At 67.1% G+C, this 57,671-nt stretch carries 48 protein-coding genes (1 of these 48 only partly in view); 16 read left to right on the forward strand and 32 right to left on the reverse strand.

Features of this window, described 5'->3' with window-relative positions; genetic code table 11:
* Positions 1-64: 64 nt before the first annotated feature.
* A complete protein-coding gene (locus GOC52_RS06515; RefSeq protein ID WP_043396501.1) occupies positions 65-937 on the forward strand; it encodes a DMT family transporter in 873 nt (290 codons plus the stop codon).
* Between the two features lie 583 nt (positions 938-1,520).
* On the opposite strand, the gene GOC52_RS06520 is transcribed toward GOC52_RS06515, so the two are convergent.
* Positions 1,521-2,423 carry a peptidylprolyl isomerase gene (locus GOC52_RS06520; RefSeq protein ID WP_010486362.1) on the reverse strand — a complete coding sequence of 301 codons (903 nt, stop codon included), beginning with the start codon at positions 2,421-2,423 and terminating at the stop codon, positions 1,521-1,523.
* A 136-nt stretch (positions 2,424-2,559) separates the two neighbouring features.
* Here GOC52_RS06520 and GOC52_RS06525 point away from each other — a divergent pair, with 136 nt between their 5' ends.
* Positions 2,560-2,925: a PadR family transcriptional regulator gene (locus GOC52_RS06525; protein ID WP_049411468.1), complete on the forward strand. Its 366-nt coding sequence runs from the start codon at positions 2,560-2,562 to the stop codon at positions 2,923-2,925.
* Positions 2,922-3,911: a sensor domain-containing protein gene (locus tag GOC52_RS06530; RefSeq protein WP_049411470.1), complete on the forward strand. Its 990-nt coding sequence runs from the start codon at positions 2,922-2,924 to the stop codon at positions 3,909-3,911. Before GOC52_RS06525 ends, GOC52_RS06530 begins: the two co-directional genes overlap by 4 nt.
* A gap of 129 nt (positions 3,912-4,040) precedes the next feature.
* On the opposite strand, the gene GOC52_RS06535 is transcribed toward GOC52_RS06530, so the two are convergent.
* A complete protein-coding gene (locus GOC52_RS06535; RefSeq protein WP_049411473.1) occupies positions 4,041-5,348 on the reverse strand; it encodes a polyhydroxyalkanoate depolymerase in 1,308 nt (435 codons plus the stop codon).
* 93 nt (positions 5,349-5,441) lie between these two features.
* The gene (locus tag GOC52_RS06540) at positions 5,442-6,032 is read right to left on the reverse strand and encodes a class I SAM-dependent DNA methyltransferase (protein WP_049411475.1); all 591 of its coding nucleotides are present in this window, start codon (positions 6,030-6,032) and stop codon (positions 5,442-5,444) included.
* 149 nt (positions 6,033-6,181) lie between these two features.
* Between GOC52_RS06540 and GOC52_RS06545 the strand changes: the two genes are divergently transcribed.
* Positions 6,182-6,637, forward strand: a complete 456-nt coding sequence (locus GOC52_RS06545; protein ID WP_049411479.1) for a CopD family protein — start codon at positions 6,182-6,184, stop codon at positions 6,635-6,637.
* Between the two features lie 313 nt (positions 6,638-6,950).
* Here GOC52_RS06545 and GOC52_RS06550 read toward each other — a convergent pair whose 3' ends face one another.
* The 24 genes from GOC52_RS06550 to GOC52_RS06665 all read right to left on the reverse strand — a co-directional run bounded on the left by GOC52_RS06550 (position 6,951) and on the right by GOC52_RS06665 (position 35,193).
* Complete coding sequence (locus tag GOC52_RS06550; RefSeq protein ID WP_010486352.1) at positions 6,951-7,910, reverse strand: acetyl-CoA carboxylase carboxyltransferase subunit alpha; 960 nt, start codon at positions 7,908-7,910, stop codon at positions 6,951-6,953.
* A 113-nt stretch (positions 7,911-8,023) separates the two neighbouring features.
* The gene (locus GOC52_RS06555) at positions 8,024-8,893 is read right to left on the reverse strand and encodes a hypothetical protein (protein WP_049411482.1); all 870 of its coding nucleotides are present in this window, start codon (positions 8,891-8,893) and stop codon (positions 8,024-8,026) included.
* A gap of 70 nt (positions 8,894-8,963) precedes the next feature.
* Positions 8,964-12,554, reverse strand: coding sequence for a DNA polymerase III subunit alpha (gene dnaE / locus GOC52_RS06560; protein ID WP_191850973.1), 3,591 nt, complete (start codon positions 12,552-12,554; stop codon positions 8,964-8,966).
* Positions 12,555-12,770: 216 nt separating this feature from the next.
* On the reverse strand, positions 12,771-13,439 hold the full coding sequence (locus GOC52_RS06565) for a ribonuclease HII (protein ID WP_010486345.1): 669 nt from the start codon (positions 13,437-13,439) through the stop codon (positions 12,771-12,773).
* Entirely contained in the window at positions 13,436-14,695 is a 1,260-nt protein-coding gene (gene lpxB / locus GOC52_RS06570) for a lipid-A-disaccharide synthase (protein ID WP_010486343.1), read from the reverse strand. Before lpxB ends, GOC52_RS06565 begins: the two co-directional genes overlap by 4 nt.
* Positions 14,692-15,483, reverse strand: a complete 792-nt coding sequence (gene lpxA / locus GOC52_RS06575) for an acyl-ACP--UDP-N-acetylglucosamine O-acyltransferase (protein ID WP_010486342.1) — start codon at positions 15,481-15,483, stop codon at positions 14,692-14,694. Before lpxA ends, lpxB begins: the two co-directional genes overlap by 4 nt.
* Before the next feature lie 16 nt (positions 15,484-15,499).
* Positions 15,500-15,958 (reverse strand): 3-hydroxyacyl-ACP dehydratase FabZ, encoded by a 459-nt coding sequence (gene fabZ, locus GOC52_RS06580; protein WP_191850975.1) that lies wholly within the window; start codon positions 15,956-15,958, stop codon positions 15,500-15,502.
* Positions 15,955-16,977 (reverse strand): UDP-3-O-(3-hydroxymyristoyl)glucosamine N-acyltransferase, encoded by a 1,023-nt coding sequence (gene lpxD, locus GOC52_RS06585; RefSeq protein WP_049455670.1) that lies wholly within the window; start codon positions 16,975-16,977, stop codon positions 15,955-15,957. Before lpxD ends, fabZ begins: the two co-directional genes overlap by 4 nt.
* A gap of 460 nt (positions 16,978-17,437) precedes the next feature.
* On the reverse strand, positions 17,438-19,801 hold the full coding sequence (bamA, locus tag GOC52_RS06590; protein WP_010486337.1) for an outer membrane protein assembly factor BamA: 2,364 nt from the start codon (positions 19,799-19,801) through the stop codon (positions 17,438-17,440).
* Positions 19,802-19,875: 74 nt separating this feature from the next.
* Positions 19,876-21,234 (reverse strand): RIP metalloprotease RseP, encoded by a 1,359-nt coding sequence (gene rseP / locus GOC52_RS06595; protein WP_191850978.1) that lies wholly within the window; start codon positions 21,232-21,234, stop codon positions 19,876-19,878.
* A gap of 56 nt (positions 21,235-21,290) precedes the next feature.
* On the reverse strand, positions 21,291-22,481 hold the full coding sequence (locus GOC52_RS06600; RefSeq protein ID WP_010486332.1) for a 1-deoxy-D-xylulose-5-phosphate reductoisomerase: 1,191 nt from the start codon (positions 22,479-22,481) through the stop codon (positions 21,291-21,293).
* A gap of 2 nt (positions 22,482-22,483) precedes the next feature.
* Positions 22,484-23,320: a phosphatidate cytidylyltransferase gene (locus GOC52_RS06605; RefSeq protein ID WP_010486331.1), complete on the reverse strand. Its 837-nt coding sequence runs from the start codon at positions 23,318-23,320 to the stop codon at positions 22,484-22,486.
* A complete protein-coding gene (gene uppS, locus GOC52_RS06610; RefSeq protein ID WP_029380082.1) occupies positions 23,317-24,084 on the reverse strand; it encodes a polyprenyl diphosphate synthase in 768 nt (255 codons plus the stop codon). Before uppS ends, GOC52_RS06605 begins: the two co-directional genes overlap by 4 nt.
* Positions 24,085-24,089: 5 nt before the next feature.
* Positions 24,090-24,644 carry a ribosome recycling factor gene (gene frr / locus GOC52_RS06615; RefSeq protein ID WP_010486327.1) on the reverse strand — a complete coding sequence of 185 codons (555 nt, stop codon included), beginning with the start codon at positions 24,642-24,644 and terminating at the stop codon, positions 24,090-24,092.
* Positions 24,645-24,740: 96 nt separating this feature from the next.
* Positions 24,741-25,469, reverse strand: coding sequence for a UMP kinase (gene pyrH, locus GOC52_RS06620; RefSeq protein WP_010486325.1), 729 nt, complete (start codon positions 25,467-25,469; stop codon positions 24,741-24,743).
* Positions 25,470-25,590: 121 nt separating this feature from the next.
* Entirely contained in the window at positions 25,591-27,129 is a 1,539-nt protein-coding gene (locus GOC52_RS06625) for a GGDEF domain-containing protein (RefSeq protein WP_010486323.1), read from the reverse strand.
* Positions 27,130-27,387: 258 nt separating this feature from the next.
* Positions 27,388-28,263 (reverse strand): translation elongation factor Ts, encoded by an 876-nt coding sequence (gene tsf / locus GOC52_RS06630; RefSeq protein WP_010486320.1) that lies wholly within the window; start codon positions 28,261-28,263, stop codon positions 27,388-27,390.
* A 126-nt stretch (positions 28,264-28,389) separates the two neighbouring features.
* The gene (gene rpsB, locus GOC52_RS06635) at positions 28,390-29,196 is read right to left on the reverse strand and encodes a 30S ribosomal protein S2 (protein WP_005408748.1); all 807 of its coding nucleotides are present in this window, start codon (positions 29,194-29,196) and stop codon (positions 28,390-28,392) included.
* Positions 29,197-29,416: 220 nt separating this feature from the next.
* The gene (locus tag GOC52_RS06640) at positions 29,417-30,115 is read right to left on the reverse strand and encodes a fimbrial biogenesis chaperone (protein ID WP_191850980.1); all 699 of its coding nucleotides are present in this window, start codon (positions 30,113-30,115) and stop codon (positions 29,417-29,419) included.
* On the reverse strand, positions 30,115-30,360 hold the full coding sequence (locus GOC52_RS06645) for a hypothetical protein (protein ID WP_392421799.1): 246 nt from the start codon (positions 30,358-30,360) through the stop codon (positions 30,115-30,117). The genes GOC52_RS06640 and GOC52_RS06645 overlap by 1 nt, the downstream gene beginning before the upstream one ends.
* 133 nt (positions 30,361-30,493) lie before the next feature.
* Positions 30,494-31,531: a Csu type fimbrial protein gene (locus tag GOC52_RS06650; RefSeq protein WP_010486313.1), complete on the reverse strand. Its 1,038-nt coding sequence runs from the start codon at positions 31,529-31,531 to the stop codon at positions 30,494-30,496.
* On the reverse strand, positions 31,528-33,906 hold the full coding sequence (locus GOC52_RS06655) for a fimbria/pilus outer membrane usher protein (RefSeq protein ID WP_049455676.1): 2,379 nt from the start codon (positions 33,904-33,906) through the stop codon (positions 31,528-31,530). Before GOC52_RS06655 ends, GOC52_RS06650 begins: the two co-directional genes overlap by 4 nt.
* 7 nt (positions 33,907-33,913) lie before the next feature.
* A complete protein-coding gene (locus GOC52_RS06660) occupies positions 33,914-34,663 on the reverse strand; it encodes a fimbrial biogenesis chaperone (RefSeq protein ID WP_019336945.1) in 750 nt (249 codons plus the stop codon).
* On the reverse strand, positions 34,663-35,193 hold the full coding sequence (locus GOC52_RS06665; protein ID WP_010486309.1) for a Csu type fimbrial protein: 531 nt from the start codon (positions 35,191-35,193) through the stop codon (positions 34,663-34,665). The genes GOC52_RS06660 and GOC52_RS06665 overlap by 1 nt, the downstream gene beginning before the upstream one ends.
* Before the next feature lie 173 nt (positions 35,194-35,366).
* Between GOC52_RS06665 and map the strand changes: the two genes are divergently transcribed.
* From map to dapE, 6 genes are read left to right on the forward strand one after another with little or no spacing between them, the layout of a single operon-like run.
* Entirely contained in the window at positions 35,367-36,209 is an 843-nt protein-coding gene (gene map / locus GOC52_RS06670; protein ID WP_019336946.1) for a type I methionyl aminopeptidase, read from the forward strand.
* 20 nt (positions 36,210-36,229) lie between these two features.
* Positions 36,230-38,839 carry a [protein-PII] uridylyltransferase gene (locus tag GOC52_RS06675; RefSeq protein ID WP_029380081.1) on the forward strand — a complete coding sequence of 870 codons (2,610 nt, stop codon included), beginning with the start codon at positions 36,230-36,232 and terminating at the stop codon, positions 38,837-38,839.
* The gene (dapD, locus tag GOC52_RS06680) at positions 38,839-39,903 is read left to right on the forward strand and encodes a 2,3,4,5-tetrahydropyridine-2,6-dicarboxylate N-succinyltransferase (protein WP_029380080.1); all 1,065 of its coding nucleotides are present in this window, start codon (positions 38,839-38,841) and stop codon (positions 39,901-39,903) included. Before GOC52_RS06675 ends, dapD begins: the two co-directional genes overlap by 1 nt.
* Before the next feature lie 2 nt (positions 39,904-39,905).
* Positions 39,906-40,772 (forward strand): hypothetical protein, encoded by an 867-nt coding sequence (locus GOC52_RS06685; RefSeq protein WP_010486299.1) that lies wholly within the window; start codon positions 39,906-39,908, stop codon positions 40,770-40,772.
* A gap of 31 nt (positions 40,773-40,803) precedes the next feature.
* A complete protein-coding gene (locus tag GOC52_RS06690) occupies positions 40,804-41,175 on the forward strand; it encodes an arsenate reductase (protein ID WP_012510522.1) in 372 nt (123 codons plus the stop codon).
* Positions 41,172-42,299: a succinyl-diaminopimelate desuccinylase gene (gene dapE, locus GOC52_RS06695; protein WP_049411538.1), complete on the forward strand. Its 1,128-nt coding sequence runs from the start codon at positions 41,172-41,174 to the stop codon at positions 42,297-42,299. The genes GOC52_RS06690 and dapE overlap by 4 nt, the downstream gene beginning before the upstream one ends.
* A gap of 123 nt (positions 42,300-42,422) precedes the next feature.
* Here the strand turns inward: dapE and GOC52_RS06700 are convergent, their stop codons facing one another.
* Positions 42,423-43,301 (reverse strand): tetratricopeptide repeat protein, encoded by an 879-nt coding sequence (locus GOC52_RS06700; protein WP_049411535.1) that lies wholly within the window; start codon positions 43,299-43,301, stop codon positions 42,423-42,425.
* Between the two features lie 338 nt (positions 43,302-43,639).
* On the opposite strand from GOC52_RS06700, the gene asnB reads away from it, so the two are divergent.
* A complete protein-coding gene (asnB, locus tag GOC52_RS06705) occupies positions 43,640-45,331 on the forward strand; it encodes an asparagine synthase B (RefSeq protein ID WP_191850982.1) in 1,692 nt (563 codons plus the stop codon).
* Between the two features lie 99 nt (positions 45,332-45,430).
* The gene (locus GOC52_RS06710) at positions 45,431-46,816 is read left to right on the forward strand and encodes a cation:proton antiporter domain-containing protein (protein WP_049411534.1); all 1,386 of its coding nucleotides are present in this window, start codon (positions 45,431-45,433) and stop codon (positions 46,814-46,816) included.
* 135 nt (positions 46,817-46,951) lie between these two features.
* On the opposite strand, the gene GOC52_RS06715 is transcribed toward GOC52_RS06710, so the two are convergent.
* Positions 46,952-49,279, reverse strand: coding sequence for a penicillin acylase family protein (locus GOC52_RS06715; protein ID WP_191850984.1), 2,328 nt, complete (start codon positions 49,277-49,279; stop codon positions 46,952-46,954).
* Positions 49,280-49,402: 123 nt separating this feature from the next.
* Here GOC52_RS06715 and bfr point away from each other — a divergent pair, with 123 nt between their 5' ends.
* Positions 49,403-49,891 carry a bacterioferritin gene (gene bfr, locus GOC52_RS06720; RefSeq protein ID WP_010486279.1) on the forward strand — a complete coding sequence of 163 codons (489 nt, stop codon included), beginning with the start codon at positions 49,403-49,405 and terminating at the stop codon, positions 49,889-49,891.
* Between the two features lie 42 nt (positions 49,892-49,933).
* Here the strand turns inward: bfr and GOC52_RS06725 are convergent, their stop codons facing one another.
* The 3 genes from GOC52_RS06725 to GOC52_RS06735 all read right to left on the reverse strand — a co-directional run bounded on the left by GOC52_RS06725 (position 49,934) and on the right by GOC52_RS06735 (position 54,600).
* Positions 49,934-50,896, reverse strand: coding sequence for an IS110 family transposase (locus tag GOC52_RS06725; protein WP_019336818.1), 963 nt, complete (start codon positions 50,894-50,896; stop codon positions 49,934-49,936).
* A gap of 519 nt (positions 50,897-51,415) precedes the next feature.
* A complete protein-coding gene (gene parC, locus GOC52_RS06730) occupies positions 51,416-53,659 on the reverse strand; it encodes a DNA topoisomerase IV subunit A (protein ID WP_043403287.1) in 2,244 nt (747 codons plus the stop codon).
* A 59-nt stretch (positions 53,660-53,718) separates the two neighbouring features.
* Positions 53,719-54,600 (reverse strand): helix-turn-helix domain-containing protein, encoded by an 882-nt coding sequence (locus tag GOC52_RS06735; protein ID WP_010486276.1) that lies wholly within the window; start codon positions 54,598-54,600, stop codon positions 53,719-53,721.
* Positions 54,601-54,772: 172 nt separating this feature from the next.
* Between GOC52_RS06735 and emrR the strand changes: the two genes are divergently transcribed.
* The 3 genes in view from emrR to emrA are tightly spaced (at most 11 nt apart) and all read left to right on the forward strand, a layout consistent with a single transcriptional unit that may run on beyond the window.
* Positions 54,773-55,216: a multidrug efflux system transcriptional regulator EmrR gene (emrR, locus tag GOC52_RS06740; protein ID WP_005415875.1), complete on the forward strand. Its 444-nt coding sequence runs from the start codon at positions 54,773-54,775 to the stop codon at positions 55,214-55,216.
* A complete protein-coding gene (gene emrC / locus GOC52_RS06745) occupies positions 55,213-56,706 on the forward strand; it encodes a multidrug efflux transporter outer membrane subunit EmrC (RefSeq protein ID WP_071305481.1) in 1,494 nt (497 codons plus the stop codon). Before emrR ends, emrC begins: the two co-directional genes overlap by 4 nt.
* A gap of 11 nt (positions 56,707-56,717) precedes the next feature.
* A protein-coding gene (emrA, locus tag GOC52_RS06750) for a multidrug efflux MFS transporter periplasmic adaptor subunit EmrA (RefSeq protein ID WP_010486273.1) crosses the window boundary here: on the forward strand, positions 56,718-57,671 show its 5' portion. 228 nt of this gene lie beyond the right edge of the window; the window shows 954 of its 1,182 coding nt (coding positions 1-954); the start codon lies at positions 56,718-56,720; its stop codon lies beyond the right edge, outside the window.

Raw genomic sequence — 57,671 nt, forward strand, 5'->3', positions numbered from 1 at the left:
GGCGGGCGTCTGCACCCGATCCTGTCTGCCTTGGCGAGAAACAGACGATGGACGGAGGCAGGGTATGAATGCGGTCCCACAGGCGGTCGAGCGCGACTGGCGCACACCGCTGGAATTGACCCTGCTGGGCGCCATCTGGGGCTGCTCGTTCCTGTTCATGCGGGTGGCGGTGCCGTCGTTCGGCCCGTTCGCGCTGGTCGAGGTGCGGCTGGTGCTGGGCGCGCTGGTGCTGCTGCCGTTCCTGTGGCGCGCCCGCGCGCAGTTCCCGCCGCGTCGTTGGCTGTGGCTGGCACCGATCGGCCTGATCAATTCGGCGCTGCCGTTCGTGCTGTTCGCCTATGCTGCCGAGCAGGCGCCGGCGGCGATCGGCGCGATCTGCAATGCGATGACCGTGCTGTTCGCCGCGCTGATCGCCTTCCTGTTCTTCGGCGAGAAGATAGGCATGCGCCGCGCCGGCGCCTTGCTGGTTGGTTTCGCCGGCGTGGTGGTGCTGGCCACCGCCAAGGTGTCCGGCCTGAGTATTGGTACCGCAGTGATCGCCGGCGCTGCGGCGTCGTTGCTGTACGGGCTGGGCGTGAACCTGGTGAAGCGGCACATGACCGGCCTGCCATCGGCCGCGGCGGCGGCAGCCACGCTGTCGTGTGCCTCGCTGTGGATGCTGCCGATGGCGGTGACGCACTGGCCACAGGCCGCCATTCCGCTGAAGGCCTGGGGTGCAGCGATCGCCTTGGGCGTGGCCTGCACCGGCCTGGCATTCCTGATGTTCTATCGCCTGATTGGCCGCATCGGCCCGTCACGCGCGTCGACGGTGACGTACCTGATTCCGCTGTTCGGCGCGGCGTTTGCGTGGTTGTTCCTGGGCGAGGCGGTGACGGTGCAGATGCTGATTGCCGGTGCGTTGATTCTGGGTAGTGTGGCGGTGAGTCAGAAGGGCTGAGGCGTTGGCGTTTTGCGCGTGGCGCGTGCTGAAGGTGCTTCATTGTTCATGGGCGTCACTTTTCTTTTCGCGCGAAAAGAAAAGTAACCAAAAGAAACGCGCCGCCAGGTCGCGAGCCGCCGCGCTTCGCACGTCGGTCCCCTGCGCTTCTCGGTGAATCAGGGGACGGTGCCGAACTCGCTGCGCTCAGACATCGGCACCTCTTCGCCCCTGATTCCCCTGCGATGCTCGGTTCGCTCAAGGCGGACCCAGATCAAAGGCCACAGCTGCACCCAGTAGATCCACGCCATGCGTGGATGCTCTTGCTGTTGATCTTGACCTTCCAGTCCGCCTTGAGCGAGCCGAGCACCGCAGGTCCGGCGAGGGCGAAGAGGCGCCACGCACTTTTGTAGAGCCGAGCCATGCTCGGCTGCTCTCCGCGCCGTCCCTCGACGGGCCGAGGAGCGCAGGGTACCGGCGCGCAGCGCCGGCTCGCGACCGGCGGAACGTTTCTTTTGGTTACTTTTCTTTGCGTACAAAGAAAAGTAACGCCCATGAACAGTGACGTACCTTCAGCACGCGCAACGCGCAGCAAGCCAGGCTCCTACCGCACCGGCACCGGAATATTGCAGAGATCGATATGCCCCGCCGGGCGCTTGTAGAAATCATCCACGCGATTGCGTCGCGCCTCTACCGTATCGGCGAAGGTCTTCGAATCGGTGCGCAGCACCTGGATCGGCGTGCGCTCGGCCACCGGCACGTCGCTGGCACGGCGGATCGACACGATCGGCGTACGCAGCTTCGGGTCGGTGTAGAAGCCCATCGGCGCCGGGCCGCGCGGCGTCGCGCTGAGCAGTTCCATGCCCTTCAGCACGCGGCCGACCAGGGTGATGTTGCGGTCCAGCTGGCGCGGTGACTGGCCGGTCACCACATAGAGTTCGGCGCCGATGCTGCTGTCTTCCTCGTTGCTGCGGCCGGCACCGAGCATCCCGTAGCAGTGCGCCAGCCAGGCCTTGCCGGCCTGCGGGTCCTGGCCGACCGGGAAGCCGTCGACGAAACCGGTCTGTGCCGCCCAGCCATCGCGATCCGGCAGCACGTTGACCTTCAGGCCGGCGCTGGCGCGTTCGAACTCGGCCGGCAGCTTGCGCGCGGCACTGCCGAACGGCTTGGCCTTGGCTGCGTCATCGGCGTCGGCATCGCCGAACTGCACCACGAAGTTGTCCTGCGAACGGTAGATGCTGGTGCCGTCCCAGAAGTGCTCGTGGGCGAAGGTCTGGATGTTGGCGACATGGCGCGGGGCGAACTGCGGCGCCAGCTCGATGATCACCCGCCCCGCCGGCAGGTCCATGTACAGCAGGTTGGCCGGGTCCGGCGTGCGCCAGTCGCTGGCCGCCGAGGCGTCGAGGATCTGCTGCGGGCTGCGGTACGGGGCGGCAGCGCTGGCCAGCGAGGGCAGCAGGCAGGCCAGGGCGAGGGCGGTCAGTGCAAGGCGACGGCGGTGCGGCATGGGAACCCCGGAACATGAACGAGGGTTCGATTCTGCGTGAGCCGCGCAGCCGCGCCAACCGGCACGATGACTAACGACACATTCGCTATACCGAACTTCGCACTACTGTGGACTTCAACGTAGTGGAGGGCAGGTCATGGTCGAAGACGATGTCCACCTGAAAAAGTTCCAGAAGGAGCTCAGCGCCGGAACGGTGTCGCTGGCCCTGCTGGCGGTGCTGGCCCGGGCCGGGGAGCCGCTGTACGGCTACCTCATTGCCAAGGAGCTGGAGCGGGTGGGCGAGGGCGTGCTGAGCGGCAAGCAGAGCGCGCTGTACCCGGTGCTGCGCAACCTGGAGGGCGCCGGCCTGCTGGAAAGCCATGTGGAGCCATCCAGCAGTGGTCCGCCCCGGCGCTACTACCGCATCAATGAACGTGGCCGCGACGTGCTGGCGCAGTGGCGCCAGGCCTGGCAGGCCACCCGTGATTCCGTCGATTCCGTGTTGGAGGGGGTACCGCAATGAACGACCCGAGCCTGGCAGGCCGCGCCCTGCCGACCACCATCCCGCAGTATCTGGCGCAGCTGCGCGCGGCGCTGGAAGGTGCCGATCCGGCGATGGTGCAGGACGCGTTGTACGACGCCGAGGAATACCTGCGCTCGGAGCTGGCGGCGCAGCCCGGCCGCAGTGAAGCCGAGGTCATCGCCGACGTGGCCGGCAGCTACGGTGCGCCGGACGAAGTGGCCGAGATCTACCGCGAGACCGAAGTGACGGTGAACCGCGCGCTGCGCACGCCGCGTGCGGATACCGGGCCGGTGCTGCGTGCGGCGGCGGAAGCCAGCGGCGTCGAGCCGGCCTCACCGCCGCCGGCGCCGGTGCAGCGTTCGCTGCTGGCGCGCTTCTTCGGCGTGGTCGCCGATCCGCATACCTACGGCGCGCTGTTCTACATGCTGCTGTCGCTGGCTACCGGCATCTTCTTCTTCACCTGGGTGGTGACCGGCCTGTCGCTGTCGCTGGGCCTGCTGATCCTGATCGTGGGCATTCCGCTGACCGTGCTGTTCTTCGGCTCGGTGCGCGGGCTGGCGCTGCTGGAAGGACGGCTGGTGGAAGCGCTGCTGGGAGAACGCATGCCGCGCCGTCCGCGTTACACCGATCGCAGCCGCACCTGGCTGCAGCGCATCGGCGACATGTTCACCGATGGCCGCACCTGGCTGACCCTGCTGTACTTCGTGTTGATGCTGCCGCTGGGCGTGGTCTACTTCACCATCGCGGTGACGCTGCTGTCGCTGTCGCTGGGGTTCATCTGGGCGCCGGTGGCCGCGCTGTTCAGCGGTGACATTCCGGGTGTCTACGTCGATGGCGTGAACGTGCTGCCGATGGCCGCCTCGCCGCTGGTGGGCATCGTGATCGCAGCCGTGGGCGTGCTGCTGCTGCTGTTGACGATGCATCTGGCACGTGGCATCGGCAAGCTGCACGGGCTGATCGCCAAGAACCTGCTGGTGCGGTTGTAAGCCGGAATCCACGCTTGGGGACGTTTGGCGGGCTTCGCTTTGGTAGGTGCCAACCTTGGTTGGCACCATCCATCAGAGATCGGGATTCATGGCAGGGCGCCAACCAAGGTGGGCATCTACCAGGGCGAGCTACCCCGCCTTTCGCCGCAGCGGGGTGACGTTGCTCTTCTTCTTCGCGGCCTTCGCCGCCGGTGCTTCGGCGTGCGCGGCGAAGAAGTCACGCACCTTCGGGTACACCACCTCGCGCCAGCGACGACCGCTGAAAATGCCGTAGTGGCCGGCACCTTCGACGATGAAATGCTCACGGCGGTCCGCAGTGATGCCGGTGCACAGCGCCTGCGCGGCTTCGGTCTGGCCGAGACCGGCGATATCGTCCAGCTCGCCTTCGATGCTCAGCAGCGCGGTATCACGGATCGCCGACGGATCGACCTTCTCGCCGTTGACCACCCACTCGCCACGCGGCAGCAGGAAGTCCTGGAACACCACGGAAATCGTATCCAGGTAGTACTTGGCCGGCATGTCCAGCACGGCGTTGTACTCGTCGTAGAAACGACGGTGCGCGTCGGCATCTTCCAGGTCGCCCTTGACCAGGTCGGTGTAGAAATCCCAGTGCGAGCTGAAATGGCGGCTCGGGTTCATCGACAGGAAGCCGGCGTGCTGCAGGAAGCCCGGGTACACGCGGCGACCGGCGCCGGGGTAGCTGGCAGGCACGGTGTGGATGACGTTGTTCTCGAACCACGACAACGGGTTCTGCGTGGCCAGGTTGTTCACTGCGGTGGGGCTGCAGCGCGCATCGATCGGACCGCCCATCATCACCAGCGAGCGCGGCGTGGGCTCGCCACGGCTGGCCATCAGCGAAACCGCGGCGAGCACCGGTACGGTCGGCTGGCACACGCTGATCACGTGCAGGCGTTCGACGCCGAGGTGGCGGATGAATTCCTGGATGTAGGCGATGTAGTCGTCCAGGCCGAACTCGCCTTCGCTGGACGGCACCATGCGCGCGTCGACCCAGTCGGTGACGTACACGCGGTGGTCGCGCAGCAGCGTGCGCACGGTGTCGCGCAGCAGGGTGGCGTGGTGGCCGGACAACGGCGCAACGACCAGCACGAATGGCTGGTTGAGCATGGTATGCAGCTGGTCGGCTTCATTGCTGTGGCGCTTGAAGCGCAGCAGTTTGCAGAACGGCTTGCTCACTTCCTCGTGCACCACGATCGGCACGCGCTCGCCGTCGACCTCGATTTCGTTGATGCCCCATTCGGGCTTCTCGTAATCCTTGCCGATGCGATGGAAGAGTTCATTGACCGCCGCCAGGCGATCAGCGCCCGGCATCTGCGACCACCAGTGACCCTGGTTGGCGAAGAATCTGGCGTTGGCCTGGGCCTGATGCACCCAGGGGGCGAGCAGGTTGCGGGTCAGTTCGTGCAGTTGATAGAGCATGACGACCGAATATGTATGGTCATATGTTGCCGCGCAGCATATCCCATCCCGGTGTCCCGCAGGTTAAGTTGACTGAAAATAATGAATCCGGATTCACATCCGTTCCAGCGCGGCCGCATCGCCTGCCAGGGCGGGGCCGAGCCAGCAGTGCGACCCAACCGGCAGCAGGCCGTGCCGGGCCAGCGTGCGGCGGTACCAGCGCGCCGGGCGGGCCTGGAAGCCCTCGTGGTCGCCTTCGAACGCGTCCTCGGCGGCGAAGGTCTCCAGGAAGGCTACGCCGCCGGTCAGCTCGGCCACGCCGGCCAGTCCTGCACGCAGCTCGCGGTCGGGCACGTAGTGCATCACGTCCGAGCAGATCAGCAGGTCGACCGGGGCACAGGGCCGCAGCCAGGCGAAATCGCCGAAGCGGGCCAGGTGCAGGTTGCGGGTGCGGCCGTAGCGGCGCACAGCGTACTCGCTGCTGTCGAAGCCGAGGTATTCGACCTTCGGACGCAGCTTCAGCAGCGGCGCGCGCCAGGCGCCTTCACCGCAGCCGATGTCCAGCACACTGCGGATCGGCCGCTCCAGGTAGTACTCGGCGTTGGCCACGGCCAACGCGACCTTGCGCGCCAGGCGGGCGCTGCCGCCGATGTCGGCACGGCGGTACCAGCGTTGGAAGTAGGCGGCGTCGTAGGTCTTGTCCATGGGGCGGTGCGCGGTCGGGGAAAACGGCGCCTATCGTACGGTGTTGCGACGCGCCATGCGTCGATGTGTCGCGGCGTACGTGCCTGCGGCGGCTTCGCCACGGCATGCGAGAATGGCCGCCAATCTACGCCAGCCGCCGGAGCGAGCGCATGCAGAGTTACTACTGGGTCAAGACCTTCCACATCGTGTTCGTGGTGGCGTGGATGGCCACGGTGTTCTACCTGCCGCGCATTCTGGTGAACCTGGCCGAGACTGCAGGCCAGCCGGCGGTGACCGAGCGCCTGCAGCTGATGGGCCTGCGCCTGTACCGCTTTGGCCACTCGATGTTCGGGCTGGCATTCCTGCTCGGCCTGGTGCTGTGGCTGGGCTACAAGGTCATCCCCGATTTCCCGACCATGGTCGCGCCCGGTGGCGCCGGCTGGCTGCATGCCAAGCTGGGGCTGGTGGTGCTGCTGCTGGTGTACTTCAGCTGGATCGGCCGCCTGCTCAAGGGCGCGGCCAAGGGCAGGGCGCTGCCGTCGTCGCGCGCGCTGCGCTGGATCAACGAGATCCCGTTGCTGGCCTTCATTCCGATCGTGTGGCTGGTGCTGGCCAAGCCGTTCTGAAAGTCGGTTACCCGTAGAGCCATGCTTGGCTCTACGGGCTCGCGTGATTCTTCGCCAAAGCAGAGGCATCCACGCATGGCGTGGATCTACTGGGTGCAGCTGTGGCTTTTGATGCTCAGGTCCGCCATGAGCGAGCCGAGCATCGCAGGTGAAACAGGGGCGAAGAGGCGCCGATGTCTGAGCGCGGCGAGTTCGGCGCCGCCCCCTGATTCACCGAGAAGCGCAGGGAACCGGTGCATAGCACCGGCTCGCGTTCGGCGGCGTGTTCTTTGGTTACTTTCTTGCACGAGCAAGAAAGTAACAAGCCGATGAATCAGGCCGCTTCGTACGTGCCGTAGCTGCGCAGGCGGGTGTAGCGCTGTTCCAGCAGCTGTTCGGTGGACAGCTTGTCCAGTTCGTTCAGTTCGTTCAGCAGCACGGCCTTCAGGCGCTTGGCCATCTGGGTCGGGTTGCGGTGGGCGCCGCCGGTGGGCTCGCGCACGACCTTGTCGACCAGGCCCAGGCTCTTCAGGCGCGGCGCGGTCAGGCCCAGCTGCTCGGCGGCTTCCTTGGCCTTGCCGGCGTCCTTCCACAGGATCGATGCGCAGCCTTCCGGCGTGATGGTCGAGTACACCGCGTATTCCAGCATCACGGTGCGGTCGCCCACGCCCAGCGCCAGTGCGCCGCCGGAGCCGCCTTCACCGATCACGGTGCAGATGATCGGCACCTTCAGTTCGGCCATCTCGATCAGGTTGCGTGCGATCGCTTCGGACTGGCCGCGCGATTCGGCGTCGATGCCCGGCCAGGCGCCGGCGGTGTCGATCAGGGTCAGCACCGGCAGGCCGAAGCGCTCGGCCATCTTCATCAGGCGCAGGGCCTTGCGGTAGCCCTCCGGCTTGGGCATGCCGAAGTTGCGCTTGATCTTTTCCTTGGTGTCGCGGCCCTTCTGGTGGCCGATCACCATCACGGAACGGCCATTGATGCGGGCCAGGCCGCCCATGATGGCCTTGTCGTCGGCGAAGGCGCGGTCACCGGCCAGCTCCTGGAACTCATCGAACATGACGCGGATGTAGTCGGCGGTATACGGGCGCGACGGGTGGCGGGCCAGCTGCAGCACCTGCCACGAGGTCAGGTTGCGGAAGATCTGCGCGGTGCGCATGCGCAGCTTGTCCTGCAGCGCGTGCACTTCCGCCTCGACATTGACCGCCGGCCCGGCACTGGCGTTGCGCAGTTCCTGGATCTTGGCTTCCAGGTCGGCGATGGGTTGCTCGAAGTCGAGGTAGTTCGGATTCATCGGAAGCCGTCGTGTAAAGAAGAGGGGAATTCTAGCCGAATGCGTGCAAACCACCCGTACGCCTTCGTCTGGAAGGCGACGGTAGCGCAGCCGGGCAGGGCGCGCCAGTCAGCTCAGGGCACCACCAGCGCGCTGCGGCCCATCAGCTGGCTGCGCTGGGAAACGAAGTCGTTGTAGGCCTCGTTGGCTTCCCGGCCCAGGCCGCTGCCCAGGGTGGCGGTGGCCGAGGTGAAGGCCATCTGCGCGTCGAAGTCCTGCTTGCGCAGGGCCTTCTGTTCATCGGCGGTGGTGGCCTTCAGCCAGCGCGCATAGACCTCGCGCAGCGGCGCGGCGTGCGCCTCGAAGGCGGGGTCCAGCGCCGGCAGGCTGGCCGGGGCCGGTTCCAGGCTGAATGCCGGGGCCACGTAGCCGGCCGGCTGCTCGCGCTTGAATGCACCGGGTTCGCCCATGCCTTCTTCCACGTAAGCGATGAAGTCCGGCGCGGTGAACACCTTGGCCACGATCTGGCCGCCGCTGGCGTCGACGTGGGCCACCACCTTTTCCTTCGGGAACGGTTCGCGCACGCCGTAGGTCCAGGTCTTGTCGATGAACAGTTCGTGGCTCTTCTCGAACGGGCCTTCAAAGTCGACGCCGCCCAGCTCGATGCCGGCCTTGCCGGTGCCGAAGTTCTTCAGCTTGCTCTCGTCGGTGACGTAGATCTCGCGGGCGACCACGTACTCGCTCAGGGTCGGGTTGATCAGTCCGCCGCGGCCATCGACGTAGACGATGAAGCGCACGTCGCCCAGTTTGTCGGTGTGCAGGCGGTGCTCACCGACGGCGAGCGAGATCGGGCGCGAACCCTGTGCGGCCACCGGCAGGTCCTTGCCATCGATGCTCAGCGCCAGCGGCGTGTCGGTCGGGTTGTCGATCTGGAACTCGATCTTCGACGGCGAGCAGGCGGCCAGGGCCAGAGCGGCGGCAAACGGGAACAGCAGGGTCTTCATCGGCAATCGTCCTTGATACTTGGAACGGGGAAACAGGGGGGGGGGAGGCAGGAAAACCAGGGAGCCAGCCTCAGCTGGCCCACGGTGGGCTGTAGCGCACTTTCAGCGTGCGCACGGCCGGGTCGGCGCGCAGCGCCTCCATCAGCTTGGAATCAATGCGTACCGCGCTTTGCCCGGACACATCAAGCATGCCGGCGATGCCACCCTGCGGACCCTTCAGCAGCAGGTCCAGGCGCAGTGGCGTGCGCCCCGGGCGATGGCGGTCGAGCAGGGCATCGATGCGCTCCCAGACCGGGCGCTGCTGGCGCAGGTCCAGGCGCAGCGACAACCGCGTGGCGTAGTTGGCGCAGACCTCGTCGAAGTCCCAGCACTGGCGGATGCGCAGCGCGTAGCCGCCGTTGAACTCGTCCTCGCGCAGGCCGCCCTTGACCACCAGGATGCGGTCCTTGGTCATCAGGTGCCCGAACTCGGCCATCGCGTCGGAGAACGCGCTGCACTCGACGCGCCCGCGCCCATCTTCCAGCTGGATGAAGATCTGGCTCTCGCCCTTGCGACGCACACCGACCACCTGGCCGGCCAGCACGGTCTGTACTTCCGGGCGCCAGCGCTTCTCGCCGCCACCACCGCCACCGCTGTTGGCGCTCCAGATCTTCTCCACCGAACCCAGGTCGTTGCCTACCAGATCGCGCACATCGTCGCGCCAAGGATCGAACGGGTGGCCGCTGAGGTAGAAACCGAGCGTGTCGCGCTCGCCGTTGAGGCGCTGAAGCAGCGGCCATTCTTCGGCTTCGGGCAGGTCCAGCTGGATCGACACGGTGCTCGGGTCGGGCCCGCCAAACAGCGAGTTCTGCCCGGACGCACGCTCGCGCGCCATCTGATCAGTGGCCTTGATCACTTCCGGCAGCTGCAGCATCAGCGAGGCGCGGTTGCGGCCGAGCTCGTCCAGCGCACCACAGTTGATCATCGCTTCCAGCGTGCGCCGGTTGAGCTTGGCCGAGCCGACGCGGGTGCAGAAGTCGAGCAGGTCCTTGAACGGGCCGCCCTTCAGCCGCTCCTCGACCACCGCCTCGCAGGCACCCTGGCCGACGCCCTTGATCGCACCGAGGCCGTACTGGATGGTGTCCGGGGTGACCGCTTCGAACATGAAGGCCGATTGGTTCACCTTGGGCGGCAGCACGGTCAGGCCAAGGTTGCGCACCTCGTCGAGGAAGCCGACCACTTTGTCAGTGTTGTCCAGGTCGGACGACAGCGTGGCCGCCATGAACTCGGCCGGGTAGTGGCGCTTCAGCCACGCGGTCTGGTAGCTGACCAGCGCATAGGCGGCGGCGTGCGACTTGTTGAAGCCGTAGCCGGCGAACTTCTCCATCAGGTCGAAGATCGCATCGGCCTTGGCTTCGTCCACGCCGTCCTTGGCCGCACCTTCGCGGAAGATCTCGCGGTGCTTGGCCATTTCGGCCGGCACCTTCTTGCCCATCGCACGGCGCAGCAGGTCGGCGCCGCCCAGCGAGTAGCCGCCGACGATCTGCGCCATCTGCATCACCTGCTCCTGGTACACCATGATGCCGTAGGTGTCCTTCAGGATCGCTTCGGTGCGCGGATCGGGATAGATGATTTCTTCCTGGCCGTGCTTGCGCGCGTTGAACGAAGGAATCAGGTCCATCGGGCCAGGGCGGTACAGCGACACCAGCGCGATCAGGTCTTCGAAACGGTCGGGGCGCGCGTCCTTCAGCAGGCGGCGCATGCCCGAGGATTCGAACTGGAACACCGCGCCGGTGTTGCCGTTGGCGAAGATGTCCTTGTAGGTGGGCGTGTCGTCCAGCGGGATCGCGGCGATGTCCACCGGCGGAATGCCGGCGCGCTCGTGGCGCTTGTTGATCGCCTTCACCGCCCAGTCGATGATGGTCAGCGTGCGCAGGCCGAGGAAGTCGAACTTCACCAGGCCCACTTCTTCCACGTCGTTCTTGTCGAACTGGGTGACCGGGTTCTTGCCCAGCCCGTTCTCGTCGTGTTCGGCATACAGCGGGCAGAACTCGCTCAGCGGCTCGGGCCCGATCACCACGCCACCGGCATGCTTGCCGGCGTTGCGGGTCAGGTCTTCCAGCTGCAGCGCCAGGTCGATCAGGTCGCGGACATCGTCCTCGGTCTCGTAGCGCTGGATCAGTTCCGGCGAGGCCATTTCCGAGCTGGGGCCTTCCTTGCCCTTGCCCAGTGCATCCTTCAGGTGGATGCCCAGGATGTTCGGGATCAGCTTGGAAACGCCGTCGACCAGGCCGTACGGGAAGCCGAGCACGCGACCGGAGTCGCGCACCACCGCCTTGGCGGCCATGGTGCCGTAGGTGATGATCTGGCTGACGCGCTCGCGCCCGTACTTGCGTGCGACGTAGTCGATCACCTCGTCGCGGCGGTCCATGCAGAAGTCGATGTCGAAGTCGGGCATCGACACGCGTTCCGGGTTCAGGAAGCGCTCGAACAGCAGGTTGTACGGCAACGGGTCCAGATCGGTGATCTTCAGCGCCCACGCCACCAGCGAACCGGCACCGGAACCACGGCCCGGGCCGATCGGGATGCCCTGGTTCTTGCCCCACTGGATGAAGTCGGCCACGATCAGGAAGTAGCCCGGGAAGCCCATCTTGATGATGGTGTTGAGCTCGAACTCCAGGCGCTCGAAATACTCTTCGCGGGTCTTGCCCGGCGCCAGCGGATTCTTCTCCAGGCGCTCTTCCAGGCCGTTGCGCGACATCTTCTGGATCCAGGTGTCCAGGGTCTCGTCGTCGGGCACCGGGTAGTTGGGCAGGAAGTAGGTGCCCAGCCGCATCTCGATGTTGCAGCGCTCGGCCAGCGCCAGCGTGTTGTCGATCGCATCGGGAATGTCGGCGAACAGCGCGCACATCTCCTCGGCCGACTTCAGGTACTGCTGGTCGCTGTACTCGCGCGGGCGCTTGGGATCGTCCAGCACGCGGCCGGTGGAAATGCACACGCGCGCTTCGTGCGCGCTGAAATCGGTGGGCGACAGGAAGCGCACATCATTGCTGGCCACCACCGGCAGGCCACGCTGGCCGGCCGCCATCAGCGCGAACTGGTTGAAGGTTTCCTCGCCCTCGCGGCCGGTACGGGTAAGTTCCAGGTGCAGGCCGTCGCCGAACACGCGCTGCCAGTCGGCCAGCTGCTGCTCGGCCAGCTCATGCTTGCCGTCCAGCGCCAGGCGCCCGGCCAGGCTCTGCCGGCCGGCCAGCGCGAACAGGTTGGCGTTGCCGGCCTTCAGCCAGTCCGGATGGATGGCCACACCGCCTTCCGGGCGATGGCCTTCCATCCAGGCGCGGGTCAGCAGCCGCGACAGGCTCAGGTAGCCCTCGCGATCGCGGCACAGCAGGGTCATTCGCCACGGGTCCTGGCCTTCCTCGGCGATCAGCACGTCGGCACCGGCGATCGGCTTGATGCCCACGCCTTCGGCGGCCTTGTAGAACTTGACCAGCGCGAACAGGTTGTTGAGGTCGGTCACTGCCAGCGCGGGCAGGCCGAGCTCGACCGAGCGCGACAGCAGGTTGGCCTGCTTGGCCTTCTTCGGGTCCGCCTGGTCCGGTTTGGCCGGCACACGGATGGTGGAGTCCGCCAGCGAGAACTCGGTGTGGACGTGGAGATGTACGAAGCGGGAGTTGGACATGCCGGACCAGGTTGGAGCGCGCGGGCCCCGGGTGCTGACGGGGGAATCGTCGCCGGGGTCGGGAAGCGCTGGAGTGCCCGGTCAGGGTAACGAGGGCGGGGGGAGGCGACAAGGACTTGACGGTACGTCGATTGCGCGAATACCGCCGGGCATGGCCCGGCGCTACCGGGTGCGTTCACATTGCCGTGGTAGCGCCGGGCCATGCCCGGCGGCTGTTCAGGCGATCGTGGCGGCCTGCTCGGCCTGCTCGGCCTGCAGGCACTCACGTACCGGGGCGAAGCTGCGCCGGTGCTCCATGCAGGGGCCGTGCTCGCGCAGGGCGGCCAGGTGGGCCGGGGTGCCATAGCCCTTGTGTTGCTCGAAGCCGTACTGCGGGTGGCGGGCGTGCACGTCCTGCATGTAGCGATCGCGCGAGACCTTGGCCAGGATAGATGCGGCCATGATCGCGCGGTCGATGCCATCGCCGCCGATCAGCGCCTGCGCCGGCAGTACCAGGCCCTTGGGCACCACGTTGCCGTCGATGCGCGCGAAGCCGGCCACGTGGGCGACCGCGGCGACGACATCGCGCATGCCCTGCAGGGTGGCCTGGTAGATGTTCAGGCGGTCGATGGTGTCCACGTCCACCAGCACCACGTGCCAGGCAAGGGCGCGCTCGATGATGCGGTCATGCAGCTGCTCGCGGCGCGCCGCGGTGAGCTGCTTGGAATCGTCCAGGCCGTTGATGCGTGGCCGTGCCGGGTCGAACACCACCGCCGCCACCGCCACCGGCCCGGCGAGCGGACCACGGCCGGCCTCATCGACGCCGGCAACCAGGCGTTCCGGCTCGATTACCGCGCTGCCATCGAACAGGGCCAGGCTGGCCGCTGCGGCGTGGCGGCGGCTCATGCCTGGGCCTGGTCGCGCATCAGCAGCTCGCCGACGGCGTCGGCGGCACGTGCCGAAGCATTGCGGCGCAGGCGCTCATGCAGGCGTGCATAGGTGTCCTGCAGGTCGGTTACCCGTTGTGGGTGGTCGAACCACTGCTGGATGGCTGCCGCCAGCTTGTCCGGCGTGCAGTCGTGCTGCATCAGTTCCGGTGCCAGGTCCTGGCCCGCCAGGATGTTGGGCAGGGCAAAGCGGTCGACCTTGATCAGGCCCAGCGCCTTGACCAGGCGGTAGGTCAGCTCGTTGACGCGGTAACCGACCACCATCGGCCGCTTGACCAGCATCGCCTCCAGCGTCGCGGTGCCGGAGGCCAGCACCACCACGTCGGCGGCGATCATGGCGTTGCGGGCCTGGCCGTCGAGCACATGCGAGTACGCGACCGGCAGCGCCGAGCGTGACAGCTGCTCTTCGATCAGGCGCTTGCAGGCGGGGTTGGCGGCAGGCACCACCACGTGCAGGCCCGGGATGCGTTCGGAGACCTGCCAGGCAGCCTCGAAGAAGGGTTCGCCGAGGCGCGAGATTTCGCCCAGGCGGCTGCCCGGCAGCACCGCCAGCACCTTGGCTGAAGTCGGCAGGCCAAGCGCGGCGCGCGCTTCCTCGCGGTTGCCCTGCAGCGGAATGTCGTCGGCCATCGGATGGCCGACGAAGCGCGCGTCGATGCCATGCTTGGCATAGATCGGCGGTTCCATCGGGAACAGGCACAGCACCAGGTCGGCGCTGCTGCCGATCTTCTCGGCACGCTTCTCACGCCAGGCCCAGACCGAGGGGCTGACGTAATGCACGGTGCGCACGCCACGCTGCTTCAGCCAGCGCTCGATGCCCAGGTTGAAGTCGGGGGCGTCGATGCCGATGAACACGTCCGGCTGCCAGTCCAGCGCACGCTGGCGGAACGCCGAGCGCAGCTTCAGCAGGCGCGGCAGATGGCGCAGTACTTCGGTCAGGCCCATCACCGCCAGTTCGCTGGCATCGTGCCAGGTCTGGCAGCCGGCGCTGCGCATGGCGTCGCCACCGATGCCGGCGAATTCGGCATGCGGGAAGCGCGCTTTCAGTTCGCGAACCAGGCCCGCACCGAGCAGATCGCCGGAGGCCTCACCGGCGACCAGGGCGATCCGCAACGGGCGCTCGCTGAGCACCCGTTGCGCGGGGACGCTGCCGGTCATCGAGGCCAGCGGAATCACAGCGGCGCCGGCCGGCGCCTGGCCGGTCGTGCTGCTCATCGCAGCAAGGGCCTCTCGGCGTGCTCGATGAAGTCCAGCATGGCCTTCACGTCATCGCTGTCACGCGCCTGTTCGGTCAGCTGCACCTTGGCTTCGGCCAGCGGCAGGCCCGCCACGTACAGGGTGCGGTAGGCACGCTTGATGGCGGAAATGCGCTCGGCATCGAAACCGCGGCGCTTCAGTCCTTCGCTGTTGATGCCGCGCGGGCGGCCCAGCGAATCGGTGCCGACCATGGTGAACGGCGGAACGTCGCCATTGGTCAGCGCCCCCATGCCGAGGAAGGCATGCGCGCCGATCCGGCAGAACTGGTGGGCACCGGCGAAGCCGCTGATGATCACGTAGTCGCCCACGGTCACATGGCCGGCCAGGGTGGTGTTGTTGGAGAACACGCAGAAGTTGCCGACATGGCAGTCATGCGCCACGTGCGTGTAGGCCAGCATCCAGTTGTCGTCGCCGATGCTGGTGATGCCGCCGCCGCCGCCGGTGCCACGGTTCAGCGTGACGAACTCGCGGAACACGTTGCGGTCGCCGATCACCAGCTCGGTGCGCTCCCCTGCATACTTCTTGTCCTGCGGTTCGCCACCGACCGCTGCGTGGCCGATGAAGCGGTTGTCGCGGCCGATCTTCGTCGGGCCGTGGATGCTGCAATGGGGGCCGATCACCGTGCCGGCACCGATTTCCACATCGGCACCGATCAGGGTGAACGCGCCCACCTGGACGTCATCGGCCAGGCGCGCGGCCGGGTCGATGACGGCGGTCGGGTGGATCCGCGGTGCGTTGTCAGTCATTCCTGCCTCCAGTGGATCAGCCCTTGGCGCCGGCACACATGACTTCGGCCGAGGCAACGACTTCACCGTTGACCTTGGCTTCGCCGTAGTACCAGCCCATGTTGCGGATCAGGCGCTTCATCTGCACATCCAGCATCAGCACGTCGCCGGGCACGACCTGCTTGTTGAAGCGGGCGTTTTCCACCTTGACCATGTAGAACAGCTTGGACTGCGAGTCACGGCCGAGCGTGAGCTGGGTCATCACGCCACCGGCCTGCGCCAGCGCTTCGATGATCAGCACGCCAGGCATGATCGGGCGGCCCGGGAAGTGACCCTGGAAGAACGGCTCGTTGATGCTGACGTTCTTCTGCGCAAGGATGCGCTTGGCCTCGATGTCGAGCTCAAGCACCCGGTCCACCAGCAGGAACGGATAGCGGTGCGGGAGCAGTTCATGGATCTGGCAGACGTCGATCGGAAGCTGCAGCGTGTCGTTCATTCTTTCTCCTTGCCAGCAGCCAGGACGCGGCGAGCCAATGCGTCCAGCTGCTTGAAGCGCGCGGCGTTCTTGCGCCACGTGCGGTTGTCGGTCAACGGGGTGCCGGACGAGTACTCGCCCGGCTCATGGATGGAATTGCGGACCACCGACTTGCCGGTGATCACGACTTTGTCGCAGATCTCGAGGTGGCCGACCACGCCGACGTGGCCGCCGAGCAGGCAGTAGCGGCCGATCCTGGCACTGCCGGCGATGCCGGTGCAGCCGGCGATGGCCGAGTGCGCGCCGATCTGCACGTTGTGCGCGATCTGCACCAGGTTGTCCAGGCGCACGTCTTCGTCCAGCACGGTGTCTTCCAGCGCGCCACGGTCGACGCAGGTGTTGGCGCCGATTTCGCAATCGTCGCCGATGCGCACGCCGCCGAGCTGCGGCACCTTGATCCACTTGCCGGCGTCCATGGCCAGGCCGAAGCCATCGGCGCCGAGTACGGCGCCGGGATGCACGCGAACGCGCTTGCCGAGCTTGACCCGGGTGACCAGGGTGACCCGCGCGATCAGCTCGCAGCCGTTGTCCAGGCTGCAGTCTTCGCCGATCACGCTGCCAGTGCCGATGATGCAGTTCTCACCGACCACGCTGCGCGCGCCGACGGAGACGAAGGGACCGATATGGGCGCTGGCGGCGACCTGGGCGCTGGGATCGATGACGGCGCTGGGGTGGATGCCCGGCGGGCGCGTTGGCGCGATATCGAACAGCGCGGCGATCTTGGCGAAGGTGGTGTACGGGTCCTTGGCCACGAGCGCGGCGCCGGGGGCGGCCTCGGCGTCGTCGGCACGCAGGACCACCAGCGAGGCCTGGCTGTCGGCCAGCTGGGCGCGGTAGCGTGGATTGGCGAGGAAGGTCAGCTGGCCAGGACCGGCATGGGCGAGGGTAGCCACGCCATGGATGGCGGTGGCGGGGTCGCCATGGACCTGCAGGCCGAACTGCTCGGCGAGTTGCTGGGCGGTGTAGGTGGGAGTATTCACGGCGGGAGTTTAACGTGTGACGCCATTGCGGTCATGCGGGGGCAGGGCTTGGCGCCTGCCTGATACGGGCGGGAGGCGGCGGGTGGCCCTGGCCAGGACACGCAAAAGCCCCTCCATGGTGCTCGATGGCGCCTTGCTCGTGTGCGCTGTCCTGCGCACACGGCAAGACCGGGGTTGGGCGTCCTGCCCAACCCGCCCGAGGCATGCCTCGGGCCCATGGCGCCAACGGTCCTGTCCAGGGCCACCCGCCGCCTCTGGACAATTTCCCGCGAGCGCGGCCAAAAGTCCGTGCCGTGCAGTGTCATCTGCAAAACGAAAACGCCGGGCAGAGCCCGGCGCTTCGCGCCCCGTCTGGTGGAGAGCCCCCCTTTGTTAAGGGGGGCGCGCCAGCGGCGCGGGGGATAGGTGAAATGCGCGGGCAATTCACCGGAGGTGGATCAGTTCTGGGGAACAACGTTCCTCAGAACTGGCCACCGAACGTGAATTGCAGCCGTTCGATCTTGTCATCGTCTTTCTTCTTCAGCGGGAAGGCGTAGCTGATCGAGATCGGGCCGACCGGGGCGCGCCACAGCAGGGCCACACCGGTGGACACGCGCAGTTCGTTGGCCTTGAAGTTGTCCACGCCGTTGTAAACGTTGCCGAAGTCGACGAAGGCTGACACACGTGCCGACGGGCTGTCGAACAGGCGCGGGAAGTAGGCTTCGACCGAACCAACGGTCTTCAGCGAACCACCCAGCGGCTGGCCTTCCGGATAGCCATTGGTGACTTCGCGCGGGCCGAGGGTGTTGTCTTCGAAGCCACGCACCGAGTTGGTACCGCCGGCGTAGAAGTTCTCGAAGAACGGCAGGCCGCTGGCGGTCACCGTACGGGTGGTGCCGTCCGGGTTGGTCAGCGTGCGGGTGTAGTCGTTGCCATAGGCATCGCCGTAGCCCACTTCGGCACGGGTGTTGATCACCAGCGACGGCATGATCGGCCAGTACTTGCTGATCTGGTAGTTCAGCTTGTAGTACTCGATGGTCGAACCCGGCAGCGTGGTTTCCAGGCCGATGCGCTGGTAGGTACCGCGGGTCGGCATGAAGTAGTCGTTGCGCGAGTCACGCGCCCAGCCCAGCTCGGTGCGCCAGGCATGGAACGTGCGCTTACCGACGGCGTTGATGTAGTCGATGATCGACTGCGGGGTCGAGCCCTGGTAGGTGGTGATCTGGTTGCTGTCGATGCCGAACATCAGCGAGACGGTATCGGTCTCGGTGATCGGCACGCCGAACACCACCTGCGCCGAACCATTGGTGCTGTTGTACTGCGCGGTGTTGAAGTCGGAGTAGTCCAGCTCGCGCCAGGACAGGTTGTAGCCCAGCGACACGCCGTCATCGGTGAAGTACGGGTTGGTGTAGCTGAAGCCGTAGCGCTGCAGGTAGCTGCTGCGCGAGGCTTCGACCGACACGCGGTTGCCGCCGCCGAGGAAGTTGTTCTGCGACAGCTGCACCGACGTGGTCATGCCGTAGGACTGCGAGTAGCCCAGGCCGAACACGAAGCTGCCGGAGGTGGTTTCCTTGACGTTGTAGACGACGTCGACCTGGTCGTTGCTGCCGCTGACGGCCGGGGTCTCGACGTCCACCGACTCGAAGTAGCCAAGGCGCTGCAGGCGGATCTTGGAACGGTCGATCGCGGCCTGCGAGTACCAGCTGTTCTCGAACTGGCGCATTTCGCGACGCATCACTTCGTCGGAGGTGCGGGTGTTGCCACGGAACAGGATGCGGCGCACCGACACGCGCGGGCCCGGAACGACCTGCATGTTGATCGCCACGGTCTGCTCGGGGCGGTTGGTGGTCGGGATCGGGTTCACCTTGGCGAACGCATAGCCGATGTTCGACAGCGAGTTGGTGATGGTGTCCGAGCTGAATTCCAGCAGCGCACGCGAGAACGTGTCGCCGGACTTCTGGATCACCATGCGCTCGACGTCCTCCTGCGGGAGGATCGTGTCGCCGCTGACCTTGATCTCGGAGATCTTGTACTGCGCACCTTCGGTCACGCCGGCGGTGAGGAACATGTCGCGCTTGTCGGGGCTGATCGACACCTGGGTCGAATCAATGCTGAAGTCGACATAGCCGCGGTCGAGGTACCAGGAATTGAGCTTTTCCAGGTCGCCGGACAGCTTTTCCTTGGAGTACTGGTCGTCACGGCGGTACCACGACGCCCAGTTGTGCTCCTTGGACTCCCAGGTCTCCAGGATGTCCTTGCTCTCGAACTTCTCGGTGCCGACCAGGTTGACGTGACGGATCTTGGCCGCCTTGCCTTCCTTGATCGCGATCGCGATGTCCACGCGGTTGCGGTCCAGCGGGCTCACCGTCGGGGTGATCTCGACGTTGTACTTGCCGCGGTCGTTGTACTGTCGGCGCAGTTCCTGGGTCACGCGGTCCAGGCTCAGGCGATCGAAGGTGCCGCCCTCGGTCAGGCCGATGTCGGACAGGCCCTTGAGCAGCTGCTCGGACTTGATGTCCTTGTTGCCGGTCACGGTCAGCTTGTTGATCGCCGGTCGTTCCTTGACGGTCACCACCAGGATGCTGCCCTGGCGGTCCAGCTGCACGTCTTCGAAGAAGCCGGTCTTGTACAGGGCGCGGATGGTCTCGCCGACCTTGTTGTCGGTGACCGTCTCGCCACGCTCCACCGGCAGGTAGGTGAATACCGTGCCCGAGCTGATGCGCTGCAGGCCATCCACGCGGATGTCGCTGACAGTGAAGGGCTCGGCTGCCTGGGCCAGGGCGGGAGCGCCGGTGACGGCGGCGAGGGCGAGGGCCAGCAGGCGGCGATTGGGGAGTCGCGTCATGTCACGTCCGGTAGGAAGGTCGATTTCGTTGGTGCGGGATGCCGACGCTGTAGACGGCAACAACATGGAAAAGTTCATCGCGGGACCAGGCCGAGGATGTCGTTGTAGAACGCCAACCCCATCAACCCGGCCAGCAACGCCAGGCCGATGTACTGGCCGGCGGCGATGGCACGCTCGCTCAGCGGGCTGCCCTTGACCAACTCGATAAGGTAATACAGCAGGTGGCCGCCGTCCAAGATCGGGATCGGCAACAGGTTGATGATGCACAGGCTGAGTGACAGCAGGGCAAGGAACTGCAGGAACCAGTCCAGGCCGCGTTTGGCTGAAACATTGGCCACGCGGGCGATGGTCACTGGTCCGGAAACGTTCTGCAGCGAGGCTTTGCCGGTGACGATGCGGCCCATCATGCCCAGCGAATCGGCCGCCAGGCGGCCTGTTTCGCGCACGGCCACGGTGACCGCGTCGAGCGGGCCATAGCGCAGCAGGGTGTCATAGGGCGGGCTGAACGAGGTCGGGAACTGCACGCCGATCTGCCAAATCGGCTCGCCCTTGGAATCCTTGCCCTGGCGCGGGGTGACTTCCAGCGCCAGGCGTTCGCCGCCCCGCAGGACCTCGATCATGCCCGGGCCGCCAGCGCGGCCCAGCGTCTGGATCTCGCCGATGACCTGGTCGGCACCGTCGATGCGCTGGCCGTCGATCGCCACGATCAGATCGCCCGGCTGCAGCTGCCCGGCCACCACGGAGTCCGCGGTGAGCGAATCGACCCGTGCCGGTTGCAGCCACGACTGCCAGTAAAGGCCAGCCAGGATCGGCACGCGTCGTTCATCGAAACCGGGGGACAGCTGCGACAGCGGCAGGGTGCGCACGCGCACCTGATCGGCCGGGTCCAGCACTTCCAGCTTCACGTCGCGGCGGTCCATCGCTGCGGCGGTCAGCGCCATGCTGGCCTCGCCGAGGGTGACCACCGGGCGCTCGTCCACGCGCAGCACGCGGTCGCCGCTGGTCAGGCCGGCGCTGGCGGCGATGCCGCTGACACGGCCGATGGTCGGCGAATAATCCTGCTTGCCGATCACGAACATCGCCCACAGCAGCAGGATGCACAGCAGCAGGTTGGCGATCGGTCCGGCGGCGACGATGGCGATGCGCTGCCAGACGGTCTTGTGGTTGAAGGCCTGGCCGCGCTCGTGCGGGTGGACTTCGACTTCGCGTTCGTCGAGGAATTTCACATAACCGCCCAGCGGGATGGCGGCGATGGCGAACTCGGTACCGTGCTTGTCCCGGCGCGACCACAGCGGCCGGCCGAAGCCGACCGAGAAGCGCAGGATCTTGACCCCGCACAGGCGCCCGACCCAGTAATGCCCGAACTCGTGGAACGTGACCAGCAGCCCGAGGCTGACGATCATCCACCAGACCGATCCGATGAAGTCAGTCATGCAGGCTCACAGTGGCGGGCAGGGGCGGCGTCGTCATGCGTGTGCGAGGCGGTCGTTCAGGCGGCGTCGATGGCGTTCAGGGTGAGCTGGCGTGCCCGCTGGTCGGCGGACAACAGGACCTCCAGTGTATCGGCTGGCTGGGTCGGCAGTGTTGAAAGAGCGTTAGCAACCAGTTCCGGGATGGTCAGGAAACCGATCCGGCCCTGAAGAAACGCTGAAACGGCCTCTTCATTGGCAGCGTTCAGCACCGCCGGCGCGGTGCCACCGGCCTGCATCGCCTGCCAGGCGAGGGCCAGGCAGGGGAAGGCGTCGGTGTCGGGGGCCTCGAAATCCAGCCGGCCCTGGGCCAGCAGGTCCAGCCCCGCCACGCCCGATTCGATGCGTTGTGGCCAGCCCAGGCCAACGGCCAGGGTGGTGCGCATGTCCGGCAGGCCCATCTGCGCCAGGGTCGAACCGTCCACGAACTCGACCAGCGAGTGGACCAGGCTCTGCGGATGCACCAGCACGTCGATGCGCTCACCGGGGATGCCGAACAGGTGGTGGGCCTCGATCACTTCCAGGCCCTTGTTCATCAACGTCGCCGAATCGACCGAGATCTTCGGGCCCATCGACCATTTCGGGTGGGCCACGGCCTGGGCCGGGGTGACCTGGGCCAGCGCGGCCCGGCTGCGGCCGCGGAACGGGCCACCGGAGGCGGTCAGCAGGATGCGGCGCACACCGGCACCGTCAATGCTGGCGTCGCGCGAGCGCAGGCACTGGAAGATCGCGCTGTGTTCGCTGTCGATCGGGATGATTTCGGCGCCGGCACGTTCGGCAGTGCGGGTCAGCAGCTCACCGGCCAGCACCAGCGATTCCTTGTTGGCCAGCAGGATGCGCTTGCCCGCGGCGGCCGCGGCCAGGGTGGAAGACAGCCCGGCCGCACCGACGATGGCGGCGACCACGGTGTCGCAGGCATCGCTGGCGGCCAGCTGGTCCAGCGCGGCATGGCCGGCATGCGCCTCGGTGGCCAGTCCGGCATCGCGCAGGCCGTCGCGCAGCTCGGCGAACAGTGATGCGTCGGCGATCACCGCGTGCGCGGGCTTGTGCTGGCGGCACAGCGCCAGCAGCGCCTGCACCTGGCGGCCGGCGGCCAGCACGGTGGCCTGATAGCGCTGCGGGTGGCGGGCGATCACGTCCAGCGTGGAGGCACCGATCGAGCCGGTGGCGCCGAACACGGCGACCCGGCGCAGGTCTGCGACAGCATTCATGGTCAGAACCCGAAGATTTCCTTGCCGAGTGCGAACACCGGCACTGCAGCCAGGACGCCGTCGACACGGTCGAGCACGCCGCCATGGCCCGGAATCAGGTGGCCCGAGTCCTTGGCGCCGGCGTGACGCTTGATCAGGCTTTCAAACAGATCACCCAGTACCGAGGCGAACACGGCCACCACCGAGGTGATCAGCAGGCCCGGCAGATGTGCGGTATCGATGCCGGCCAGCCAGCCCAGGCCGACGGCCACGGCGACACCGGCCAGCAGGCCGCCGAACAGGCCTTCCCATGTCTTGTTGGGGCTGATGCGCGGGGCCAGCTTGTGCTTGCCGAAGTGACGGCCGGCGAAATAGGCGCCCGAATCGGCCGCCCAGACCAGTGCCAGGGCAGCCAGCAGCCACAGGTGGCCCTGCTTGCCCGGCGGATCGCCGCCAGCATGGATCAGCACCAGCGCGGCCCAGGCCGGAACGATGGCCAGCGTACCGGCCAGCATCTTCACGATGCGCGAGGGTGCCGACGGTTGCGCGCCGAAATTGAAGAAGCGAAGCCAGACCAGCGCCGCCAACCACCAGGCGACGCCGGCCAGGGTGGTTATCTGGAACAGCACCAGCGTGCTGCCATCGGCCCAGACCAGCAGCACCATCAGCAGCAGGTTCAGCACCAGCAGCACGGTGCGTGCCAGGGTGTCTTCGATGCCGGCCAGCTTCAGCCACTCCCACAGGCCGATCAGCAGCACCGCAGCCGCCGCCGCTGCCAACCATTGGGTCGGCAGCAGCAGGATCGCGGCAATGGCGACCGGCGCCATGATCAGCGCGGCAAGGACTCGGGTCTTGGTCATGGGCTGGAAGTCTCGGTGGCCAGTGCGGCGATCTGGGCGCTGGTCAGGCCGAAACGACGCTCACGGCTGCCATAGGCGTCCAGCGCCTGCTGCAGCAGAGCGGGATCGAAGTCCGGCCACAGCGCCTCGGTGAACCACAGCTCGGTGTACGCCAGCTGCCACAGCAGGAAGTTGCTGATGCGGGTGTCGCCACCGGTGCGGATGAACAGGTCCGGTGGCGGCAGGTCGGCCAGGGCGACCTGGCTGCCCAGCAGCGATTCGTCGATCTGTTCGGGCAGCAGGCGGCCGGCGGCGACCTCGGCGGCCAGTGCGCGCGCGGCGCGGGTGATGTCCTGGCGGCCACCGTAGCTGGCGGCGATCGACAGGGTCAGGGTGGTGTTGTCCGCGGTGCGCTGCTCGGCCAGCTGCATGCGGCTGACCAGCCCGGCGCCGAAGCGTTCGCGCTCGCCGATGAAGCGCACGCGCACGCCACGCCGATGCAACTCGTCCACTTCGCGGTCGAGCGCGCCGAGGAACAGCTTCATCAACGCATCGACTTCTTCCTGCGGCCGGCCCCAGTTTTCGCTGGAGAACGCGAACAGGGTCAGCGCCGGAATACCCAGCTCAAGGCAGCGCTCGATGGTGCGGTTGACCGCACGCGCGCCGGCCCGGTGGCCGATCACGCGCGGACGACGGCGCTGCTGTGCCCAGCGCCCATTGCCATCCATGATGATGGCAATGTGGCGGGGCAGGGCGGCCGGCAATGGAGGTGGGACTGAAGGCATCGACTTCAGACCGACAGCAGTTCTTTTTCCTTGTCGGCAACGACCTTGTCGACGTCCTTGATGTGGGTGTCGGTCAACTTCTGGATGTCGTCTTCACCGCGCTTCTTCTCGTCTTCGCTGATCGCCTTGTCCTTGACCAGCTTGGCGATTTCCTTGTTCGCGTCCTGACGGATGTTGCGGATCGCGATCTTGGCGCCTTCGCCTTCCTTCTGCACCTGCTTGACCAGCTCCTTGCGGCGCTCTTCGGTCGGCGGCGGCATGTTGATGCGGATCGCGGTGCCCAGCGTGTTCGGGGTGAACTCGGCGTTGTAGAGACCCTTTTCGATCTCCTTGATCATGCTCTTGTCGAACGGCGTGACGAGCAGCGAGTGGGCGTCGGCGTTGGAGATCGATGCGACCTGGTTCAGCGGGGTGCTGGCGTTGCCATAGGCGCTGACCGTGACGCGGTCCAGCAGGGCCGGGGTGGCGCGGCCGGTGCGGATCGAGGTGAGGGTGTGCTTCAGAGCGTCGATGCTCTTGGCCATGCGCGTCTGCGCGTTGTTCTTGATGTCGTTGAGCATCGCCCGGTCCTGGGTGTAACTGGAATCGGGCGATTATAGGCGAATACGGGACGCTGCCGGGCCTGAATCGGCCCGGAGCTCGCCTGGCACTCAGGCTCAGGCCGGGTCGCGGCCCTGGACCAGGGTGCCGATGTTCTCGCCGCTGAGGATCTTCAGCAGCTCGCCCGGCTGGCCCATGTCGAACACGCGCATCGGCAGGTCGCTGTCGCGGGCCAGTGCGAAGGCGGCGGTATCCATCACTTCCAGGCCACGGCGGATCACTTCGTCGTAGCTCAGGCTGTCGAAGCGGACCGCGTCGCTATGCTTGTTCGGGTCCTTGTCGTACACGCCGTCAACCTTGGTCGCCTTCAGCAGCAGGTCGGCGCCGATCTCGATCGCGCGCAGGGCGGCACCGGAGTCGGTGGTGAAGAACGGGCTGCCGACGCCGGCGGCGAAGATCACCAAGCGGCCCTTTTCCAGGTGGCGGATGGCGCGGCGCCGGATGTAGTCCTCGCACACGTCGTTGATCTTGATCGCGCTCATCACCCGGGCCTTGGCGCCCAGCTTTTCCAAGGCGTCCTGCATGGCCAGAGCGTTGATGACCGTGGCCAGCATGCCCATCTGGTCGCCGGTGACCCGGTCCATGCCGCCAGCGGCCAGGCCGGCGCCGCGGAAGATGTTGCCGCCGCCGATCACCAGTGCAACTTCGGCGCCTGCCTGCTGGGCTTCGATGACCTCACGGGCCAGGCGGTTGATGATCTTCGGGTCGATGCCGTAGTCCTCATCTCCCATCAGCGCCTCCCCGGATAGTTTCAGAAGGATGCGGCGATAGGCGAGCTTGGACATAGGGACCTCGGGTGCGTGGAAATCGCGGGCGATTCTACGCGCATGCGGCGTCGGGCCAAAGTGTTTTGTGCACTGCGGCGCAAAATCCTGCCATCCGCCCCGGTCACGCGGGGCGTCCCGTTCAGCCCAGCTCGGCGCCGGCGGTGGCTGAAAGCTTGTCGTGGCCGAGGGCGCCTGGGGAGCGGGCGATCACCCGGTTGCGGCCCAGGTTCTTCGATCGGTACAGCACATCGTCGGCGGCACGCAGCAGGTCCTGCACGTCGGCAAAGCGCTCGTAGCCGCCCTGGGTGGCCACGCCGGCGGAGAAGGTGACGAACAACGGACCTCCCTCCAGCTCGGCCATCGGCGTGGCGACGATGTTGGCCAGTACCCGGCGGATCACGTCCAGGGCCACGCTTTCGCTGGTATTGGGCAGCAGCGCGACGAATTCCTCGCCGCCGAAGCGGGCCACGGTGTCGCTGTTGCGCAGCTGGCCCTGCAGCTTGCCGGCAAAGGCGCGCAGCACCTCGTCGCCGGTCAGGTGGCCGTGGGCATCGTTGATCTTCTTGAAGTCGTCCAGGTCGATGAAGGCCACCGACAGCGGCCAGCCCTGGCGCCCGGCGCGCAGGAACTCCTGCTCCAGCACCGCCTCCAGCTGGCGGCGGTTGAGCACGCCGGTCAGGGCGTCGCGGTGGGCCTGGTCGGCCAGGCGCTTGGCCCGCGCCTCGAATTCGTCGGCGCGGCGGCGCGCCTGGTCGGCATCCTGCAGCTCGCGCAGGTTGCGCAGGGTGGCCAGCTCCTGCGCGTGGTCGATCAGCTCACGGACCCGCGAGGGCGAATTCAGCCCGGCCTCGAACAGGCTGGCGATGTCCGGCAGGGCCTCGCTGATGCGGGTCAGCACCTGGTCGAAACGGGCGCTGTCGAGTTCCAGCCGGTCATGTACCTGGTGCAGGGCGCGCTCGCGGGCGGCATCGGCATCTTCGTCCAGCCAGATGTCGGCGACCGCGCCGGACAGCTGCACGCAGGCCTGGAACGGCGAATCGGCAGCGTCGTCGTCCTCGCTGTGGCTGATGCTCTCCACCAGATAGCGCGGCAGGCCCCATTGCTCGGCCACCCAGGCGCCGACATCGGCGTGGCTGCAGCCGAGCGCGTCGCGCTCGCGGGCAACCAGGTCCGTGTTGTCACGGGCTTCGCGCAGCAGCGGCAGGTAGCGCTCCGATTCGGCCTGGGCCAGGCACAGCACGCCCAGGTCCTGCAGCAGCCCGGCCAGCATCAGTTCCTCCAGGCGGCGCAGGCCGCGGGCCTGGCCCAGCTGGCTGGCGGCCAGTGCGCTGAGAATGCTGCGCTTCCACGCGCGCTGGCGCAGGTCGTGGTCGGCACCGGCGCCGCCGGTCAGGCCCTGGGTGACGGTGAAGCCCAGGGCAAGGCTGATCGTGGCATTCAGGCCGAGCATGGTCAGTGCCTGGCCGAGGTTCTCGATGCGGCGACGACTGGCGTACAGCGGCGAATTGGCGATGCGCAGCATGCGAGCGCTCAGCGCCATGTCGATGGCGATGATGTCGGCGGCGGTGGCGATGTCCGCTTCCGGGTCCTGTGCCAGTTCGATGATGCGCAGGGCAATACCGGGTGGCGAAGGCAGGTTGCGGCAGAGCGCCAGGGCAGCTGTCAGCTCGGGAGGCATGTCGGGTCGTTCAATTCCATTGGGACAAGAATACCTAGGAATGCATCACAGTCCGCGATTTTCGTTCCTGCTATGTGACTGTGGATTCCCTGCGCCGAGTATCGGCTTGATTCGCGCGCAACGCAAAGGTGCCGGTGTGCGCGGCGTCGGTGTGCGCAACAACAGTTGGAGCATGAGCCTCCCATTGTCCCGGGCATAAAAAAAGAGCCGCGGATTCCCGCGGCTCCTTCTGGTCGCTTCGCAGCCGGAAGGCTGGAATCAGACCTGCATCGCCTTGGCAACTTCAGCGGCGTAGTCTTCCACCACCTTCTCGATGCCTTCGCCGACGATCAGCAGCTTGAAGCCAGCCACGTCGGCGCCAGCGGCCTTGACCACCTGCTCGACGGTGGTGTCGCCCAGCACGTAGGTCTGGCCGTACAGGGTCACGTCGCTGACGATCTTGTTGATCTTGCCGCTGATGATCTTTTCCAGGATCTCGGCCGGCTTGGCCTTGTCCTTTTCGGACATCTTGGCCAGCTCGATTTCCTTTTCCTTTTCGACGAAGTCGGCCGGAACGTCCGACGCCTTGTTGTGCGGCGGCTTCAGGGCAGCCACGTGCATCGCCAGGCCACGGGCCAGCTCGACGTCGCCGCCGATCAGGTCGACCAGTACGCCAACCTTGCCGTTGGTGTGGACGTAGGCACCGATGTTGCCGGTGGTGTCGACCTTGACCATGCGGCGGATCTGGATGTTCTCACCCAGGGTCTGCACGGCGGTGGCGCGGGCTTCTTCAACGGTGCGGCCATCGGCCAGCTTGGCAGCCTTCACGGCTTCGACGTCGGTGGCGCCCGATGCCAGGGCGGCAGCGGCGACGGCATTGACGAAGGACTTGAAGTTGTCATCGTTGGCGACGAAGTCGGTTTCCGAGTTGACTTCGACCAGCACGGCCTTGCCGCCATCCTGGGCCAGGCCCAGGCGGCCTTCGGCGGCCACGCGGTCAGCCTTCTTGTCGGCCTTGGCGGCGCCGGACTTGCGCATGGCTTCAGCAGCAGCGTCGATGTCGCCGTTGGCTTCGGTGAGAGCCTTCTTGCATTCCATCATGCCGGCGCCGGTGCGCTCGCGCAGTTCCTTGACCAGGGAAGCAGTGATTTCCACGGGATTACCTCACGAAAGAAAGGGGTTGGGCCGGCATGGTGGCCGGCCCGTGTGACACGGTCCTGTCACGCGCCAAAGGCTGCGTGCAGGGAGGGTGGATGCCGGGCGTCCACCCGGGGGCCTGGATCAGGCCTGGGCGTCGTCGCCCTTCTTGGCAGCCTTCTTGGCCGGAGCGCGGCGGGCCGGCTTCTCTTCGCCTTCAGCAGCGGCTTCAGCGAACTCTTCCTCACGCACCGAAGCAGCGTGCGGAGCAGCAGCCTTGCCTTCCAGCACGGCGTCGGCAGCGGCGCGGGCGTACAGCTGCACAGCGCGGATGGCGTCGTCGTTGCCCGGGATGGCGTAGTCCACCAGTTCCGGGTTGTAGTTGGTGTCGACCACGGCGATGACCGGGATGCCCAGCTTCTTGGCTTCCTTGATCGCGATGTCTTCGTGGCCGATGTCGATCACGAAGATGGCGTCCGGCAGACGGTTCATGTCCTTGATGCCGCCCAGCGAGGCTTCCAGCTTGTCGCGCTCGCGACGCAGGCCCAGCACTTCGTGCTTGACCAGCTTCTCGAAGGTGCCGTCGGTTTCGCCGGCTTCCAGTTCCTTCAGGCGGGCAACCGACTGCTTGACGGTACGGAAGTTGGTCAGGGTGCCGCCCAGCCAACGCTGGTTCATGAACGGCATGCCGCAACGCTCGGCTTCTTCCTTGATGGTTTCGCGGGCGCTGCGCTTGGTGCCCAGGAACAGGACGGTGCCGCGCTTCTGGGCAACCGACGAGATGAAGTTCATCGCGTCGTTGAACAGCGGGACGGTCTTTTCCAGGTTGATGATGTGGATCTTGCCGCGGGCGCCGAAGATGTACGGAGCCATCTTCGGGTTCCAGTAGCGGGTCTGGTGGCCGAAGTGGACGCCGGCTTCCAGCATCTGACGCATGGTGACCTGGGGCATTGCAATACTCCTGATATGGAACCAGCGATTCCGCCCGCGGGGATAGGTATGCGGGACGCGTGGAAGCGCGATCGGTTCCGGGGTTGGGCTTCCCTGTTGCCTCCGTGGCCGAACTCCTTGCGGAGCACCCCGGCACGGATGGGGGCAGCAGGTGTGGATTCACCGGTGACGTCCGGTGTGGACGGTCTCCCGCGCACGCAGGCGGCAGGAATCCCGTCGATTATAGCCCGCTCGGTGCGCTCGCTGCAATTGCCGGGTCCGGCACGGTCAGATCGACCACGCGGCCGTCCTGCAGCCGGGCCTGGAAATGGCCACGGGCATAGCCGTTGGCATGGGCGGGGAGGGCCCAGCGACGCTCCCGGCCCGCCAGCAGGTAGCCGGCCAGTCCCGGCAGCAGCAGGGTGCGGCGGCCATCGTCGGCGACGAACGCAAGATCGTGCAGGCGGGCGTGTACGGTACCTGCGTTGCTCAATCGCAGAAAGGGATGTGACGTACCGGGTTCGATCCCGGCATGCAGCTCCGGCCACGCCAGGGGCACGGCGTGTCCCCTGAACAAGGGCAGTGAGTACCGTGGCAGGTCCGGTTCAATGGGAGCCAGAAGCACCCGGTAGGCCTGCTCGACGGCAATGGGCGACCTGTCCCGGGGCAGCAGCCAGATGCGTTGGCGGGTGCCGGGCGGGAGGTCGAGCCGGGCAGGGCTGGCCAGGATCTGGTCGCTGGGCCGCAGCTTTTCCGCGTCGGCCTGCTGTTCCCAGGCCAGGATCCGAACCTCGCCCTGCCAGCGGCCGGGACCGGGGTTGTACAGCCACAGCTCGCTGTGTCCCCCTTCGGCTGGCAGCTGCAGGGTGGTCGGCACCAGGTCCAGCGCCGACGCGGGCAGCGCCAGCAGCAGTACCAGCAGGTTCAGCAGGGTACGCATCAGTAGATGACGGTCACGGCGGGCGCCGCGTCGTCGCTGTCGGCCGGCGGCGCGAGATCGCGGATCTGTTGCGGAAGCTCGGGCGCGTCGCTGCGCTTGTGCGGTGCCGCGCATCGGGTGTTGCCGGCATCACCGCTGCAGCCCTCGACCACGGTCAGCCGGATCTGCAGGGGTGTACTGCCCGGATCGGCCCACGCGGGCGTACTGGCGACCAGCATCGCCCCGATCAGAAGTGCGCGAACCACCTGCCATCCACCGTGCTGTAGGACCCGTTGCGCGGTATCGGCAGGATGCGCCGGAACTGTAGAGCCTAGCCCATGCTCGGCTTGCCGGATGCCAGAAAATGAAGCCGAGCATGGGCTCGGCTCCACAGGGGACTCAATAGGTGATCGTCACCTGCACCAGATCGTTGTAGGTACCGGCCGCGGGCTGGCCGGTGACCGGCGGCACCCGGCCATAGATGGTCAGCTGCTGCGCGCTGCCACTTCCGGTGCCACCAACGGTATCGACGTTGAGGGTACTACCCCAGCGCAGGCTGCGCGCGGCATCGCGGTACAGCTCATAGGGGAGGTAGTAGGTGCCGCTGCCAATGGTGGTGGCCATGCGCCGGGTGGTGGAGGCGCCGGGGTTGTTCTGGCCATTGTTGAGGCTGATCTGGTAGGCAGTGTTCTTCAGGCAGGTCAGCGTGAGCGTGGCGGTCCGGTCGATGTTGGCGGGAATGCTGCCGGTGACGTTGCCGAAGTCCATGCTGGTGGTGACGTAGCTGCCGCATTGCGGCAGCACGTTGGCAGTGGCGGTGAAGCTGAAAGCCCCACTGGCGCTGTTGGTGCCGGTCGCGCCGCCGTTGCAGGTGGCCGGCACGGTGGCGGTGCCGAGCAGGACTTCGTTCCAGGCCCAGGTAAGCACCACGTTGGCGCCGCTGAAGGTGCTGCTGTAGGCACCCGAAGCGAGGATCTGGTTGGCAGGGATCTGCGCGAACAATTGCACGGACTGCGCACCGCTGCCGCCGGTCAGCAGCGGCACGCTGTAGCTCATGGTCAGTTCCTGCGCGGGTGGCGTGCCGCGCGGCACCAGGCCGGTGGCCTGGCTGTAGCTGGCGGTGTTGTACAACTGGAAGTTCATGGTGTCGCTGGTGGAGGTGGACATCGTGCGGAAGGTGGAGCTGCTGCCGCCGCCACTGCCGGCGCCGATACCCACGCAGACGCGGACGCCGGTGGTGGCCAGCAGGCTCAGTGCGGCGGTGGTGCAGGTCACCGTGATGTTCAGCGTTGCCGCTGTAGGGCCGGGAGCGTTGCTGTTGATGTTGCCGAATGGCAGGGTCGGGTTCGCGATTGCCGTGCAGACCGCTGTCGCCCGGGCCGGCAGTGCCGCGAGCAGGCCGGCGACCAGCAGCACGCCGAGCAGCAGCACCCTCACGGCGCGACCTCCGGAATGCACTGCAGCGGTGCCGGCTTCGGCCGGGCGCCAGACGCCACCACCTTGGGCTGGTCGGGTACCTTCACCCGGCACTGGCCGCGGCTGGTGGTGATGTACAGCACGCTGCCGGCAGCGATGTCTTCCAGGTACAGCAGGCCGTCATAGCCCACCGTGGCCTGGCGTCCATCGGGCAGCTGCACTTCGCTGCCCACTTCCAGTGGCTGCCCGTCCATGCTCTGAAGCGTCAGGCTCAGAGAGGGACGTGAGCGCAACTGGAATGTCACGTGGGTACCGGCGCGCTGGCGCGGCGTCACCCAGTCCTCGATGCGGTCGGCACGCATCTCCTCGGGCAGGTCCAGGGTGTCGATCGAGACCCGGTTGCGCTGCCAGGACAGCAGCGGGCTGACCAGCAACAGGCCACGATCATCGGTGACGCCGATCAGGCGGTTCTCCAGACGCACCGGCACGCCGCCGACGCCGTTGGTGCTGATCACCGCGAACGCGTCCGAGACCTCGCGGGTGGCGAACGCGTGCCCGCTCATCCAGACCAGGCTGCCACTGGCGCTGCCGTAGGCATAGTTGAGCCCGCCCTGGCGCGAGGCGCCGAACGAATAGCGGCCGATGTCATTGAGGATGCCGACTTCGGCCAGGCCGCCGTTGCCGTCCTCGCCGTGGCGCACCTGCGCGCGCCAGCCGATGCCGCCTGCACTCCCATCACCGGGCACCGGCTGGGTGACGTCGGCCACCCAGGTCTGGCTGTCGCCGTTGCGCTGGCTGGACAGGCTGGCCTGGCGGTTGTTGCCCAGGCTGGCGGTCACCGACAGATAGATGCTGCGGTCATCACTCTGGTCCAGGTTCTGGTTCACCGACAGGTAGGCCGACCAGCGCTGGCTCCAGGTGCGCGACCAGAACAGGCTGGCATAGCGGTTGTCTTCGCCATCGGGGTAGCGCAGGCGCAGGTAGCTGGCGCTGAGCGTGCCCAGCCGCAGCAGATCGAGCCCGACCGTGGCCTGTTCGCTGATGCTCGGCGGCAGGTTGCCCTGCAGCGCGCCGAGGTCACGGTAGTCGCCGTGGCTGCGCACGCTGCGCAGGTTGACGTTGAGACGGCGGTTGTTCCAGCTGTAACCCAGTGCCCACTGCCCGCCCTGCAGGCCGTGATGGTTGCTGTGCGCGTAGGCCGCGTTGAACACGCCGGCGCCGCCCAGCAGCCACCAGCCGCCGATGCCGGCCTGGGCCAGGCCACCTCCGCCCTCGGCATGCGCTTCACCGGTGAAGGTATCGCTGATGCCGCCGCGCCAGCTGGCACTGGCCACGGTGCGATCGTCGTAGGCGAAGGAGCGCTGGCCGAAGTCCTGGCGCAGGTGGCCGACGCCGACCGACCAGTCGGACAGTCCCTTGGCCAGCAGTTGCTGGGTGCCATAGAAACTGAAATCCAGTGTCTGCATGCGGCCGAATGCGTCGGTGACCACGACCTGTGCGTTGCCGGTGCCGCTGATGCCTGGCTGCGCGGCCAGCTGGAACGGGCCGACCGGGACCTGGCCGCTGTACTGGCGCAGGCCGTCGACATACAGCTCGACGGTGGAGGGCACCACGGCCTGGCCGAGGAAGCTGGGCGTGGGAGTGAGCACGCGATACGGCTGCAGGCCGTAGTTGCGGCCGATCTGCAGGCCGCCCAGGCGCACCGGGCGGGTCCAGTCGACGAAGCCGCTGTAGAAATCGCCGACCTCCAGCGTCATCGCCTTGTCGGGGAAATCCAGGCTCCAGCGCGTATCCAGGCGCACGCTCTCACCGCGCCAGCGACGATCGCCGGGCTGCTGGTAGCGTCGGCTGACCGCGGTGTTTTCGAAGGTGCCGTTGCCGACGCCGAACAGGCGCAGTTCCGAGCTCAGGCTGAGGTTGCCGAGCGTATCCACCCGGCTGCCATACACGTCATAGTTGAGCAGCAGTCCGGGTGAGGCACTGCCTGCAGGGGCGCGCGTCTGCGGGCGACTGAGCACGGTAGTCGGCAGGGTCAGCTGGTCCAGCGGCACGTCCAGCGCCAGGGTCTGCAGGCGTGCGTCATAGCGCACCACCGCGCCGCTGATCTGGTCCAGGTACACCGGTGCATCGCCGTTGGCGTTGAAGCCGAGCTGGCGCAGCACGTCGGGGCTGGCCTGCAGGCGGCCACGGTTCTCGATGAAAGGCATCAGGCCGCGTGGGGTGCTGTTGAGCGCCACGTCCAGGTACAGCGTCTGGTTGGCGGTCAATGGTGTGGGCGGTGGCAGGATCGCATCGGCGGAGATGCCTGATACATCGGCGGCGGTGGTGGCCGCTGCACCGGACACATCGGCGGCTTGGATCGCCGCAGGAGCCAGGGCAGCAAGCAGCGCACCCATCAACGCCTCAGCGAGCCGATGGAGGCGACAGCGGCGTCTGTTCCGACTCGCCATTGAGCTTGGCCGTGATCTGGTCGTTGTCGCGGTCGATCGCCGTGCGCTCGATCGGCCAGCGCATCACCTGCCCGGGCAGCACGTATCCCAGCAGTCCGGGATGCACGATGCGCGGGCGCGTGGCACTACCCAGCGCGAGATCGGCGATCTGCGCATAGCTGTTGCCCGCGTTGGCCACCTCGACGCCGTTGCGGCCATCGGGCAACTGCACCAGGCGGGCCTGCAGCTGCGGCGCAAGCTTGCCGGCGGCGGGCTGCACGAACACCGGTATCGAATAGCGCAGCACGAACTGCATACCTTCGGCACGGGTGGCCAGATCGGGCACCTCGTCGACGATCAATCGGTAATGCTGCTGTGCAGGCGGTGGCGTCCTGTCCGGACGCATCACCCGGACCAGCTGCTGCTGTCCGGCAGCCAGTTCCTGCATCGGCGGGGTGACCACCAGCCCATCGGTGGGCAACAGTTGTTCCTGCCCGTCCTGCTGCACCCAGCGGAACACCCGCACCTGCAGCTTCACCGGCGAGGTGCCGCTGTTGGTCAGCCAAAGCTCGCCGGCGCGCTGGCGCGCTTCCAGCTGCAGGCTGGTCGGGGCGACCTGCAGGCTGGTGGCTTCGACCGGGGCGGCGAGTACCAGGCTCAGGACGAGCAGCGCCACGCCGGTGGCGCGCCACGGGCGGGGTCGGGCCATGCGGGCGTGCTCCATCAATAGGTGATCGTGGCGGTAACCGTATCCAGGTAGTTACCGGTCGCCGGGTTGTTCGTACTGAGGTTCAGGATCTGGCCGTAGACGATGTAGGGCACGGCCAGCCCGGTGCCGATGCCAGCCTGGGTGTTGGTGCCGGAGGTGGCACCCCAGACCAGGGTGTGTGCGGCGTCCTGGTAGAGCTGGTAGCCGACGTAGTTGTTGGCGGTCACCGCGGCGTTGGTGTTCTTCATCCGGCGGGTGGTGACGTCATTGGCGGTGCTGGCGTTGGCACCTGCATTCAGTGAAATCGTGTACGGGGTCAGTGCCGAGCACTGGGCGGTGACCGTGCCCTGGCCCAGGGTGGGGGTCGCCGTGGTCGAGGCGGCGGTGCCGAAGTCGACGTTGGTGGCCGCCGCGGCGGTGATGGTGCAGGCCTTGGTGACCACCAGGGTGACATTGAAGGTGGTGGTGTCTGCGGCCAGGGCCGGGCTGGACAGCAGAACCCCGGTCAAAGCCCAGGCAAGCGGGGAACGAAGCGCGGATCGCATGGACAACCTCCCTGACCCGAAGGTCCGTTGAACAAGGCGAAGGCGGCACGTTCGGCACCGCTTCGGCGACGGTGACCCCAGCTTAGGTGGCGTAAGTGTCTGTATTCCGTGATAAATGAGGAGGCGAAAGGGTGGCGGGGGTCACGCTTTCACTTTCCTTGCCGGAACCGTGCATGGCCCGGATCGCCAGTTGGGTGGCGTTCGTTCAGATTGTGGCCGGATCGGCGATAATGGCGGCCATGAGCGTGAATCTGAAAACCCCGCAGGAAATCGAGATGATGCGAATCGCTGGCCGCCTGGCCAGCGAAGTGCTCGACATCGTCACCCCCCACGTCAAGCCCGGTGTCACCACCGAGGAACTGGACCGCATCTGCCACGACCACATCGTGAACGTGCAGGGCGCCATTCCGGCCAACGTCGGCTACCGCGGCTTCCCGAAGACCGTGTGCACCTCGGTCAACAACGTCATCTGCCATGGCATCCCCAGCGAAGGGAAGGTGCTCAAGGATGGCGACATCATCAACATCGACGTCACCGTCATCAAGGATGGCTGGCACGGCGACACCAGCCGCATGTACTTCGTCGGCACGCCGTCGGTGATGGCCCGCCGCCTGGTGGAAACCACCTACGAAGCCATGTGGCGCGGCATCCGCGCGGTACGCCCGGGTGCCACGCTGGGCGACATCGGCCATGCCATCCAGAGCTATGCCGAAGGCGAGCGTTTCAGCGTGGTGCGCGAGTACTGCGGCCACGGCATCGGCAAGGTCTACCACGATGAGCCGCAGGTGGTGCATTACGGCCGCCCGGGCCAGGGCCTGGTGCTGCAGCCGGGCATGACCTTCACCATCGAGCCGATGATCAACGAGGGCACCCGCTACAACAAGGTGCTGCCGGATGGCTGGACCGTGGTGACCAAGGACCGCAAGCTGTCGGCACAGTGGGAGCACATGATCGCGGTCACCGAGACCGGCGTGGACGTGCTGACCCTGTCGCCGGGCGAGTCGCAGGTCTCCTGAGGATGCTGCCGGCGAGTTCGCTGCTGGACACGCCGGCCGCGTCGCTCAACGACCCGGACTGGGCTGCTGCCGCGCGCCAGGCGCTGCAGCAGGCCGACGCGCGCCTGTACCGCCGCTTCGACCAGGGCGACAACATCGAGCGCCTGCTGGCGCTGCGCGCGCGCGCCGCCGACCATCTGATCCGCCTGGCGTGGCAGCGTTGCCTGGCCGCCGATAGCGGGCTGTCGTTGTTCGCGGTGGGTGGCTATGGCCGCGGTGAGCTGTTCCCGCGATCGGACATCGACCTGCTGGTGTTCGGTGATCCGCCGGCACAGTTGGCGCATGAATCCGCACTGGCACGCCTGTTCGCACTGCTGTGGGACTGCGGGCTCGCAGTCAGCCATGCGGTGCGTTCGGCGCCGCAGTGCCGTGAGGCGGCGGCGGACCAGACCGTGCTGACTGCACTGATCGAGGCGCGCCCGATCCTGGCCGATGATGCGGCACGCCGCGCGCTGCGCGAGGCCATCGACGATCGGGAACTGTGGCCGGCACGCGCGTTTTTCCTGGCCAAGCTGGAAGAGCTGCGCAACCGCCACCAGCGTTTTGGCGACACCGCCGACAACCTGGAGCCGGACCTGAAGGATGGCCCCGGTGGCCTGCGCGATCTCAACACGCTGGGCTGGATGGCACTGCGTGCCTTCGGCGTGCGTGACCTGGAGGCGCTGGTCGGGCTCGGCCATCTGGGCGCCGACGAAGCGGCAGCACTGAAGCGCGAACGTGCGGTGCTGGCGCGGCTGCGTTTCGGCCTGCACCTGGTGGCGCGACGCCCCGAAGAGCGGTTGCGCTTCGATTACCAGAAGACCCTGGCTGCACGCCTGGGCTTTGAAGACGATGCCGAGAATCTCGGTGTCGAGAAGATGATGCAGGGCTTCTACCGCGCCGCGCTGGTGGTGCGCCGGATCAGCGACCGCCTGCTGCAGCGCTTCGAGGAGCAGTTCGACGGCGAGGCGCAGCCGGAGCCGTTGACCGTGGGCTTTTCCCTGCGCCGTGGCTACCTGGCGGCCAACGAAGCCGACTGGCCGCGCGGCGATATCGGCCAGGTGTTCGCACTGTTTGCCAGCTGGGCCAACAATCCGCAGGTGCGCGGCCTGCATTCGCTGACCGCGCGGGCGCTGGCTGAAGCGCTGCCGCTGTTGCCGGCCTACGACCAGGCCGACGCCGATGCGCGCGAGCAGTTCCTGGCGTTGCTGCGCGGCCAGCGCCCGGTCGATACGCTCTCGCGCATGGCACGGCTGGGCGTGCTTGGCCAGTGGATTCCCGCCTTCGCCCAGGTCAGTGGGCGCATGCAGTTCGACCTGTTCCATGTCTACACCGTCGACCAGCACACGCTGATGGTCCTGCGCAACATCGGCCTGTTCGCCAGCAGCCGTGCCGACGAGCGCTTCTCGATCGCGCATGAAGTGTGGCCACGCCTGCGCAAGCCGGAGCTGCTGCTGCTGGCCGGCCTGTTCCATGACATCGCCAAGGGCCGTGGCGGCGACCATTCGGAGCTGGGCGCGGTCGATGCGCGCGCGTTCTGTCAGGCGCATGCGCTGAGCACGTCCGACACCGAACTGGTGGCGTGGCTGGTCGAACAGCACCTGCGCATGTCGGTGACCGCGCAGAAGCAGGACATCGCCGACCCGGAGGTGATCCATCGCTTCGCCACCCTGGTCGGCAGCCGCGACCGCCTGGACTACCTGTACCTGCTGACCTGCGCCGACATCGCCGGCACCAGCCCGAAGCTGTGGAATGCCTGGAAGGACCGCCTGCTGGCCGACCTGTACTTCGCCACCCGGCGCGCGCTGCGCGAGGGGCTGGAACACCCGGTGCCGGCAGCCGAGCGCGTGGCCGAGGCGCGTGACAGCGTGCGCGCGCTGGTGCGCGAGCGGGGTTACGACGATGCCACCATCGACCGCCAGTTCGCGGTGATGCCGGATGAGGGCTTCATCCGCCTGCGCCCGGAGCAGCTGGCCTGGCAGGCCGCCGCGCTGGTGCCGGTGAAGCAGGGCCAGGCGCTGGTGAAGGTACGCCGGATCAGCGTCGACGACCCCGCGCTGGAAGTATTCGTGCATTCGCCGGACCGCGACGGCCTGTTTGCCGCCATCGTGATGACGCTGGACCGCAAGGGCTACGGCATCCACCGCGCACGCGTGCTGGACGGCCCGGCCGATACCATCTTCGATACCTTCGAAGTGAACCCGGCCGATACCTTCGCCGATGGCAGCAGTGCCAATCTGGAAGCGGCGCTGCGCGACGCACTCAGTGGTGACCTGTCGCGCCTGCGGCCGTCACGCCGGGTGGTGCCACGGCAGCTGCGGCACTTCCGCTTTGCCCCGCGCATCGAATTCCGCGATGAGCCGGGTGCAACCCGTTTCGCCCTGGTCGCTCCCGACCGCCCCGGCCTGCTGGCCGATGTGGCGTTCGTGCTGCGCAACCAGGGCCTGCGCGTGCATGATGCGCGCATTGCCACGTTCGGCGAACGCGCCGAAGACACCTTCGTGATCAGTGACGAACACGACCTCCCCCTGACTGAACCTGCCCGGCAGCAGTTGCATGACGCGATGCTGGCCTGCCTGGACCCTGATCGAAACGCCGGAGACCCCGCCTGATGGCCACCAAGCCCGCCAAGAAGACCGCCGCGACCCCCAAGAGCGCAGCGGCCCGGAAACCTGCTGCCGCCGCACTGGCCGCGAAGAAGACCACTGCGCCGAAGAAGGCCGCTGCGGTGAAGGCCCCGGCGAAGAAAGCGGCTGCAGCGAAGAAGGCACCGGCCAGGAGCGCCGAAGCCGTCCGCGCCGAAACCATCGCCCGCAAGTCGCTGCGCAAGCCGTCGGCACCGGGTGTGGAAGAGCTGAAGTTTGGTATCGAGAGTGCCTTCGAGCGCCGTGCCACCTTGACCCTGCACGAGCTGGAAGGCTCGACCAAGCCGCTGGTCAACCGCGTGATCGACGGCCTGGAGAGCGGTGAGTTCCGCGTCGCCGAGCCGGATGGCCAGGGTGGCTGGAAGGTCAACGAGTGGCTGAAGAAGGCCGTGCTGCTGTATTTCCGCGTCAACGACATGGCGGTGGTCGATGCGCGCCCGGCGCCGTTCTGGGACAAGGTCGAATCGCGCTTCGCCGGTTATGACGAAGCGAAGTTCCGCCGCGGCGGCGTGCGCGTGGTGCCGGGCGCGATCGCCCGCCGCGGTACCTACTTCGGCAAGGACGTGGTGCTGATGCCGAGCTTCACCAACATCGGCGCCTACGTCGGCGAAGGCACCATGGTCGACACCTGGGCCACCGTCGGTTCGTGCGCGCAGATCGGCCAGCACTGCCACCTGTCCGGTGGCGCCGGCATCGGCGGCGTGCTGGAGCCGCTGCAGGCCAGCCCGACCATCATCGAGGACCACTGCTTCATCGGTGCCCGTTCGGAGGTGGTGGAAGGCGTGGTGGTCGGTCACCACAGCGTGATCGGCATGGGCGTGTTCCTCAGCCAGAGCACCCGCATCTACAACCGTGCCACCGGCGAAATCACCTACGGCTACATCCCGCCGTACAGCGTGGTGGTGTCCGGCTCGCTGCCGAGCAAGGACGGTACCCATTCGCTGTACTGCGCGGTGATCGTCAAGCAGGTTGATGCCAAGACCCGCAGCAAGACCAGCGTCAACGACCTGCTGCGCGGCCTGGCCGACTGAAGGTGGCTGCGCCGGAGGATCTGGCGCAGTCCGCGATCTACCGGCATCCGTCCGACACCCTGTTCGGGCGGATGCTGCCGCGCCTGCTGCACGCCCCGCGCTGGACCCGGCTGCGCCGCGCACTGTCGCGGCGCTGGCCGATGCCGGCGATGGTCAGCGATGTGCGCGATGTGGTCTACGTGAGCTGGTGGGTCGATGTGCGCCACGCACCATCGCCACCGCCGGGCCATCATTACGTGGTCCATGCCGGACGTACGCCTTACACCATCCTCAGCTACCTTCACGGCCACTTCGGGCCGGCGTTGGCCGGATCGCTGCGCTCCCTGATGCCGTCTCCAAGGCAGAGCAACTGGCGCTGGTACCTGCGTCGTGACGACGCTCCGGACGGGACACCGGTGGTGCTGTTCGACCGCAACGTGATGGACCAGCTGCCCTTCGTCGCCGGCGCGCGTGCCTTCAGCGATGCCATGCAGCCGCATCTTTCCACCCGCTTCGAGCATGCGGTGCGCACTGATGGCCGTGGGAATACCCGGATCGAAGGCGGGCAGGGCAGTGCGCCGGAGCTGTACCTGCAGTGGCAGGCTGCTGCGGGCTGGGAGGACGCGGCATGGACGGCGGCTTTCGGTGGCCATCAGGCCCTCCTGCGTTTCCTCACCTGCCAGGACGAGGCCATCGCCCGTACCTGCGACTGTCGCTGGGCCAGCACCCGTATCGCGCTGCCGGTCGAGATCGACCGCCTGCAGCCGCTGCAGCTTGAAGGCGAGCTGCAGTGCCCGCGCCTGCAGGCGCTGGGTGTGAACCTGACCGAGGGGCTGGCCTTCCTGCTGCCACGGGTGCCGTTCCGGGTCGTGTCCGAGCGCCTGTTGTGAGATTCTGGCCCTCTGTTTTCCAGCATCACAGATGGCCATGAGCACCACTGTCTACGGTTTGAAGAACTGCGATACCTGCAAGAAGGCGACCAAGTGGCTGGACCGCTTCGGCGTGCCGTACACCTTCGTCGACTACCGCGACAACAAACCCAGTCCGGAAACCCTGCTGGCGTGGGCAGCGCAGCTGGGTGGCCTGGCGGCGATGGTGAACAAGTCGTCCACCACCTGGCGGCAGTTGCCGGACAACCGCAAGGCCGCCGATTCCGAGGCCGAATGGAAGCTGCTGCTGCGCGAGTACCCGCAGCTGATCAAGCGCCCGCTGGTGGTCACCGCCGACGGCACGGTCAGCCAGGGTTTCAGTGACAACGGCTTCAAGGCTCGCTTCGGCGTGGGTGACGCATGAGCGCGGTCCTCGACCTGACCTGCGAACTGATCGCACGACCCTCGGTGACGCCGGATGATGCTGGCTGCCAGGCACTGCTGGCGGCACGCCTGAAGCAGGCCGGGTTCCAGTGCGATCACCTGCGCCTGGGCGAGGTCGACAACCTGTGGGCGACCCACGGCCAGGGCGCGCCGGTACTGGTACTGCTGGGCCATACCGACGTGGTGCCGACGGGTCCGCGCGAGGCCTGGACCAGCGACCCGTTCACGCCGCAGATCCGCGATGGCGTGCTGTATGGCCGTGGCGCCGCCGACATGAAGGGCAGCGTGGCCGCGTTCGTGGTCGCCGCCGAGCAGTTCGTCGCCGCGCATCCCGATCACCCCGGTACGCTGGCGGTGCTGCTGACCAGCGACGAGGAGGGCGACGCCATCGATGGCGTGCGCCACGTCGCACGGTTGTTCGCCGAACGCGGCCAGCGCATCGACTGGTGCATCACCGGTGAGCCGTCATCAACCGCGATCCTGGGCGACCTGCTGCGCGTGGGGCGTCGTGGCAGCCTGTCGGCCAAGCTGCGCGTGCAGGGCGTGCAGGGCCACGTGGCGTATCCGGAAAAGGCACGCAACCCGATTCACCAGGCGGCTCCGGCCCTGGCCGAACTGAGTGCACGGCGCTGGGACGAAGGCTACGAGAGCTTTCCGCCGACCAGCCTGCAGATCTCCAACATCCACGCCGGCACCGGTGCCAACAACGTGATTCCCGGCGAGCTCGAAGTGGATTTCAACATCCGCTACAACCCGCACTGGGATGCGCCGAAGCTGGAGGCGGAGATCACCGCACTGCTGGACCGGCATGGCCTGCAGTACACGCTGAAGTGGCACCGCAGCGGTGAGCCGTTCTACACCCCGGAAGGCACGCTGCGCGCCACCGCCCGTGCAGTGCTGGCCGAGCACATCAGCCGTGCCCCGGAAGAAAGCACCGGCGGCGGCACGTCCGATGCCCGCTTCATCGCGCCGCTGGGTGCGCAGTGCATCGAAGTGGGGCCGGTGAACGCCAGCATCCATCAGGTGGACGAGAACGTGCGCGTGGACGATCTGGAAGCGTTGCCGGGGCTGTACCAGCGGCTGGTGGAACGGCTGCTGGTGTGAGCCTGCGACGGTGGGTGCCGACCGTTGGTCGGCACGCCCCCCGCCGGAGCTACATCTCTGTAGAGCCGAGCCATGCTCGGCTGATGTCTACCGGCAGAAGCAGCCGAGCATGGCTCGGCTCCACTATTCCGAAAAGAGGAAGAACGGCGGCTCGACCGCTTTCTTCCAGTAACTCGGCGCCGCCATGTAGAAGCGCTGCGCCTCGGCCTTGGCAAACCAGCGCGCCGCCGCCTCGGTGTCCTTCTCCACCCCCGGCGCGCTGCGGCCCAGCAGCAGCCCGGCGAAGTACTGGCCGAACACATTGCCCTTCTCGCCAGCGCGCTGGTACAGCTGCAGCGCACGCGCCGGATCGCGCGGCAGTCCCATGCCCCCCTCCAGCAGCGCGCCCAGGTCTACCTGCGCTTCGGCATCGCCACGCTCGGCACGGCGCTGGATCTGCGCAACCCGCGGATGCACGGTGTCATCCTGTGCGGCCACCGCATCCGGCAGTCGCGACGACGAACTCGGGTATCGCTTGTAGATCATTTCGCGCAGGTCCCAGCGCAGCGCCTGTTGCGCGTCGCCACGCTGACGATAGGCCTTGGCGAGTTCGTAGAACGCATAGGGATTGCCGTGGTAGGCCGCCGCCAGATAGGCGCGTTCGCCACGTCGCCAGGATGCGCGCAGCACCGGTGCCGGGTTGATGTGGGGGCTGTCGGCATGGCGCAGCGTGCCGGAGATCCAGATCCGGCCCAGTGCTTCTTCCGCCTTGGTGTTGTGGAAGGTCCAGGGGGCGACCGCTGCGGCACGCTCGTAGTAGGCGATGGCGCGCGGATCGTTGAAGCGCTCGAAGGTTTGCGCGGTATCGAAGGCACCCTCGAAGCTGCCGTCGGTGCCGCGTTGTTCCAATGCCTGCCGCTGGGATTGCGGCAGCGTAGAAGGCGGGGGCAGGGTCTGGCAGGCCGCCAGGCCCAGGCAGAGCAGGGCGGCCAGTGCCCCGATGCGTCCATTGCAGTGTTGCATTCCTGTTACACCGGTTCAGGGCGCGCCATTATGCGCCTCAGGCGTGGTTGCCGACGCAACTGTTGCGCCGCGCCGGAAACCGGGGTAGGGTCGATGCCATGTCGATCCGCCTGGCCACCGCCGTCAATAACAACAACCGCAATAATCTGCGCGCGAATAATCGTGCGCGGCCGATGCGGGACTGCGCCCTGGGTAGATAGACAGCAACACACGCCCGGACACCAGAAAACCCGCATCAGCCGATGCGGGTTTTTTTGTGCCCGGGCGCCGCCCACCCGGGCCTGGATGCCCGGTCGAACACCTTCCCACCCGTGAAATTCCCCAACAGGAGCTCCCCCATGTGTTCGATCTTCGGAATCTTCGGCCTGCAGGCCGGTGACGATCTTCCGGCCCTGCGCCGCCATGCGCTGGAACTGTCGCAGCGCCAGCGCCACCGTGGCCCGGACTGGAGCGGCGTGTACCTCGACGAAGGCGCGCTGCTGGTCCACGAGCGGTTGGCCATCGTCGACCCGGCCGGTGGTTCGCAGCCGCTGCTGTCGGCCGATGGCCAGCTGGCGCTGGCGGTCAACGGCGAAATCTACAACCACCAGCAACTGAAGGCCGCACTGACTACCGCCTACGACTTCCAGACCGGTTCGGACTGTGAAGTGATCAACGCGCTGTACCGCCAGGGCGGATCGCCGGCGCAGTGGCTGGAGCAGCTCAACGGCATCTTCGCCTTCGCCCTGTGGGATCGTGCTGCCGGACGCGTGCTGGTGGCGCGGGATCCGGTTGGCGTGGTGCCGTTGTACTGGGGCCACGATGCCCAGGGGCGCCTGCGCGTGGCCTCGGAAATGAAGGCGCTGGTCGATACCTGTGCCGACGTCGCGCAGTTCCCGCCGGGCCACTATTTCGACAGTGCCCGTGGTGAGCTGGTGCGCTACTACCAGCAGCCGTGGCGCGACTATGCCGACGTGCAGGGCCGCCAGGCCGATCTGGCCGAACTGCGCCAGGCGTTCGAGCATGCGGTGGAACGCCAGCTGATGAGCGATGTGCCGTACGGCGTGTTGCTGTCCGGTGGCCTGGATTCGTCGCTGGTGGCGGCAGTTGCCGCACGCTACGCGCGTCGCCGCATCGAGGATGGTGGGCAGACCGAAGCCTGGTGGCCGCGGCTGCATTCGTTCGCGATCGGTTTGAAGGGCTCGCCTGATCTGGCCGCCGCCGCGATCGCCGCCGAGGCACTCGGCACCGTGCACCACGGCTTCGAATACACCTTCGAGGAAGGCCTGGATGCACTGCCGGAAGTGATCCGCCACATCGAGACCTACGACGTCACCACCATCCGTGCATCGACGCCGATGTTCCTGCTGGCGCGACGGATCAAGGCGATGGGGGTGAAGATGGTGCTGTCCGGCGAGGGCAGCGACGAGATCTTCGGTGGCTACCTGTACTTCCACAAGGCGCCGGACGCGCGTGAGTTCCACGATGAGCTGGTACGCAAGCTCGACGCCCTGCACAACTACGATTGCCTGCGTGCCAACAAGTCGATGATGGCCTGGGGCGTGGAGCCGCGCGTGCCGTTCCTGGATCGTGAGTTCCTCGACGTGGCGATGCGCTTCGATGCCGCGCACAAGATGGTCAGTGCCGGGTTCGGTGGCCGTCGCATCGAGAAGGCGGTGCTGCGCGAGGCGTTCGATGGCTACCTGCCGGACAGCATCCTGTGGCGCCAGAAGGAGCAGTTCAGCGATGGCGTCGGCTACGGCTGGATCGACGGGCTGAAGGCGCATGCCGAAGCGCAGGTGAGCGACCGTGTGCTGGCGGCCGCCGACAAGCGCTTCCCGCACAACCCGCCGCAGACCAAGGAGGCGTACCACTACCGCCACCTGTTCGAGCAGTTCTTCCCGAGCCGCGCGGCCGCCGAGACCGTGCCGGGCGGCAAGTCGATTGCCTGTTCGTCGCCGGCGGCCATTGCCTGGGACGCCAGCTTTGCGGCGGCGGCCGACCCTTCCGGCCGCGCGATCGCCGGCGTGCACGAGCAGGCACTGGCGTAAGCCTCGAAAAGGGGACGGAGGGGATTAAGTTGTTAGTGGCACAAACGACTTAATCCCCTCCGTCCCCTTTTTGTATGATCGCCCCCTGCGCATTGGGGAATGTTCATGGACGTACAGGCGAGCGGCGGCATGCGGCCCACGAAATGGGGATGGCGTTATCTGGCCTGGGCCGGTGTCCCGCTGCTGGCCGGCGTGCTGCTGGCGCGCTATGCCGGGCCGGCGGCGCCCGAGGTCGCGCGTGCCACGGTTGCTGCCGAAGGCAGCTGGGCGCAGCATCTGGCGTCACCGCTGGGCCTGTTCCTGCTGCAGCTGCTGGTGCTGCTGCTGGTGGCCAAGGGCGCAGGTGCGCTGCTCAAGCGCTTTGGCCAGCCGGCGGTGATCGGCGAGATGGCCGCCGGCCTGATGATGGGGCCGCTGGTCCTTGGCAGCCTGTTGCCGCAGCTGCATGGTGCCTTGTTCCCGGTCAGTTCGCTGGGCCCGCTGGGCATGCTCAGCCAGCTGGGTGTGCTGATGTTCCTGCTGGTGGCCGGTGCCGAGCTGGACCTGGCGGCGCTGCGCGGGCGCCGGTGTTTTGCCTTCACGGTCAGTCATGCCGGCATCGCGGTGCCGTTCGTGCTCGGCGTCGCCCTCGCAATCTGGCTGTATCCGCAGCACGGCCCGCAGGGCGTGGGCTTCACCGCATTCGCACTTTTCGTTGGCATATCGATGAGCATCACGGCCTTCCCTGTGTTGCTGCGCATCCTTGCCGACCGCGGTATCACGCAGACGCCGCTGGGGCAGACCGCGATTGCCTGCGCGGCATTGGGCGATGCCACCGCATGGTGCCTGCTGGCGCTGATCGTGGCGGCTGCACAGGCCAGCGGATGGCTGCCGGCCAGCCTCAACCTGCTGTGCGTGGTTGCCTTCGTGGCGCTGATGCTGGGGTTGGTGAAGCCGTGGTTCGCCCGCCAGCAGATCGTGCCGGGGCGTGAAGGGCGCTGGCTGCTCGGCATCCTGCTGCTGTCGCTGGGCAGTGCCCTGATCACCGAGATGCTCGGCATCCATGCGCTGTTCGGTGCATTCGCTGCGGGGGTGGCGGTGTCGTCCAACGCGCAGCTGCGCAACCTGTTGATGGCCCGCGTCGAGCCGTTTGCGGTGACCCTGCTGCTGCCGTTGTTCTTCGCCATGACCGGCCTGCGCATGCGCGCCGATGCGCTGCAGGCCAGCGACATCGTGCTGTGCGCGGTGGTGATCGCGGTAGCCACGGCCGGCAAGCTGCTGGGCACCTTCAGTGCCGCACGCAGTGCGGGCATGCCCACGCGCGAGGCGTGGCGGTTGGGCGCGCTGATGAACACCCGGGGCCTGATGGAGCTGATCGTGCTCAACCTGGGCTACGAGCTGGGCCTGCTCGGCGACCGCCTGTTTGCAGTGCTGGTGATCATGGCGCTGGTGACCACGGCGATGACCGGGCCGCTGCTGAACCTGATCGAGCGGCGAAGGGGCTGACCCGGTAGCGCCGCGCGGACATTCTGTGGAGCCGACTGTGGGGCCGAGTCCATGCTCGGCTCCGCGCCAGAAGCAGCCGCGCATGGGCTCGGCTCTACCGCGTGCAGCGCACCCTTGGGCATGTGGGTGCCGCCGTCAGCGCGCTGGCACCAGCGTCATCGTGTGCTGCGCCTTGCCGGGCAGGAACGGCGTCGGCCGCCCATGCACCCAGTCTTCGTGGCCGGCGCCCCAGTACGGCGACAGCGGGTGCCCGCTCTGGCCGCCGGGCATGTGCACGATGCCGTCGGCCTCGTGGCCGGGCGAGACCACCATGCGCTCGGAGGCGCCGAAGTTCGGCGTCTGCACCCGCGGCATATCACGGTCGCCGGGCAGCTGGTCGGCGGGCATGCACAGCCAGCGCTTGGCAACCTCGGGCAACGCCCGTGCGATCGGGTGGCAGAGCGCCGCGGTGTTGCGTTCGCCCCAGGTGCGCTTGGCCAGCGGGCCCTGCTTGGCCAGCTCGCTCTCGGTGCGGCGTGCGGCATCAAGCAGCAGCGTGTCCCAGCTGTCGTAGGCCGGTGGCAACAGGTTGGCGGGGCGCTGCTGCAGCATCGGCCAGGCAACACCTTCCAGCTGCGCCAGGCGCGGATCCAGATAGTCATCGCCCAGCTGCGCGTTGGCCGGGGCCAGCAGTGCATCGGACAAGGTATCCATCACCTGCGTGCGGAACGCGCGCACCACCCGGTAGCTGACCGAGCTGGCCGAGGCCCGGCCGCCCCACTGGTGGCTGACGGACTTCAACCGCTTCAGCGCAGGATCGTTACTGCCTTCGATGACGTCATGCAGCAGTGCCCACCAGCGCTGCAGGAACACGGCGCGGTCGTCGAGCTGGATCGCCAGCAGGTCGTGTTCGTCGAAGCGCTCCTGGATCGCCAGCAGGTCGCGGATCTGCCGCGCGCGCGCGCCAAGGTCATAGCCAGCGTTGCCGACGGTAGCCAGCGCCTCGCCGTCGAGGACGCGACCGTTGGCGGTCCACAGGCGATGGTTGGGGGGATCGATCAATGCCGGTGAGGCATCGCTGCGGATTGGCCATGGCGCGCAGTCCTGGTTGCTGGCGGCGGTGAAGCCGGCCGGTGCACAGCCCGGACCACGATCCGGGCGGGCGCCGATCAGCCGCCAGGCGATGCGTCCGCTGCGGTCGCCGACCACCAGGTTCTGCGCGGGGATGCCGGCGTGGTCGGCGAACTGCAGGGCACCGTCCAGGTCACCGGCACGGGCCAGGTCACCGAAGTCCAGGCGCACCGCGCCGGGCAGGTGGGCGACCCAGCGCAGCGCATCGCCACTGCCATCGGCATGGGTATGCAGGATCGGGCCCCAGGCGGTTTCGCGCACCGGGAACAGCACGTCGGCCTGGCCAGCCACGGCGATGCGTTCTTCATGCACGGTCACGGCGGCGTTGGTCGGTTCAGTGCGGTAATCGGCGGTATCGATGTAACTGTTGGTGAAGCCCCAGGCCACGTGCCCGTTGCTGCCGACGATCACCGCCGGCAGGCCGGGCAGCGAGAAGCCGGTGACGTCGACCTGGCCGCCCGCGGCCTGCGGGTCGGGATAGCGCAGGCGCACACGGAACCACAGGCCGGGCGCGCGCAGGCCCAGGTGCATGTCGTCGGCGACGATCGCGCGACCGTCGGCGGTGAGTGCACCGGCCACCGCGAAGTTGTTGCTGCCGATGACATCGGCCTCTTCCTGCCCGGTGCCTGGCGTCCCCTTCAACGTGCGCAGATCCAGCTGGCTGGCATCGGGGAGCGTGGCGTTGCCGGTCGGTTCGCCGAACAGCGGTGCATCCCATTCGGTGCCGTCGTGGGCGATCAGCGCGTACAGCGCGGGCGGCACCACTGCGCGGATGCGGCTGAGCGCAAGCTCGGTCTGGTTGTCCGGGTCCTGCAGGTCGGCGTACATGGCCAGCCCGGCCAGCACGCTGTCGCTGGCTTTCCAGGGTTGTGGCGACTGCCGCAGCAGCAGGTAGGCCCATGGGCGCACGGAGAGATCGGCCAGGCCCTCATTGACCCCACCGACATAGGCGCTCACGGCTTCGATGTTGCCGCCCAGCGCTGCCTGCATGTTCGCCTCGGTGCGCGCGCGCAGCCGATGCACGCGCATGCGTTTGTCGGCGTCGATGGCCTTCGGTCCGAACAGCGCCGACAGCTCACCGGCGGCGCTGCGGCGCATCAGGTCCATCTCGAAGTAACGTTCTTGCGCATGCACGCGGCCCAATGCGCGCATCGCGTCGGCCTGGCTGCCCGCAGTGATGGTGACCACGCCCAGCGCATCGCGCTCGATGGTGACCGGCTTGGCCAGCCCCGGCAGCGCATGCTCGCCGTCCAGATCGGCCAGGCTGCCGCGCAGCAGCAGCCACAGGACCAGTGCGGTGACCAGCACGATGGCGATCAACACGCCCAGCACCCAACGCCATGTACGTCGCATTGCACGTCCTTTCCGAACTCGTGGGCCGATTGTAGCCGCAGGCGCAACTGCGACTGATTCCGATTAGATCACCGTATTTTGAAATGCGGCACCCTATGTCACATCGATTCACAGGAGCCCCCCATGAAAGGCAACCCGGACGTCATCGCCTGCCTGAAGGAACTGCTGCGCGGCGAGCTTGCAGCCCGCGACCAGTACTTCATCCATTCCCGCCGCTACGAGGACCAGGGCCTGTTCGCGCTGTACGAACGCCTGAACCACGAGATGGAAGAGGAAACCCAGCACGCCGATGCGCTGCTGCGCCGGATCCTGTTCCTCGGCGGCGACCCGGACATGCGCCCGCATGCCACCGAGCCGGGCAAGACCGTGGAAGAGATGCTGCAGAAGGATCTCGACACTGAATACGCGGTTCGGAACAATCTCGCCGCCGGCATGAAGCTGTGCGAAGAGAACGGCGACTACGTGAGCCGCGACATCCTGCTGGCGCAGCTGAAGGACACTGAGGAAGACCACGCCTGGTGGCTGGAGCAGCAGTTGGGCCTGATCAAGCGCATCGGCCTGGAGCTGTACCAGCTGAGCAAGATCGACGGCAACGGCGCCCCGGCGCACTGAGCCGACGTCGCTCTCTGTAGAGCCGAGATCCTATGTTCGCGGTCAAGCCTGCTGGAAGCAGGCTTGACCCACTTTCAGCATGGCGGGGTCAAAGTCCCGCCCGCTTTTGAAGACCCCCCAGGCGATCCTGGCCAGCTTTCTGGCCAGGATGTTAAAGCTGGCGGTACTGCTGTGACCACGTTCGCGGATGGCCGTATAAAGGGCTTTGCCGCCTTTGGATCGGGTCAGGCCCATGGCCGCCATGTAGAGGATCTGGCGCAGGCTGGCGTTGCCACGCTTGGACAGGCGCCGTCTGCCGATCCGCGCACCGGATTCGTTGGGTCGCGGATCCAGACCGCTGCAGGCAATCCAAGCGTCTGAGCTGGTCAAGGGCCAGCGCGTGATGTGATGGGTGATAAAGGCCGCAACCGTCGGTCCGATCCCCGGGATGGTCATGATCCGCCGATACAGGTCGCGCTGTTCGCCGCTGCGGCACAGTTGCTGAATCTGTTGGTCGAGCATGGCAATGGCCTCTTTCAGACCACCGAAGATGCGCCCAAAGATGGCCGACTCCGACGCTCCCGCGCCTAGCGAGAGATTCAACTTCGCCTTGCTCCGGACCAGGCTGTCGCGTTGCTGGAGTAGCACATGCAGCTGCTCCTGCGCAGGTGAACGGGCGACATGCTCATGCAGATTGTCGGCCTCCTTAGCGATGTAACGCGCGATAACCTGCGCGTCACCTGAGTCGGTTTTGCCGCGGCAGGCCACGCCCTTGGCGTAATGTTTGATGTCGCGCGGATTGAGCACAAAGACGGCGTGACCGGCCTTCTGGGCAGCCTGAACCACAAGCTCGTGGTAGCGATTGGTTGCCTCCACTCCAATGCGAGATCTGGCCGGCAGGGCGGACACCCACTTAGTGATGGCCGACGCTGAATTGGTGATGCGGGCGCTGCCCTTGGTGCCGTGATGGGCCACCACAAGGGTCTTTGAATCGGCATCGATGCCGAAGGCCAAACGATCTGACATCTGCGCAACTCCCAGCTATTGTTGAGGGGCTGGGGTGGTACCGCACCACGTTGGCTTGCCTACATCGGCGGTCCTCAAAGGCCGCTAGATCCCTTATCGACGTTAAGGTGCGGGATGGGGATCGCTCGGCTCGTCTGTCGGCTGGTACCCGCAGATATCATGTTGACGGTCCCTCCACCCTGGCTCCTACATACCTCGTAGGAGCCGGGAGGAACATACAAGCCATGCTCGGCTGCTGTTGGATCCGAGTCGAGCATGGCTCGACCCTACAAAGTTCTGTCGCCCGCCAGCACCGGAGCACCGCCAGCCAGCTTTCGCCAGCCAGCTGCTCCACCGCCCGCCAGCCGACAACGAAAAAGCCGGGGATTGCCCCGGCTTTTTCGTGTCCGGGGTCGGATCCGTTTTCAACGAAAACGGCTCTGACCCCATTGGGATGGAAAACGCCAACCGAGGTTGGCGTCTACCGGGGTAATGCGTGTCAACCAAGGTTGACACCCACCAGGGGCAGGGCCCCAGCCCTTACTCCACCGACAACTCTTCCACCTTCTGCCAGCCGCGCGGCAGCAGGTGGCCGCGGGTGGCGCGGGCGCCGAGGTAGGCGTCGAGCTCGTTGAACTTCAGGCCCATGGTGCGCTGGCCGCTGCGCACCTGCAGGGTCTGCCCCGGGCTGATCGCCACGATGGCGACCACGCGTTCGGTGGCGAGCTTGGCCTTCGGGATCTCGATGATCTTGTTGCCCTTGCCCTTGTCCAGTTCCGGAAGGTCGTTGGCGGCGATCGCCAGCAGGTTGCCGGAGCTGGTCACTGCCACGATGCGATCGGTGGCGACATTGGCGACCACCGACGGGGTCAGCACCGACGAACCTGCGGACAGGTTCAGCATCGCCTTGCCGGCCTTGTTGCGACCGATCAGGTTCTCGAAGCGGGTGACGAAGCCATAGCCATGACTGGAGGCCAGCACGAAGCGGGTGTCCGGCTCGGCACTGGCCAGGGTCACGAAGCTGGTACCCGCTGCCGGCGAGAAGCGGCCAGTCAGCGGTTCGCCATTGCCACGTGCGGAGGGCAGGGTGTGCACCGGCGTCGAGTAGGCGCGGCCTTCGCTGTCGAGGAACGCGACCTGCTGCGTGCTGCGCGCACGTACCGCGCCCTGCAGCCCGTCGCCGTCGCGGTAGGAGAGGGCGGACGCATCGACGTCGTGGCCCTTGGCGGCACGGATCCAGCCCTTCTCCGACAGCACCACGGTCATCGGCTCGCTCGGCACCAGCTCGGTCTCGTCGATGGCCTGTGCGGCCTGGCGCTGCACCAGCGGCGAACGGCGTGCGTCGCCGAACTTCTTGGCGTCGGCGGTCAGTTCATCGCGGATCAGCTTCTTCAGCTTGGCCTTGCTGTCGAGGATGCCGAGGATCTTCTCGCGCTCCTTGGCCAGTTCATCCTGCTCGCCGCGGATTTTCATTTCCTCCAGGCGGGCCAGCTGCTTCAGCTTGGTTTCCAGGATGTACTCGGCCTGTTCCTCGGACAGGCCGAAGCGCGCGATCAGCGCGGCCTTCGGCTCGTCTTCGGTACGGATGATGTGGATCACCTCGTCCAGGTTGAGGAAGGCGACCAGCAGGCCTTCCAACAGGTGCAGGCGGCGCTCGACCTTCTGCAGGCGGTGCTGCAGGCGGCGGGTGACGGTGTTGCTGCGGAAGGTCAGCCATTCGCTGAGCAGCATCTTCAGGTTCTTCACCTGCGGACGGCCGTCCAGCCCGATCACATTGAGGTTGACGCGGTAGCTGCGTTCCAGGTCCGTGGTGGCGAACAGGTGGCCCATCAGCTGGTCGGCGTCGACGCGGTTGGAACGCGGCACCAGCACCACGCGCACCGGGTTGGCATGGTCGGACTCATCGCGGATGTCTTCCAGCCACGGCAGCTTCTTGGCGCGCATCTGTGCGGCGATCTGCTCGATCACCTTTGACGGCGACACCTGGAACGGCAGCGCGGTGACCACGATGTTGTGCGCTTCCTTGGTGAAGGTCGCACGTGCGCGCACGCTGCCGTTGCCGGTCTCGTAGATGTTGCGCAGGTCATTGGCCGCGGTGATGATCTCGGCGCTGGACGGATAGTCCGGGCCCTGCACGTGCTCGCACAGGTCGCGCACGCTGGCATCGGGGTTGTCCAGCAGGTGCAGCAGCGCGCTGACGATCTCGTTGAGATTGTGCGGCGGCACGTCGGTGGCCATGCCCACGGCGATGCCGGTGGTGCCGTTCAGCAGCAGGTGCGGCAGCCGCGCCGGCATCCAGGTCGGTTCCTGCAGGGTGCCGTCGAAGTTCGGTGCCCAGTCGGTGGTGCCCTGGCCCAGTTCGCCCAGCAGCACTTCGGCGATCGGGGTCAGCTTGGATTCGGTGTAACGCATCGCCGCGAACGACTTCGGGTCGTCGCTGGAGCCGAAGTTGCCCTGGCCCTCGATCAGTGGGTAGCGGTACGAGAACGGCTGGGCCATCAGCACCAGCGCCTCGTAGCACGCGCTGTCGCCGTGCGGGTGGTACTTACCGATGACGTCACCGACGGTGCGCGCAGACTTTTTCGGCTTGGACGCGGCGTTCAGGCCCAGCTCGCTCATCGAATAGATGATGCGGCGCTGCACCGGCTTCAGGCCGTCGCCGATGAACGGGAGGGCGCGGTCCAGGACCACGTACATCGAGTAGTCGAGGTAGGCGCGTTCGGCGTACTCGCGCAGCGGCAGTTGTTCGAATCCGTGGAACACGGGGCGGGCAAGTTCGGTCATGCGGCGTTGTTACCTGTTGTCAGGAGGCGGCGACGGCGTCGCCGCTCGCAATCCTGTGATTATCCGGATGCGGCGGGGGATGCCAAGCCGCGTGCAGGGTCCAGCCCGGTTTCCAGGCCGTGGCCGGCCCGTGCCAGGTAGCGCCCCGGCGGCAGCCCGAAGTGGCGGCGGAACACGGTGACGAAGGCGCTGGCGCTGCTGAAGCCCAGCGCGTGGGCGATGTCGGCCACGCTGCGGCCGTCGGTCAGCTGGCGCAGGGCCTCGGACAAGCGGGCCTGCTGCCGCCACTGGGCGAAGCTGAGCGTGGTCTCGTCGCGGAAGTGACGGGTCAGGCTGCGCGGCGACAGGCCGGCCCAATGCGCCCATTCGGCCAGGCTGCGCTCGTCGGAGGGGTCGGCCAGCAGCTGCGAGGCGATCTTCAGCAGGCGCCGGTCGTGCGGCATCGGTAGATGCATGCGCTGGCGCGGCGCGGTGCGGATCTCGTCCAGCAGCACCTCGATGATGTGCTGGCGCTCGGGCGTGGTGTCATAGCCCAGCGGCCATTCGCAGATGCGATCGGCCAGCGCCTGCGCCAGCTTGGACAGGCCCAGCACGCAGGGATCGGCAGGCAGGGTGGCGCAGGCCGGCGCGGCCAGTGCCATGCCCCAGCCGCGCAGCGGGCCGTCGAGGGTGACCGTATGCGGCTCCAGCGGCGGCATCCAGCCGGCCGAGCCCGGCGCCAGTGACCATGTCCCGTGCGAGGTCCGGGTGGTCAACAGGCCGCGCTCCACGCAGATCAGCTGCGCGCGCTGGTGATGATGCCAATCCACTTCTCGGACCAATCCCTGCGGGCTGTCGAAGCGGAAGGCGACAGCCGGTGGCCCGTCATTGCGCTCGAACCAGTCCAGTGCGTCATCCCTGAGCAGGCGCTTGGAAGGGGGAATTTCTGCCTTGTTCATCATATCCGCTGGCTGAAATGTGTCATCCATTGGCTGAATTGTACTACCGGGCCACCTGACCAGATCATTAAGGTAGGCGCCTTCATTGATCCAGCCCACTGCTGCAACACAGCATTCGATGCCAGATCGAATATTTCCATTGAGAAATATTTTTTTTGGAAGAGAATGCTCCCCCATGATCTGTCCTGCAACCACTCCCCCCAGCTTCGGCCTGCTGCTGCGCCAGGTGCGCGACGGCCTGGTCCGTCAACTCGACGCATCCATGGCTGAAGAAGACCTGGGTATCGGTTTCACCCACTACATCGGGTTGAAGGTGCTTTCCAACATGGCCCCGTGCACGGCCAACGAGCTGGCCCAGGCCATCGACCAGGTGCCCAGTGCGGTGACCCGCCTGTTGGACAAGCTGGAGGCGCTGGGCTGCGTCCGCCGCGAGCCGCATGCGCAGGATCGGCGGGCGCTGCAGATCGTACTGACCGATGAAGGCCGCGCGCTGTGGGCGCGGCTGAAGCTGCGTGGCGACGCGGTGATGGATTACGCCCTGCGTGATCTTTCCGCCGACGAGCGCACGCTGCTGCTGTCCCTCCTTACCCGAATCCGCGATTCCCTGACGACCCCATGAACCCGATCCCGCATTCCACTCTCCGCCGGTCCGGGCGCGCGCTGCTGGTGTCAGCGCTGGCCCTGGCCCTGGCCGCCTGCGCCAGCAGTCGTGGCCTCAACCCGCAGGGCCACGTGCTTGACGTGGACAGCCTGCACAGCGAACGCACCTTGGCCGACACCGACCTGAGCGCCACCGGCTTCCCGGCGCGGGACTGGTGGAAGGCGCTGGGCGATGCGCAGCTGGACGCGCTGGTTGCCGAGGGCCTGGCCGGCCACCCGAGCCTGGACGCCGCCGACGCGCGTCTGCGCCAGGCCCAGGCCCAGGTCGGCACCGCACGTGCCGACGAACTGCCGAGCCTGTCGGTGTCCGGTGGCTACACCGGCCTGCGCCTGCCTGAGTCGATGGCAGGCAGCGAGATCGGTGGCCATTACGCCGGCAGCAGCCAGGTCGCCTTCGACTTCAGCTACGGCGTGGACCTGTGGGGCGGCAAGCGCGCTGCCTGGGAAGCCGCCGTGGACGGTGCGCATGCCGCCACCGTCGAGGCGCAGGCCGCACGCCTGAGCCTGTCCACCGGCATCACCCAGGCTTATGCCGACCTCGCCTATGCGTGGCAGCTCAATGATGTGGCCGAAGAAGAACTGGCCCGCTCGCAGAAATCGCTGGAGCTGACCCGCCAGCGCCGCAGCGCCGGCATCGACAGCGACCTGCAGGTGCGCCAGGCCGAGGCCCGGGTACCGGCCGCGCAGCAGCAGGTGCAGGCCGCACAGCAGCGCATCGACGCGGCCCGCACCGCACTGGCCGCGCTGGTTGGCAAGGGCCCGGACCGTGGCCTGTCGATCCAGCGCCCGCAGCCGCTGAACCCGGTGGCGCTGCAGCTGCCGGGCGTGCTGCCCAGCGAACTGCTCGGCCGTCGCCCCGACATCGTCGCCGCGCGCTGGCGCGTGGAAGCGGCCGACAAGCAGATCAAGGTGGCAAAGACCAAGTTCTACCCGAGCTTCAACCTGACCGCGCTGGCCGGCGTGGTCGCCCCGAACGTGGGTGACCTGCTGAAGAGCAGTTCCACCTTCGCCTACATCGGCCCGGCGCTGAGCCTGCCGATCTTCGAAGGCGGCAAGCTGCGCGCCAACCTGGCCAACACCGATGCGCAGTACGACCTGGCGGTGGCGAACTACAACCAGACCGTGCTCGATGCGCTGCGCGACGTGGCCGACCAGGTCAACGCGGTGCGCTCGCTGGCGCAGCAGGCGCATTCGCAGCAGCAGGCCGTGGACACCGCACGCTCGGCCTTCGACCTGGCCCAGCAGCGCTACCGCGCCGGCATCGGCAGCTACCTGGACGTGCTGACCGCGCAGTCCACGCTGTTGCAGTCGCAGCAGCAGCTGGCCGGCCTGCAGTCGCAGCAGGTGCAGACCTCGGTGCGCCTGAGCAAGGCGCTGGGCGGTGGTTTCCAGCCCGCTGACGCCGACCGCGCACCGATCGCCTCCCATTCCGATTCCTCGCATTCCTGAAGACTTCCGCCATGAGCCAGACCCAAGACACCGCGGCCCCGGCCGCCTCCAACCGCCGCGGCAACCTGCTGCGCGGCCTGTTCGTGATCGTCGTGCTGCTGCTTGCCGCACTGGCGCTGTGGTACTTCATGTTCGGCCGTTGGTTCGAAGAGACCGACGACGCCTACGTGCAGGGCAACCAGGTACAGATCACCCCGCTGGTGGCCGGTACCGTGGTCGCCATCAACGCCGATGACGGCATGCGCGTGGAGCGCGGCCAGCTGCTGGTGCAGCTGGACCCGTCCGACACGTCGGTGGCGCTGCAGCAGGCCGAAGCCAACCTGGCCAAGACCGTGCGCCAGACCCGTGGCCTGTACCGCAGCGTGGAAGGTGCGCAGGCGGACCTGAACGCGCGCCAGGTGACCCTGAAGCGCGTGCGCGAAGATTTCGCTCGCCGCAAGGATCTGGCCGCCACCGGCGCCATTTCCAATGAAGAACTGGCCCATGCGCGTGACGAGCTGGCCGCTGCCGAAGCCGCCGTGGCCGGTTCGCGCGAGACCGTCGAGCGCAACCGCGCGCTGGTCGACGACACCGTGATCGCCACCCAGCCAGACGTGCAGGCGGCCGCCGCGCAGCTGCGCCAGGCCTTCCTCAACAACGCCCGCGCCGGCATCGTCGCGCCGGTCACCGGCTACGTTGCCCGTCGTTCGGTGCAGGTCGGCCAGCGCGTGCAGCCGGGCAACGCGCTGATGGCGGTAGTGCCGACCGAGCAGATGTGGGTCGAGGCCAACTTCAAGGAAACCCAGCTGCGCCACATGCGCCTGGGCCAGGAAGTGGAGCTGAAGTCGGACCTGTACGCCGGTGACGTGAAGTACAAGGGTCGCGTCCAGAGCCTGGGCCTGGGCACCGGCTCGGCGTTCTCGCTGCTGCCGGCGCAGAACGCCAGCGGCAACTGGATCAAGATCGTGCAGCGCGTGCCGGTCCGC

The organism is Stenotrophomonas sp. SXG-1, assembly GCF_014083965.1.
Lineage (GTDB): Bacteria > Pseudomonadota > Gammaproteobacteria > Xanthomonadales > Xanthomonadaceae > Stenotrophomonas > Stenotrophomonas geniculata.

Coding starts and splice junctions, on each gene's coding strand:
- fabZ (WP_191850975.1), bottom strand. CDS start 15,958: ATGAACGACACGCTGCAGCTTCCGATCGACGTCTGCCAGATCCATGAA.
- GOC52_RS06640 (WP_191850980.1), bottom strand. CDS start 30,115: ATGCGTACCCTGCTGAACCTGCTGGTACTGCTGCTGGCGCTGCCCGCG.
- GOC52_RS06515 (WP_043396501.1), top strand. CDS start 65: ATGAATGCGGTCCCACAGGCGGTCGAGCGCGACTGGCGCACACCGCTG.
- GOC52_RS06655 (WP_049455676.1), bottom strand. CDS start 33,906: ATGGGTGCGCTGCTTGCTGCCCTGGCTCCTGCGGCGATCCAAGCCGCC.
- GOC52_RS06565 (WP_010486345.1), bottom strand. CDS start 13,439: ATGAGCCGCCGCCACGCCGCAGCGGCCAGCCTGGCCCTGTTCGATGGC.
- GOC52_RS06710 (WP_049411534.1), top strand. CDS start 45,431: ATGTTCATGGACGTACAGGCGAGCGGCGGCATGCGGCCCACGAAATGG.
- GOC52_RS06605 (WP_010486331.1), bottom strand. CDS start 23,320: ATGACCAAGACCCGAGTCCTTGCCGCGCTGATCATGGCGCCGGTCGCC.
- GOC52_RS06530 (WP_049411470.1), top strand. CDS start 2,922: ATGAACGACCCGAGCCTGGCAGGCCGCGCCCTGCCGACCACCATCCCG.
- GOC52_RS06555 (WP_049411482.1), bottom strand. CDS start 8,893: ATGAAGACCCTGCTGTTCCCGTTTGCCGCCGCTCTGGCCCTGGCCGCC.
- GOC52_RS06535 (WP_049411473.1), bottom strand. CDS start 5,348: ATGCTCTATCAACTGCACGAACTGACCCGCAACCTGCTCGCCCCCTGG.
- uppS (WP_029380082.1), bottom strand. CDS start 24,084: ATGCCTTCAGTCCCACCTCCATTGCCGGCCGCCCTGCCCCGCCACATT.
- dnaE (WP_191850973.1), bottom strand. CDS start 12,554: ATGTCCAACTCCCGCTTCGTACATCTCCACGTCCACACCGAGTTCTCG.
- emrR (WP_005415875.1), top strand. CDS start 54,773: ATGATCTGTCCTGCAACCACTCCCCCCAGCTTCGGCCTGCTGCTGCGC.
- asnB (WP_191850982.1), top strand. CDS start 43,640: ATGTGTTCGATCTTCGGAATCTTCGGCCTGCAGGCCGGTGACGATCTT.
- GOC52_RS06690 (WP_012510522.1), top strand. CDS start 40,804: ATGGCCATGAGCACCACTGTCTACGGTTTGAAGAACTGCGATACCTGC.
- map (WP_019336946.1), top strand. CDS start 35,367: ATGGCCCGGATCGCCAGTTGGGTGGCGTTCGTTCAGATTGTGGCCGGA.
- GOC52_RS06660 (WP_019336945.1), bottom strand. CDS start 34,663: ATGGAGCACGCCCGCATGGCCCGACCCCGCCCGTGGCGCGCCACCGGC.
- lpxA (WP_010486342.1), bottom strand. CDS start 15,483: ATGACTGACAACGCACCGCGGATCCACCCGACCGCCGTCATCGACCCG.
- dapD (WP_029380080.1), top strand. CDS start 38,839: ATGGCCACCAAGCCCGCCAAGAAGACCGCCGCGACCCCCAAGAGCGCA.
- GOC52_RS06715 (WP_191850984.1), bottom strand. CDS start 49,279: ATGCGACGTACATGGCGTTGGGTGCTGGGCGTGTTGATCGCCATCGTG.
- GOC52_RS06520 (WP_010486362.1), bottom strand. CDS start 2,423: ATGCCGCACCGCCGTCGCCTTGCACTGACCGCCCTCGCCCTGGCCTGC.
- frr (WP_010486327.1), bottom strand. CDS start 24,644: ATGCTCAACGACATCAAGAACAACGCGCAGACGCGCATGGCCAAGAGC.
- GOC52_RS06735 (WP_010486276.1), bottom strand. CDS start 54,600: ATGATGAACAAGGCAGAAATTCCCCCTTCCAAGCGCCTGCTCAGGGAT.
- dapE (WP_049411538.1), top strand. CDS start 41,172: ATGAGCGCGGTCCTCGACCTGACCTGCGAACTGATCGCACGACCCTCG.
- GOC52_RS06545 (WP_049411479.1), top strand. CDS start 6,182: ATGCAGAGTTACTACTGGGTCAAGACCTTCCACATCGTGTTCGTGGTG.
- GOC52_RS06540 (WP_049411475.1), bottom strand. CDS start 6,032: ATGGACAAGACCTACGACGCCGCCTACTTCCAACGCTGGTACCGCCGT.
- rpsB (WP_005408748.1), bottom strand. CDS start 29,196: ATGCCCCAGGTCACCATGCGTCAGATGCTGGAAGCCGGCGTCCACTTC.
- parC (WP_043403287.1), bottom strand. CDS start 53,659: ATGACCGAACTTGCCCGCCCCGTGTTCCACGGATTCGAACAACTGCCG.
- GOC52_RS06725 (WP_019336818.1), bottom strand. CDS start 50,896: ATGTCAGATCGTTTGGCCTTCGGCATCGATGCCGATTCAAAGACCCTT.
- lpxB (WP_010486343.1), bottom strand. CDS start 14,695: ATGAGCAGCACGACCGGCCAGGCGCCGGCCGGCGCCGCTGTGATTCCG.
- bamA (WP_010486337.1), bottom strand. CDS start 19,801: ATGACGCGACTCCCCAATCGCCGCCTGCTGGCCCTCGCCCTCGCCGCC.
- pyrH (WP_010486325.1), bottom strand. CDS start 25,469: ATGTCCAAGCTCGCCTATCGCCGCATCCTTCTGAAACTATCCGGGGAG.
- bfr (WP_010486279.1), top strand. CDS start 49,403: ATGAAAGGCAACCCGGACGTCATCGCCTGCCTGAAGGAACTGCTGCGC.
- GOC52_RS06625 (WP_010486323.1), bottom strand. CDS start 27,129: ATGCCTCCCGAGCTGACAGCTGCCCTGGCGCTCTGCCGCAACCTGCCT.
- GOC52_RS06665 (WP_010486309.1), bottom strand. CDS start 35,193: ATGCGATCCGCGCTTCGTTCCCCGCTTGCCTGGGCTTTGACCGGGGTT.
- GOC52_RS06525 (WP_049411468.1), top strand. CDS start 2,560: ATGGTCGAAGACGATGTCCACCTGAAAAAGTTCCAGAAGGAGCTCAGC.
- GOC52_RS06550 (WP_010486352.1), bottom strand. CDS start 7,910: ATGAATCCGAACTACCTCGACTTCGAGCAACCCATCGCCGACCTGGAA.
- emrC (WP_071305481.1), top strand. CDS start 55,213: ATGAACCCGATCCCGCATTCCACTCTCCGCCGGTCCGGGCGCGCGCTG.
- GOC52_RS06600 (WP_010486332.1), bottom strand. CDS start 22,481: ATGAATGCTGTCGCAGACCTGCGCCGGGTCGCCGTGTTCGGCGCCACC.
- rseP (WP_191850978.1), bottom strand. CDS start 21,234: ATGACTGACTTCATCGGATCGGTCTGGTGGATGATCGTCAGCCTCGGG.
- GOC52_RS06700 (WP_049411535.1), bottom strand. CDS start 43,301: ATGCAACACTGCAATGGACGCATCGGGGCACTGGCCGCCCTGCTCTGC.